At 58.4% G+C, this 45,521-nt stretch carries 38 protein-coding genes, 2 tRNA genes and 3 pseudogenes; 27 read left to right on the forward strand and 16 right to left on the reverse strand.

Features of this window, described 5'->3' with window-relative positions; genetic code table 11:
- Positions 1 to 90: 90 nt before the first annotated feature.
- From AC1RQB_RS23545 to hemA, 6 genes are all read right to left on the reverse strand, one after another.
- Positions 91 to 609, reverse strand: coding sequence for an acyloxyacyl hydrolase (locus AC1RQB_RS23545; RefSeq protein ID WP_008074211.1), 519 nt, complete (start codon positions 607 to 609; stop codon positions 91 to 93).
- A gap of 120 nt (positions 610 to 729) precedes the next feature.
- Complete coding sequence (gene murI, locus AC1RQB_RS23550) at positions 730 to 1,521, reverse strand: glutamate racemase (RefSeq protein ID WP_008074205.1); 792 nt, start codon at positions 1,519 to 1,521, stop codon at positions 730 to 732.
- Entirely contained in the window at positions 1,514 to 2,269 is a 756-nt protein-coding gene (locus AC1RQB_RS23555; RefSeq protein ID WP_063342542.1) for a molybdopterin-synthase adenylyltransferase MoeB, read from the reverse strand. Before AC1RQB_RS23555 ends, murI begins: the two co-directional genes overlap by 8 nt.
- A complete protein-coding gene (gene prmC / locus AC1RQB_RS23560; RefSeq protein ID WP_063342541.1) occupies positions 2,263 to 3,093 on the reverse strand; it encodes a peptide chain release factor N(5)-glutamine methyltransferase in 831 nt (276 codons plus the stop codon). Before prmC ends, AC1RQB_RS23555 begins: the two co-directional genes overlap by 7 nt.
- Positions 3,094 to 4,176, reverse strand: coding sequence for a peptide chain release factor 1 (gene prfA, locus AC1RQB_RS23565; RefSeq protein ID WP_008074198.1), 1,083 nt, complete (start codon positions 4,174 to 4,176; stop codon positions 3,094 to 3,096).
- Positions 4,173 to 5,462 (reverse strand): glutamyl-tRNA reductase, encoded by a 1,290-nt coding sequence (gene hemA / locus AC1RQB_RS23570; RefSeq protein WP_008074196.1) that lies wholly within the window; start codon positions 5,460 to 5,462, stop codon positions 4,173 to 4,175. Before hemA ends, prfA begins: the two co-directional genes overlap by 4 nt.
- Positions 5,463 to 5,697: 235 nt before the next feature.
- On the opposite strand from hemA, the gene AC1RQB_RS23575 reads away from it, so the two are divergent.
- The 9 genes from AC1RQB_RS23575 to AC1RQB_RS23615 all read left to right on the forward strand — a co-directional run bounded on the left by AC1RQB_RS23575 (position 5,698) and on the right by AC1RQB_RS23615 (position 13,926).
- On the forward strand, positions 5,698 to 7,422 hold the full coding sequence (locus AC1RQB_RS23575) for a tetratricopeptide repeat protein (protein WP_063342540.1): 1,725 nt from the start codon (positions 5,698 to 5,700) through the stop codon (positions 7,420 to 7,422).
- A 4-nt stretch (positions 7,423 to 7,426) separates the two neighbouring features.
- Positions 7,427 to 8,044, forward strand: coding sequence for a lipoprotein insertase outer membrane protein LolB (gene lolB / locus AC1RQB_RS23580; protein WP_008074188.1), 618 nt, complete (start codon positions 7,427 to 7,429; stop codon positions 8,042 to 8,044).
- A gap of 2 nt (positions 8,045 to 8,046) precedes the next feature.
- Positions 8,047 to 8,898, forward strand: coding sequence for a 4-(cytidine 5'-diphospho)-2-C-methyl-D-erythritol kinase (gene ispE / locus AC1RQB_RS23585; RefSeq protein WP_063342539.1), 852 nt, complete (start codon positions 8,047 to 8,049; stop codon positions 8,896 to 8,898).
- 36 nt (positions 8,899 to 8,934) lie between these two features.
- A tRNA-Gln gene (locus AC1RQB_RS23590) sits at positions 8,935 to 9,009 on the forward strand.
- A gap of 46 nt (positions 9,010 to 9,055) precedes the next feature.
- On the forward strand, positions 9,056 to 9,997 hold the full coding sequence (locus AC1RQB_RS23595; protein WP_003171603.1) for a ribose-phosphate pyrophosphokinase: 942 nt from the start codon (positions 9,056 to 9,058) through the stop codon (positions 9,995 to 9,997).
- 142 nt (positions 9,998 to 10,139) lie between these two features.
- Entirely contained in the window at positions 10,140 to 10,739 is a 600-nt protein-coding gene (locus AC1RQB_RS23600; protein ID WP_008074180.1) for a 50S ribosomal protein L25/general stress protein Ctc, read from the forward strand.
- Positions 10,740 to 10,907: 168 nt separating this feature from the next.
- Positions 10,908 to 11,492 (forward strand): aminoacyl-tRNA hydrolase, encoded by a 585-nt coding sequence (pth, locus tag AC1RQB_RS23605; protein WP_008074178.1) that lies wholly within the window; start codon positions 10,908 to 10,910, stop codon positions 11,490 to 11,492.
- Positions 11,493 to 11,515: 23 nt separating this feature from the next.
- Positions 11,516 to 12,616 (forward strand): redox-regulated ATPase YchF, encoded by a 1,101-nt coding sequence (gene ychF / locus AC1RQB_RS23610; RefSeq protein ID WP_007905794.1) that lies wholly within the window; start codon positions 11,516 to 11,518, stop codon positions 12,614 to 12,616.
- Between the two features lie 296 nt (positions 12,617 to 12,912).
- The gene (locus AC1RQB_RS23615; RefSeq protein ID WP_063342538.1) at positions 12,913 to 13,926 is read left to right on the forward strand and encodes a 1-aminocyclopropane-1-carboxylate deaminase; all 1,014 of its coding nucleotides are present in this window, start codon (positions 12,913 to 12,915) and stop codon (positions 13,924 to 13,926) included.
- Between the two features lie 15 nt (positions 13,927 to 13,941).
- On the opposite strand, the gene AC1RQB_RS23620 is transcribed toward AC1RQB_RS23615, so the two are convergent.
- Entirely contained in the window at positions 13,942 to 15,159 is a 1,218-nt protein-coding gene (locus AC1RQB_RS23620; protein ID WP_063342537.1) for an MFS transporter, read from the reverse strand.
- Between the two features lie 324 nt (positions 15,160 to 15,483).
- Between AC1RQB_RS23620 and AC1RQB_RS23625 the strand changes: the two genes are divergently transcribed.
- The 12 genes and pseudogenes from AC1RQB_RS23625 (at position 15,484) to ggt (ending at position 28,978) form a co-directional block, all read left to right on the forward strand.
- Positions 15,484 to 17,541, forward strand: coding sequence for a methyl-accepting chemotaxis protein (locus AC1RQB_RS23625; protein ID WP_063342536.1), 2,058 nt, complete (start codon positions 15,484 to 15,486; stop codon positions 17,539 to 17,541).
- Positions 17,542 to 17,657: 116 nt separating this feature from the next.
- A tRNA-Met gene (locus AC1RQB_RS23630) sits at positions 17,658 to 17,734 on the forward strand.
- A gap of 164 nt (positions 17,735 to 17,898) precedes the next feature.
- A pseudogene (locus tag AC1RQB_RS23635) lies at positions 17,899 to 19,125 on the forward strand (tyrosine-type recombinase/integrase).
- A gap of 160 nt (positions 19,126 to 19,285) precedes the next feature.
- A pseudogene (locus AC1RQB_RS23640) lies at positions 19,286 to 19,410 on the forward strand (integrase); the annotation flags it as partial.
- A 342-nt stretch (positions 19,411 to 19,752) separates the two neighbouring features.
- Positions 19,753 to 19,914, forward strand: coding sequence for a hypothetical protein (locus AC1RQB_RS23645; RefSeq protein ID WP_157893828.1), 162 nt, complete (start codon positions 19,753 to 19,755; stop codon positions 19,912 to 19,914).
- A gap of 760 nt (positions 19,915 to 20,674) precedes the next feature.
- A complete protein-coding gene (locus tag AC1RQB_RS23650) occupies positions 20,675 to 21,199 on the forward strand; it encodes a sigma-70 family RNA polymerase sigma factor (protein ID WP_063342534.1) in 525 nt (174 codons plus the stop codon).
- The gene (locus AC1RQB_RS23655) at positions 21,196 to 22,140 is read left to right on the forward strand and encodes a FecR domain-containing protein (protein WP_063342533.1); all 945 of its coding nucleotides are present in this window, start codon (positions 21,196 to 21,198) and stop codon (positions 22,138 to 22,140) included. Before AC1RQB_RS23650 ends, AC1RQB_RS23655 begins: the two co-directional genes overlap by 4 nt.
- Before the next feature lie 225 nt (positions 22,141 to 22,365).
- The gene (locus AC1RQB_RS23660; protein ID WP_241824474.1) at positions 22,366 to 24,663 is read left to right on the forward strand and encodes a TonB-dependent siderophore receptor; all 2,298 of its coding nucleotides are present in this window, start codon (positions 22,366 to 22,368) and stop codon (positions 24,661 to 24,663) included.
- 222 nt (positions 24,664 to 24,885) lie between these two features.
- Positions 24,886 to 25,056 carry a hypothetical protein gene (locus tag AC1RQB_RS23665; protein ID WP_493095214.1) on the forward strand — a complete coding sequence of 57 codons (171 nt, stop codon included), beginning with the start codon at positions 24,886 to 24,888 and terminating at the stop codon, positions 25,054 to 25,056.
- On the forward strand, positions 25,056 to 26,579 hold the full coding sequence (locus AC1RQB_RS23670; protein WP_063342530.1) for a PepSY-associated TM helix domain-containing protein: 1,524 nt from the start codon (positions 25,056 to 25,058) through the stop codon (positions 26,577 to 26,579). Before AC1RQB_RS23665 ends, AC1RQB_RS23670 begins: the two co-directional genes overlap by 1 nt.
- A 3-nt stretch (positions 26,580 to 26,582) precedes the next feature.
- Entirely contained in the window at positions 26,583 to 26,873 is a 291-nt protein-coding gene (locus AC1RQB_RS23675; RefSeq protein ID WP_081235358.1) for a DUF3325 family protein, read from the forward strand.
- 260 nt (positions 26,874 to 27,133) lie between these two features.
- Entirely contained in the window at positions 27,134 to 28,978 is a 1,845-nt protein-coding gene (gene ggt / locus AC1RQB_RS23680; RefSeq protein ID WP_207267401.1) for a gamma-glutamyltransferase, read from the forward strand.
- 129 nt (positions 28,979 to 29,107) lie between these two features.
- On the opposite strand, the gene AC1RQB_RS23685 is transcribed toward ggt, so the two are convergent.
- The 3 genes and pseudogenes from AC1RQB_RS23685 to AC1RQB_RS23695 form a co-directional block, all read right to left on the reverse strand.
- A complete protein-coding gene (locus tag AC1RQB_RS23685) occupies positions 29,108 to 29,539 on the reverse strand; it encodes a methyl-accepting chemotaxis protein (RefSeq protein ID WP_225602937.1) in 432 nt (143 codons plus the stop codon).
- Between the two features lie 108 nt (positions 29,540 to 29,647).
- Positions 29,648 to 30,472: pseudogene (locus AC1RQB_RS23690) on the reverse strand (PAS domain-containing protein); the annotation flags it as partial.
- Between the two features lie 70 nt (positions 30,473 to 30,542).
- A complete protein-coding gene (locus AC1RQB_RS23695) occupies positions 30,543 to 31,856 on the reverse strand; it encodes an MFS transporter (protein WP_063343921.1) in 1,314 nt (437 codons plus the stop codon).
- A gap of 281 nt (positions 31,857 to 32,137) precedes the next feature.
- Between AC1RQB_RS23695 and AC1RQB_RS23700 the strand changes: the two genes are divergently transcribed.
- Both AC1RQB_RS23700 and AC1RQB_RS23705 read left to right on the forward strand, forming a co-directional pair.
- Entirely contained in the window at positions 32,138 to 33,313 is a 1,176-nt protein-coding gene (locus AC1RQB_RS23700; RefSeq protein WP_063342528.1) for a hypothetical protein, read from the forward strand.
- 179 nt (positions 33,314 to 33,492) lie between these two features.
- Positions 33,493 to 34,017 carry an SET domain-containing protein-lysine N-methyltransferase gene (locus AC1RQB_RS23705; protein ID WP_008074155.1) on the forward strand — a complete coding sequence of 175 codons (525 nt, stop codon included), beginning with the start codon at positions 33,493 to 33,495 and terminating at the stop codon, positions 34,015 to 34,017.
- A gap of 7 nt (positions 34,018 to 34,024) precedes the next feature.
- Here the strand turns inward: AC1RQB_RS23705 and can are convergent, their stop codons facing one another.
- A complete protein-coding gene (gene can / locus AC1RQB_RS23710; RefSeq protein ID WP_008074153.1) occupies positions 34,025 to 34,669 on the reverse strand; it encodes a carbonate dehydratase in 645 nt (214 codons plus the stop codon).
- A 183-nt stretch (positions 34,670 to 34,852) separates the two neighbouring features.
- On the opposite strand from can, the gene AC1RQB_RS23715 reads away from it, so the two are divergent.
- The gene (locus AC1RQB_RS23715) at positions 34,853 to 35,257 is read left to right on the forward strand and encodes a hypothetical protein (RefSeq protein ID WP_008074152.1); all 405 of its coding nucleotides are present in this window, start codon (positions 34,853 to 34,855) and stop codon (positions 35,255 to 35,257) included.
- A 101-nt stretch (positions 35,258 to 35,358) separates the two neighbouring features.
- On the opposite strand, the gene rimI is transcribed toward AC1RQB_RS23715, so the two are convergent.
- A complete protein-coding gene (rimI, locus tag AC1RQB_RS23720; RefSeq protein WP_007896888.1) occupies positions 35,359 to 35,811 on the reverse strand; it encodes a ribosomal protein S18-alanine N-acetyltransferase in 453 nt (150 codons plus the stop codon).
- Positions 35,804 to 36,544, reverse strand: coding sequence for a hypothetical protein (locus AC1RQB_RS23725; RefSeq protein WP_063342527.1), 741 nt, complete (start codon positions 36,542 to 36,544; stop codon positions 35,804 to 35,806). Before AC1RQB_RS23725 ends, rimI begins: the two co-directional genes overlap by 8 nt.
- Positions 36,545 to 36,750: 206 nt before the next feature.
- Here AC1RQB_RS23725 and mksB point away from each other — a divergent pair, with 206 nt between their 5' ends.
- The 3 genes from mksB to mksF are packed head-to-tail and all read left to right on the forward strand — an operon-like array spanning position 36,751 to position 41,556.
- On the forward strand, positions 36,751 to 38,028 hold the full coding sequence (mksB, locus tag AC1RQB_RS23730; RefSeq protein WP_198537206.1) for an Mks condensin complex protein MksB: 1,278 nt from the start codon (positions 36,751 to 36,753) through the stop codon (positions 38,026 to 38,028).
- Positions 38,018 to 38,719, forward strand: a complete 702-nt coding sequence (mksE, locus tag AC1RQB_RS23735) for an Mks condensin complex protein MksE (protein WP_063342525.1) — start codon at positions 38,018 to 38,020, stop codon at positions 38,717 to 38,719. Before mksB ends, mksE begins: the two co-directional genes overlap by 11 nt.
- Positions 38,716 to 41,556 carry an Mks condensin complex protein MksF gene (gene mksF, locus AC1RQB_RS23740; protein WP_063342524.1) on the forward strand — a complete coding sequence of 947 codons (2,841 nt, stop codon included), beginning with the start codon at positions 38,716 to 38,718 and terminating at the stop codon, positions 41,554 to 41,556. The genes mksE and mksF overlap by 4 nt, the downstream gene beginning before the upstream one ends.
- 222 nt (positions 41,557 to 41,778) lie before the next feature.
- Here mksF and AC1RQB_RS23745 read toward each other — a convergent pair whose 3' ends face one another.
- From AC1RQB_RS23745 to AC1RQB_RS23755, 3 genes are read right to left on the reverse strand one after another with little or no spacing between them, the layout of a single operon-like run.
- Entirely contained in the window at positions 41,779 to 44,082 is a 2,304-nt protein-coding gene (locus AC1RQB_RS23745) for a PqiB family protein (RefSeq protein WP_008074141.1), read from the reverse strand.
- Positions 44,075 to 44,698 (reverse strand): paraquat-inducible protein A, encoded by a 624-nt coding sequence (locus tag AC1RQB_RS23750; protein WP_007896874.1) that lies wholly within the window; start codon positions 44,696 to 44,698, stop codon positions 44,075 to 44,077. Before AC1RQB_RS23750 ends, AC1RQB_RS23745 begins: the two co-directional genes overlap by 8 nt.
- Positions 44,685 to 45,344: a paraquat-inducible protein A gene (locus AC1RQB_RS23755; RefSeq protein ID WP_063342523.1), complete on the reverse strand. Its 660-nt coding sequence runs from the start codon at positions 45,342 to 45,344 to the stop codon at positions 44,685 to 44,687. The genes AC1RQB_RS23750 and AC1RQB_RS23755 overlap by 14 nt, the downstream gene beginning before the upstream one ends.
- Between the last annotated feature and the right edge of the window lie 177 nt (positions 45,345 to 45,521).

The following is a 45,521-nucleotide window of genomic DNA, read 5'->3' on the forward strand; positions in this document are numbered from 1 at the left end:
CCCCCCCCCCCCCCCCCCCCCCCCCCCCCCCCCCCCCCCCCCCCCCCCCCCCCCCCCCCCCCCGCTCCCACATTAAAAGTGCAGTAATGCTTACAACGGCATCGTGTAATGCAGCGAATAACTCTCTACACCATCGTTCGGGCTGCTGATCCCGGCATTGGAATAGTGCGTGGCGCGAATCCCGACTTCATGTCCGCCGGTAAAGCGCAGACCAAACCCGAAACGATCTTCGAACTGAAAGGCCCCGCCAAGTTTGTTGTCTTCGACTTCAGTGTTGGCAAACACCGCGATGCCGATACCCGCTTCAACGTAGGGTTTGATGGTCTGACCGGCAAACTCATACACCAGCACCGGCGAGAACGACACACTGTGATTGCTCGACGTTTCATCGCCCTCCCAGTAGGTGTAAGCGCCGCTCCAATAACCAGTCAAGCGACCGATATCACTCTGCAGCCAACTCTTGTCCCAGTCGAACTGCATGCCCAGTCGGTAAGTCATGGTCGAATCGCTGGTCTGGCCGACCCCGAATTCCACCCCTGCTGCCTGCGCGGTAAAACTGTGCCCCATCAATGCGGTCGCAATCGCGGCCAAGCAGAATAGTCGCTTCATTAGAAACATCCTTTTCCGAACAATTTCGTATGGTTTTTATGCTGCCCAACAGACAAAGCTATAGAAGTTGAAGCTTGATCAGAAGTTCAGCTCAATTATTCGTGTCATCTCTTTTTTTATCTACAAGTCGAAGCTTTGCACAACACCCGTCGAATGCCACAAAACCGGCAAGATATTTCTGAAATGTTCCGTATCCGCGCTCGACCAGAACCGGGTAGCGCGAGCAGGTCCCTCGGCCAGCAACTCACGCTCGGCCAACAATCGTTGAAGCTGCCGTGCCACAGCGGCACCGGTATCGATCAGGCTGATGCTCTGGGGGAGCATCTGCTTTAGCAGTGGCTTTAGAAAGGGATAATGCGTGCAGCCAAGAATGATCGTGTCTGCACCGGCAGCCAGCAGCGGATCGACATACCCTTGCAGCAACTGACGCAATGCCTCGCTGTGCAAATCGCCATTTTCAATCAGCTCCACCAGTCCGGGGCATGGCTGGGTGATGACTCGCACATCGACGGCGAAACGGTCGAGCAAGGCGGCGAACTTGGCACTCTGTAAAGTGCCGGTGGTGGCGAGTACGCCAACTACACCGCTGCGCGTCGCCGCAGCAGCCGGCTTGACCGCGGGCTCCATGCCGACAATGGGCCACTCGGGGAAATCGCGCCTCAAGTCCGCAACACCCGCGACGGTCGCGGTGTTGCAAGCGAGCACCAGCGCCTTGGCGCCCTGCTGCTGAAAAAACTGCGCCATGACACTGCAACGCTGACTGATGAATGCCGGTGATTTCTCACCGTAGGGAATATTCCCGCAATCGCCGAGGTACAAAAGAGACTCGTTGGGCAGCAACTGCTGGATCTCGGCCAGCACGGAAAGTCCACCGACGCCGGAATCGAATACAGCAATCGGCGCTTCACGCATGGCTTGACCCGCAGACGCTGCAGCCCGGATCACGCTTGACCCGCAATTCACGGAAGCGCGTGCCCAAGGCATCGATCAATAACAGGCGCCCCACCAGCGGTTCACCGAACCCCACCAGCAATTTCAGCGCTTCGAGGGCTTGCAAGCTACCGACCAGGCCCACCAGCGGACCGAGTACGCCGGCCTCGCTGCAGGTCAGTTCGGCTTCGCTGCCATGCCCGTATAAACAGTGGTAGCAAGGGCTTTCCGGACGACGGGAGTCGAAGACCGACAATTGCCCCTCCAGCCGAATCGCCGCACCGCTGACCAGCGGTTTGCGCGCAGCCACACACGCGGCGTTGACCGCTTCGCGGGTGGAAAAATTATCGGAACAGTCCAGCACCAGATCCACCGCCGCCACTGCCGCCGCCAAAGAGTCTTCATCCAGGGCGGTGCGATGGGCAATCAGCTGAATCTCGGGATTAATCGCGCTCAGACGCTGGATCGCCGAATCGACTTTGCTCAAGCCGACGCTGTCGGTGTCATGAACGATCTGACGTTGCAGGTTGGTCAGGTCGACCGTGTCGAAGTCCGCCAGATGCAACTCACCGACACCGGCCGCCGCCAGGTACAGCGCCACCGGTGAGCCGAGACCGCCGAGGCCGACAATCAGCACGCGGCTTTTCTTGAGCCGCAACTGGCCGTCGATGTCGACGTGTTGCAGCAGAATCTGCCGGCTATAGCGCAGTAATTCCTGATCATTCAGCACGGCAAGCGCCCCAGACTGATGCGTTCGTGACCGCCCAGATCGGTGCGGCTGTGGACCTCTGCAAAGCCGCGGGTCAGCAGCAAATCGCGCACGGCCTCGGCTTGATCGTAACCATGTTCGAGCATCAACCAGCCACCGGCTTCAAGATGATCCGGTGCCTGATCGACGATCAGACGCAAATCGTCGAGCCCATCGACGCCGGCCACCAGGGCACTGGCCGGCTCGAAGCGTACGTCGCCCTCCGCCAGATGCGGATCGGTCGAAGCAATGTAGGGCGGATTGCTGATGATCAATTGAAAGCGCTGGCCTTCCAAAGCGCTGAACCAATGGCTGCTCAGTACCGTGGCGTTGTTCAGGTGCAGCCGCTGGCGATTGCGCTCGGCCAGGGCGACGGCTTCCAGCACGCGATCCACGGCGGTGACTTTCCAGGCTGGACGCTCGCTGGCCAGCGCCAGGGCAATGGCGCCGCTGCCAGTACCCAGATCAAGAACCCTGGCCGGGGTTGCCGGCAACAGCTCCAACGCGGTCTCTACCAGCAGTTCGGTGTCGGGACGCGGAATCAGCGTGTGGGGCGCGACCTCCAGGTCGAGCTTCCAGAAGCCCTGCTGCCCCAGAATGTAAGCCACCGGCTCACCACTACGGCGGCGTTGCAGGTACTCGGCAAATTTCAGTGCCGCTTCGCTCGGGACTATCCGCTCAGGCCAGGTGTGCAGAAAACTGCGGGATTTACCCAAGGCAGCCGCCAGCAGCAATTCGGCATCCAGACGCGCGGTGGGCGAGTCGGGCAAATCAGCGGCGCGCAACAAACTGGCAATGATCGTCATTTACTCACCTATCGCTGCCAATTGGTCGGCCTGGTACTCGGCCAACAGCGGTTCGATCACCGCATCCACGCCACCGGCGAGAATTTCGTCGAGCGAATACAGCGTCAGGTTGACCCGGTGGTCGGTGACCCGGCCCTGGGCAAAGTTGTAGGTGCGAATGCGCTCGGAGCGGTCACCGGAACCCACCAGCAATTTACGCTCGCTAGCGATGGCGTTCGCGGCGGCGCTGGTCTGCTGATCGTTAAGCTTGGCCGACAGCCAGGACATCGCCCGGGCGCGGTTCTTGTGCTGGGAACGCTCTTCCTGGCACTCGACGACAATACCGGACGGCAAGTGCGTGATACGGATTGCCGAGTCGGTCTTGTTGACGTGCTGACCACCGGCACCGGAGGAGCGATAGGTGTCGATCCGCAGGTCTGCCGGGTTGATCTCGATCGCTTCCTGCTCGTCCGGCTCGGGCAACACGGCCACGGTGCAGGCCGAGGTGTGGATGCGGCCCTGGGATTCAGTGGCCGGAACCCGTTGTACGCGATGCGCGCCGGATTCGAATTTCAGCTTGCCGTAAACGTTCTCGCCTTCGACCCGGGCAATGACTTCTTTATAGCCGCCGTGTTCGCCTTCATTCTCCGAGAGAATCTCTACTCGCCAGCCACGCCGTTCGGCGTAACGCGAATACATGCGGAACAGGTCGCCGGAGAAAATCGCTGCCTCGTCACCGCCGGTGCCGGCACGGATTTCGAGGAATACGTTGCGCCCGTCGTTCGGGTCTTTGGGCAGCAGCATGCGTTGCAGTTGGGCTTCGATTTCGATCAGCTGCTCTTTGGCTTCGCGGACTTCTTCCACGGCCATTTCGCGCATGTCCGGATCGCTGTCCTTGAGCAGCGCCTGAGCCCCTTCGAGGTCACCCTGCACTTTAAGCAGCTGTTTATAGGTGCCAACGATCGGCTCGACTTCCGCGTATTCCTTGGAATAGGTACGGAACTTGTTTTGATCGGAAATGACCTCGCCGTCGCCAAGCAGGGCGGTCAGTTCCTCGAAGCGGTCCTGGAGGATGTCCAGCTTATTGAGCAGTGACGCTTTCATTGCGGTTTCTTATCCGAAAAGCTATCCGATGAGCCCTCACCGAGGGCAAAGAGTTCCTGGGCCATGGCCAGCGCATCGAGGCGGCCTTCGGCAGAGAGCTTTTTCAACTGCACGCTCGGTGCGTGCAAGAGTTTATTGGTCAGGCCGCGGGCCAGTTGCACCAGCACGTCTTCGGCGCTGCTGCCATTGGCGAGCATGCGCTGGGCTTTTTGCAATTCTTCGTCACGCAGACGCTCGCTTTGTTGACGATAGGCCTTGAGCACATCCACCGCCGCCAGTTCGCGCAGGCGAACCATGAAATCTTCGGCTCCGACCGATACCATCTCTTCGGCGGCTTGGGCTGCGCCCTGACGGCTCTTGAGGTTTTCGGCGACCACTTCGTGGAGATCGTCGACGCTATACAGGTAAACGTCGTCCAACTCGCCGACTTCCGGTTCAATATCCCGAGGGACGGCGATATCCACCATGAAAATCGGTTTGTGCTTGCGCAATTTCAAGGCACTTTCCACCGCCCCTTTACCGAGAATCGGCAACTGGCTGGCGGTGGAACTGATGACGATATCGCTGCGCACCAGTTCTGCCGGGATGTCCGAGAGCAGCACTGCGTGGGCGCCGAACTGTTCGGCCAGAATGCTCGCGCGCTCCAGGGTGCGGTTGGCGACCACGATTCGCTTGACCCCCAGCTCATGCAGATGGCGGGCGACCAGGGTGATGGTCTCGCCGGCGCCGATCAGCAATGCCTGGCTGCGTTGCAAATCACTGAAAATCTGTTTCGCCAGGCTGACCGCGGCAAACGCTACGGACACCGGGTTTTCGCCGATGGCGGTGTCGGTTCGCACCTGTTTGGCCGCATTGAAGGTGGCCTGGAACAGCCGCCCGAGCAGCGGACCGATGGTACCGGCCTCGCGAGCGACAGCGTAGGCCGATTTCATCTGACCGAGAATCTGCGGTTCACCCAACACCAGCGAGTCGAGCCCGGAGGCAACCCGCATCATGTGACGAACTGCCGCATCATCTTCATGCACATAAGCGCTCGCTCGCAGCTCATCGAGACTCAAATGATGATAATCGGCCAGCCAGCGCAACACGATGTCAGCCGAAAGGTGATCCTGTTCTATATACAGTTCACTGCGATTGCAGGTGGAGAGGATCGCAGCTTCGCGGCTGTCGGTGAGTCGGCAGAGCTGCTGCAAGGCCTCAACCAGCTGCTCAGGGGTAAAGGCCACGCGCTCGCGGACGTCTACTGAAGCAGTCTTGTGGTTAATACCGAGTGCAAGGAAGGCCATTCAAGGTCGCTGATGGTGACGTGAAGCCGACAATTGTCCTACTTCGACAGAGCCAGAACAACCACTCGATATCTATCGCGCCCGCAAGAGCTGCCGAAGGCTGCGATCCGTTCTCGTTTACAAGGGCGCCGGGCCTGCGGGGATTGCCCGCGCGGGTAAATTGGCCGGGCGGTTATGTTTGGCCCAAGGCTTGTGTCATGATGATCCGACCGCAGGTTAGTCGTCCTTTTCCTATATGAATAGATCTTCCGCGTTGCTCCTCGCTTTTGTCTTCCTCAGCGGCTGCCAGGCCTTGGCGCCCGTTTCATCGGACGGTACGCCGCCGGTCGAAGACAGCACTCCGGCCCCTGAAAAGCCCAAGGTTTACAGCTCGTTCAGCGAAGAAACCATCTTCAGCCTGTTGAGCGCCGAACTCGCAGGCCAGCGCAATCGTTACGACATTGCCCTGGACAACTACGTGACCCAGGCCATCAATACCCAGGATCCGGGCATCTCCGAGCGGGCATTTCGCATTGCCGAGTATCTGGGTGCCGATCAGGCTGCCCTCGACACCGCACTGGTCTGGGCCAAAAACGCCCCGGACGATCTCGAGGCGCAACGGGCGGCTGCCGTGCAACTCGCCCGCGCCGGGCGTTACGACGACTCCATGGTCTATATGGAGAAAGTCCTGCAAGGCAAAGGCGACACGCATTTCGATTTCCTCGCCCTGTCCGCAGCCGATACCGACCAGGAAACTCGCAACGGTCTGATGAAAGGTTTTGACCGCTTGCTGCAGCGCCATCCGCACAACAACCAGCTGATTTTTGGCAAGGCCTTGTTGCTGCAACAGGACGGCGATGCCAAGGGCGCCCTGACCCTGCTCGAAGACAATCCGCCGGACGAGGGCGAAATAGCGCCAATCCTGCTGCGCGCGCGCCTGCTGCAAGGGCTCAACCGTGGCGATGAAGCCTTGCCGCTGCTGCAAAAAAGCATCAAGAAGTACCCGGACGACAAACGCCTGCGCCTGACTTACGCGCGCATGCTGGTTGAACAGGACCGTATGGACGACGCTAAGGTCGAGTTCTCGAGCCTGGTGCAGCAATACCCCGAAGACGACGAATTGCGTTATTCCCTGGCACTGGTCTGCCTGGAAGCCAAAGCCTGGGACGAAGCCAAAGGCTACCTGGAGGATTTGATCGCCCGGGACAGTCACGTCGACTCTGCTCACTTGAACCTGGGGCGCATTGCGGAAGAGCGTAACGACCCGCAGGGCGCACTGATCGAATACGCCCAGGTCGGGCCGGGCAACGATTACCTGCCGGCGCAATTGCGTCAGGCCGATATTCTGATGAACAACGGCAAGACCGCCGAAGCCCAAAGCCGTCTGGCAGCGGAGCGCGGCGAGCAACCTGATTACGCGATCCAGTTGTATCTGATCGAAGCCGAAACCTTGTCCGCCAACAAACAGGGCGACAAGGCCTGGAAAATCTTGCAGCAAGCCCTGCAGCAATACCCGGACGACCTGAATCTGCTGTATACCCGGGCCATGCTGGCAGAAAAACGCAATGACCTGGCGCAGATGGAAAAAGATCTGCGACTGATCATCAAGCGCGATCCGAACAACGCGATGGCGTTGAACGCCCTCGGCTACACCCTGTCCGACCGCACCACACGCTACGCCGAAGCCAAGGCCTTGATCGAACAGGCGCACCAGATCAATCCTGAAGACCCAGCGGTGCTGGACAGCCTCGGATGGGTCAATTTCCGCCTGGGCAACCTCGATGAAGCCGAGCGCTATTTGCGCCAGGCGCTGGAGCGCTTCCCCGATCAGGAAGTTGCCGCGCACCTGGGCGAAGTCCTGTGGGCCAACGGCAAACAACGCGAAGCCAAGCAAATCTGGAGCAAGTTCCTCAAGGAACAACCCGACAGCCCTACCCTGCGCGGCACCATCAAACGCCTGACCGGATCAGAGACTCTTTAAAATTATGTTTTTGCGCCACCTCATTATTTTCAGCTTCATCGCCCTGCTCGCCGGTTGCGCGGGCTTCGTTGCCCGCGAATCGGTCCAGGGTCAAGGCAACAAGGCCCAATGGCGCGAGCACAAACAGCAATTGACCGGCCTCGATGGCTGGCAGATCAACGGCAAAATCGGCATCCGCGCGCCAAAAGATTCGGGCAGCGGCACGTTGTTCTGGCTGCAACGCCAGGATTACTACGACATCCGCCTTTCCGGTCCGCTGGGTAGGGGCGCGGCCCGTTTGACCGGTCGTCCGGGCAAAGTCTCGCTGGAAGTGGCCAATCAGGGCCGCTATGACGCGCCGACCCCGGAAGCCCTGGTTGAAGAACAACTGGGCTGGAAATTGCCGGTATCCCATCTGGCATGGTGGGTTCGCGGGCTCCCGGCCCCGGACAGCAAAAGTCGCCTGACCCTCGACGTCGACAGCCGTCTGGCCAATCTCGAACAGGATGGCTGGCAGGTCGAGTACCTCAGTTATGCAGAGCAAAACGGCTACTGGCTGCCCGAGCGGATCAAACTGCATGGCACCGACCTTGATGTCACGTTGGTGATCAAGGAATGGCAACCACGCAAACTGGGGCAGTGAACATGACTGCGCCACGCCTGACATTGCCCTCGCCCGCCAAGCTCAACTTGATGCTGCACATCCTCGGTCGTCGCGAAGACGGTTACCACGAGTTGCAGACGATTTTTCAGTTCCTCGATTACGGCGATGAAATCACCTTCGTCGTTCGCGACGATGGCGTGATTCGGTTGCACACCGAATTCGCCGACGTCCCTCACGACAGCAACCTGATCGTCAAAGCCGCAAAAAAACTTCAGGCGCAATCCGGTTGCTCGCTGGGTGTCGACATCTGGATCGAAAAAATCCTGCCCATGGGCGGTGGAATCGGTGGCGGCAGTTCGAATGCGGCAACCACGTTGCTGGGCCTCAATCATCTTTGGCAACTGGGTTGGGATGAGGATCGACTGGCCGCGCTGGGCCTTACGCTTGGCGCCGACGTCCCGGTTTTCGTGCGTGGCCACGCGGCTTTCGCCGAGGGCGTGGGGGAAAAACTCACCCCTGTAGAGCCCGAAGAACCGTGGTATCTCGTACTGGTGCCGCAAGTATCTGTAAGTACAGCAGAAATTTTTTCAGATCCACTGTTGACACGTAACACTCCTCCCATTAAAGTGCGCCCCGTTCCCAAGGGAAACAGTCGAAATGACTGCTTACCGGTGGTAGCAAGGCGTTATCCAGATGTACATAACGCATTGAATTTGTTAGGTAAATTTACCGAAGCAAAACTCACCGGAACTGGAAGTTGTGTGTTTGGGGGCTTCCCAAGCAAAGCTGAAGCTGATAAAGTCTCGGCCCTTCTGACAGAGACCCTTACAGGGTTTGTAGCAAAAGGAAGCAACATTTCGATGTTGCATCGCAAGCTGCAAAGTCTGCTCTAAAGGAATCGATTACTGGGTAATCGTTGCAACAGATACAGGGGCGTCGCCAAGCGGTAAGGCAGCAGGTTTTGATCCTGCCATGCGTTGGTTCGAATCCAGCCGCCCCTGCCATTTTTCTATACTCATCCAGGTTACCCTCAGCCTTCAGGTACTGCGCGTGTCCAAGATGATGGTCTTTACGGGGAACGCTAACCCCGATCTGGCTCGGCGTGTTGTACGTCAGCTGCATATCCCTCTCGGTGACATCTCTGTCGGTAAGTTCTCCGACGGCGAAATTACTGCCGAGATCAATGAAAACGTTCGCGGTAAAGACGTTTTCATTATTCAGCCGACTTGCGCTCCGACCAACGATAACCTGATGGAACTGGTAGTGATGGCTGATGCCTTCCGCCGCTCCTCGGCTACTCGTATCACTGCTGTTATTCCTTACTTTGGTTATGCCCGCCAGGATCGCCGTCCGCGTTCCGCACGTGTGGCTATCAGCGCGAAAGTCGTTGCTGACATGCTTACCGTAGTCGGCATCGACCGTGTTCTCACGGTTGATTTGCATGCTGACCAGATTCAGGGCTTCTTCGATATTCCGGTAGATAACATCTACGGCTCCCCGGTACTGGTGGATGACATTGAAGATCAGCGCTTCGAAAACCTGATGATCGTGTCCCCGGACATTGGTGGCGTCGTGCGTGCACGGGCTGTTGCCAAATCCCTGGGCGTGGATCTCGGGATCATCGACAAACGCCGTGAGAAAGCCAATCACTCTGAAGTGATGCATATCATCGGTGATGTCGAAGGGCGTACCTGTATTCTGGTCGATGACATGGTCGATACCGCCGGCACTCTGTGCCACGCGGCCAAGGCCTTGAAAGAGCATGGCGCTGCCAAGGTTTTCGCCTACTGCACGCACCCTGTGCTGTCGGGTCGGGCGATCGAAAACATTGAAAATTCCGTGCTGGACGAGCTGGTGGTAACAAATACCATCCCGCTGTCCGCTGCAGCACAAGCCTGTGCACGTATCCGTCAACTGGATATCGCGCCGGTAGTTGCCGAGGCGGTCCGCCGCATCAGCAATGAAGAATCGATCAGCGCGATGTTCCGTTAAGGGCCCTGCCCTTTTCATTACATCTCGTTGACGAAAAGCGCCCCGCCCCGGCATTCCTGTCGGGGCGGGGCTTTTTTGCCCATATCGCCTTTAGCGCTGGTCGCAAACGCTGGGGCGAATGTGGTTATTTTGGAGATACAACATGAACGATTTTACTCTGAATGCTGAAGTGCGTTCCGACCTGGGGAAAGGTGCGAGCCGCCGCCTGCGTCGTCTCGCAAGCCTGGTTCCAGCTGTAGTTTACGGTGGCGAAAAAGCCCCTGAATCCATCAGCATGCTGGCTAAAGAAGTTGCCAAACTGCTCGAAAACGAAGCGGCTTACAGCCACATCATCGAGCTGAACGTTGGCGGCACCAAGCAAAACGTAATCATCAAAGCCCTGCAGCGTCACCCGGCCAAAGGCCACGTGTTGCACGCCGACTTCGTACGCGTAGTTGCCGGCCAGAAACTGACCGCTATCGTTCCAGTGCACTTCATCAACGAAGCTGCTCCGATCAAGAAAGGCGGCGAAATCTCGCACGTTGTTTCTGAAATCGAAGTTTCGTGCCTGCCGAAAGACCTGCCTGAATTCATCGAAGTTGACCTGGCTGATGCCGAAGTCGGCGCGATCATTCACCTGTCTGACCTCAAAGCCCCTAAAGGCGTTGAGTTTGTTGCTCTGGCTCACGGTAACGACCTGGCTGTTGCCAACGTTCACGCTCCACGTGTTGCTCCAGAAGCGACTGAAGGCGCAGCAGAGTAATTTCACTCTGTTCGCCGGAGTGACCGGAACATCGCGGACTAGAGCGTAGCGAGAAAGCGGGCGAGAACGCGGAGTTTACATAATGGTAAATGAGCACTTGTCGTCCACTTTCGCCGCACACCCTGATCGCGACGATGTTATCCATCACTTCAAGGAAGGGCCCCTATCGTGACTGCCATCAAACTGATCGTTGGCCTGGGAAATCCAGGCGCTGAATACGAACAGACCCGGCATAACGCAGGGGCCCTTTTTGTTGAGCGCATCGCACAAGCACAGGGCGTCAACCTTGTGGCCGATCGCAAATATTTCGGCCTGACCGGGCGCTATTCGCATCAGGGTCAGGATGTTCGTCTGCTGATTCCCACCACCTACATGAACCGCAGCGGCCAGGCCGTCGCGGCACTTGCCGGCTTCTTCCGCATCAAGCCTGAAGAAATCCTGGTGGCGCATGACGAACTCGATCTGCCTCCGGGCGTTGCCAAGCTCAAACAGGGCGGCGGCCATGGCGGTCACAACGGGTTGCGCGACATCATCGCGCAACTGGGCAATCAGAATACCTTTCACCGCTTGCGGCTTGGCATTGGCCACCCGGGCGTTGCCAGTATGGTTTCAAATTTCGTCCTGGGTCGTGCGCCACGCGCCGAACAGGAAAAACTCGATGCCAGCATCGACTTTGCCCTCGGCGTGCTGCCGGATATCCTCGCCGGTGAATGGAACCGCGCGATGAAAAACCTGCACAGCCAGAAGGCCTGACTCTAACTCCTCGGGGAAACACCATGGGATTCAATTGCGGCATCGTCGGCCTGCCTAACGTCGGCAAGTCCACCCTGTTCAACGCCCTGACCAAATCCGGGATCGCGGCCGAGAACTTCCCCTTCTGCACTATCGAGCCGAACACCGGCATCGTGCCGATGCCGGATCCGCGTCTGGAAGCCCTGGCAGCCATCGTCAATCCAAAGCGCATCCTGCCGACCACCATGGAGTTCGTCGACATCGCTGGCCTGGTTGCCGGCGCCTCGAAAGGTGAAGGCCTGGGCAACAAGTTCCTCGCCAACATCCGCGAGACCGATGCCATCGCTCACGTGGTCCGCTGCTTCGAAGACGAGAACGTGATTCACGTCTCCAACAGCGTCGACCCGAAACGCGACATCGAGATCATCGACCTGGAACTGATCTTCGCCGACCTCGACAGTTGCGAGAAGCAACTGCAGAAAGTCGCCCGTAACGCCAAAGGTGGTGACAAGGACGCCGTAGTCCAAAAAGCCCTGCTGGAGCAGTTGATCGCTCACTTCACCCTCGGCAAGCCAGCGCGCACGCTGATGAAGAACATGGGCGCCGACGACAAAGCGGTGATTCGTGGCTTCCATCTGCTGACCACCAAGCCGGTCATGTATATCGCCAACGTTGCTGAAGACGGTTTCGAGAACAACCCGCTGCTGGACATCGTCAAAGCCATCGCCGAAGAAGAAGGCGCCATGGTGGTTCCGGTCTGCAACAAGATCGAAGCCGAAATCGCCGAACTGGAAGACGGTGAAGAGAAAGACATGTTCCTCGAAGCCCTGGGCCTCGAAGAGCCTGGCCTGAACCGCGTAATCCGCGCTGGCTACGAAATGCTGCACCTGCAGACCTACTTCACCGCCGGTGTCGAAGAAGTCCGCGCATGGACCGTCCGCGTCGGTGCCACCGCACCACAAGCCGCTGGCGTGATCCACACCGACTTCGAAAAAGGCTTCATCCGCGCCGAAGTCATCGCCTACGACGACTTCATTCAGTACAAGGGCGAAGCCGGCACCAAAGAAGCCGGTAAATGGCGTCTGGAAGGCAAGGACTACATTGTTAAAGACGGCGACGTGATGCACTTCCGTTTTAACGTATAACGGTGACCGTGGATTTACACGGACCTCGATAGACTGAAAATCCCCGTAATCACTCGCTGATACGGGGATTTTTGCGTCTTGGGCTCACGGGTTGTTGATCAGAACGACCATCTGCTCCCTATTGGTCTGGAAGCGGCGACATACTGAAAACTGCCCCGTTGAAACTCGACATCGGGTACAGACCCTTCCTCGCAAGTGAGTTTCACCGCAGATCGCCCCCCCCCGGCGACACGCGTTCTCACACAGGCGCTCTGCTAGACTAAAAAAACGGCTTATCCGTGATCAGGGGAACCATCATGCTGGAGACATTCGAGCGCTATCCACTCATGTTTGGCCCAACGCCGATCGAGAAACTGAATCGTCTATCGGCCTGTCTCGGTGGCAATATCGAACTCTATGCCAAACGTGAAGACTGCAACTCTGGACTTGCGTTTGGTGGCAACAAGATCCGAAAGCTGGAATACATCATTCCCGATGCAATCGCTTCGCAGGCAGACACGTTAGTGTCCATCGGTGGTGTCCAGTCGAACCACACGCGCCAAGTCGCAGCTGTCGCGGCCAAACTCGGCATGAAGTGCCGTCTCGTTCAAGAAAGCTGGGTTCCATTCCCGGATGCAGTCTACGACCGGGTTGGGAATATTCTGATGAGCCGCGTGCTGGGAGCGGAGATTGAATTCGTCGACGAAGGTTTCGATATCGGTATCCGCGAGAGCTGGGAGCGGGCGCTGGAGGACGTCAAGGCCAAAGGAGGCAAACCCTATGCTATTCCCGCCGGTGCGTCCATGCACAAATATGGAGGTCTCGGCTATGTCGGCTTCGCCGAAGAAGTACGCGAGCAAGAAGCCAGGATGGGAATCAAATTTGATTACATCATCGTCTGCACGGTGACTGGCTCCACCCATGCGGGCATGCTGGTTGGGTTCGCCAAGGATGGACGTGCTCGCAATGTGATTGGTATTGACGCCTCTGCCACGCCTGAGCAAACCAGGGCACAAGTATTGGCAATCGCTCAGCATACGGCGCAGCTTATTGGGCTTGGCCAGGAAATCACCGCTGACGATGTTGTCCTTAAAGAAGACTACGCCTATCCGGCCTACGGCATTCCATCAGAAGAAACCAACGCAGCCATCCGTTTGTGCGCTCGCATGGAAGGCATGATGACGGACCCGGTCTATGAGGGAAAATCCATGCAAGGCCTCATTGATCTCGTCCGCCAGGGGTTTTTCCCGACGGGGTCGAAGGTACTTTATGCACATCTTGGCGGGGTACCAGCGATTAACGCGTATAGCTATATCTATCGAAACGGCTGACTTTGCCGGTCGGCCTCAGACTTTTCGGGTTCTTGGCAAGAAGATCGCCAACACCCCAAGCAGCGGCAAGAACGAGCACAGGAAGTACACATATTCAATGCCGTGAATATCCGCCAGATGCCCAAGTAATGCCGCGCCAATCCCGCCGAAACCGAACATCAGACCGAAGAACACCCCGGCAATCATTCCGACGTTCCCTGGCACCAGCTCCTGGGCATACACCACAATGGCCGAGAACGCCGAGGCGAGGATGAAACCGATCACCACACTGAGGATGCTGGTCCAGAACAGGTCCACATGGGGCAGCAGCAGCGTGAACGGTGCGACGCCAAGGATCGAGAACCAGATCACCGCCTTGCGCCCGATCTTGTCGCCGATCGGCCCGCCGAAGAAGGTCCCCGCCGCTACCGCACCGAGAAACAGAAACAGGTGCAACTGTGAACTGGCCACCGACAGGTCGAATTTTTCAATCAGGTAGAACGTGAAGTAACTGGTCAGGCTGGCCATGTAGAAGTACTTGGAAAACACCAGAAGCCCGAGCACTACCAGTGCACTGATCACCCGTTGTTTCGACAGGCCGTGAGTCGCTGCCTGACCTTGTTTGAGCTTGAACAGATTCAGATGGTTGGCGTACCAGCGACTGATCCGATACAGCACGAACAGCGCAAACAGCGCGAACAATCCGAACCAGGCCACATGACCCTGACCGTAGGGAATGATGATCGCCGCCGCCAGCAACGGCCCGAAGGCCGAGCCCGCATTACCGCCGACCTGAAACGTCGACTGCGCCAAGCCGAAACGCCCACCCGAAGCCAATCGCGCCACCCGAGAAGCTTCCGGGTGAAAGGTCGATGAACCGACACCGATCAACCCCGCCGCCAGCAGAATCATCGGAAAACTTCCGACCACAGACATCATCAGAATGCCGATCAATGTGCAGACGGTACCGGCCGGCAACAGCCAGGGTTTGGGATGACGATCAGTGTGGTAACCGACCCATGGTTGCAACAGCGAGGCCGTCAGTTGAAAAGTCAGGGTGATCAGGCCGATCTGGGTGAAGGTCAGGCCATAGCTGGCCTTGAGCATCGGATAGATCGACGGCAATACCGCCTGAATCAGGTCGTTGATCAAATGCGCCAGCGCCACCGCGCCGATGATGCGCATGACCAGCGGACTGCTTTGTGAAGTCGCGGGCGCCGACGTAGCGGCGGACTGAACGTTGCTGATGGCCATGAGAGTTTCCGTACTGCGGATGGGTGCGCACTGGCAGGTCGGTCAATGTGCCATTTTTCGGTGCGGTTGCGCCATCCCCTTAGCCTGCTAACGACTTCAAAAAAAGAAGGTGATAGCGCAAAGCCATGGTCTGAATCTTGCCTTGTTTGTCTGCTTCAACGCGGCCCCTTACAAAGGGAACCGAGAATGGGAAGTTTCGCTACAGAGTCGGCCTACAGAGCGGACCAAGGTGAACTTTCGAGGCCTTTTAGAAGGGCACAAGTCGCGGTCGCAATGACCTCGATGCACGCCAATGGGGCGTGGTGTCCAGAGGAGTCATGGGGCATGCAGGCTTTTTTATCACCGGGGATCGGGCTGCTGGGGCGATTCGGCTTCGCGCGCAAATTTCAGCTGCTGTTTCTGCTGTTTATCCTGCCACTGGCGGGCAGCCTGTGGATGATCGGCCAGGACCATCGTGACAAGTTGAGCCTGATCTCTGGCGAACGCGCCGGGGTTCGGCAATTGCTCGCCCTCGATGCGCTCGACAACCTGCTTGCCGCCCAGCGTGACCGCGCAGCTCGTTGGCGCGCCACCGAAACCAATCGCCAACCGACACCCGCAACCATCGCGGCGATGGCAGCGTTCGACGCGGTTCAGCCGGCCGTCGCCCAAGCCATTACGGACTTGGGCAATACCCTGAAAACCGAAGGCGCCGAGGGTCAAACCCTCACCCGCTATCAGGCTCTGCAAACCGCCCTCACCGGCCTGGACTCGAAAAGCCTGAGCAACGTCGGTTGGTGGCCAGACGGTTACGATCGCTTCACCCATGCCTTGAGTGCTCTGCAAGCCTTGCGCGAACAAATCGCCATGGACACTCGCCTGACCCTCGCACCGTGGCTCGAAACCTGGCTGCTGACGCAGATTTCCACTCAACACGCACCGGACCTGATCGAACGGGTCGGGCGTCTCGCCGCGGTCGGTCAGGCCTCAGTGGTATCCGGGCAGTTCACCCTGCAAAGCCGCCTGCAACTGCGGGACTTGCGCAGTCGCATCGGCGATGCGCGGGAGCAGCTTGCTAAAACGGCTGGTCTGCTGGAAACACGCCTGCCCAACGCCCTGCAAACCTGGGCCGGGCAATACCACGACAGCCTCAAGCACCTGGACGCCGGTTTGAAAGTGCTGGATGAGGGCGTCTTCGGTGGCAGCATCAACCTCAAGCCGGAAGACTTTGAACGCAGTCTCGACGCCCTCCTTGGCGACCTCGCCAAGTTGCGCCAGCAATCGTTGGTTTCTCTGGATCAACGACTGGATTATTACCACGGCTCGGCCATCCGCCAGTTCATTCTGGTGGCGATAATTTTTGGCTGCCTGCTGCTGGCCGCGCTGTACCTGTTTATCTGTTTACAGGCCTCGATCCGTCGCAGCGCCAGTGGCATCACGCTCCTGGCCGAAGCACTGCGTGACGGCAACCTGAGCTTGCAAGTACCGGTGCAGGGCCGCGACGAACTGGCGGCGATCAGCACCGCCTTGAATGTCGCCGTGGTGCAACTGCGCAACAGTCTGTTGGGGGTCGATCACGAAACCCTGCAACTGAGCAACGCGGTGCGCGCGCTCAACGATCACTCCAGCGGCGCGCTAGGCGAAGTCGAGGCTCAGCAGTTGCAGATCAGTCAGATCGCCGCTGCGGCCACGCAATTGGCGGCGACCTCGCAAGGGGTCGCCCAGAGTTGCGAACAGGCCTCAGGCAGCGCTCAGCACACCCAGCGCATCGCCGCCGACAGCAGCCGAGACAGCCAACGCACGACAGCGAGTATTCAGCAACTCAATCAGCGTTTGAACGACACCGCGGCGGCATTGGGTCGGGTCAGCGAGCAAGGACAGCAAATTCAATTGGTGGTCGATACCATTCGCGGCGTCGCCGAGCAGACCAACCTGCTGGCCCTCAACGCCGCCATCGAGGCCGCACGGGCCGGCGAGCAAGGTCGTGGTTTTGCCGTAGTGGCCGATGAAGTGCGCAGCCTGTCGCAACGCACCCAGTCCTCCACTGCGCAAATCGCCGGCACCGTCGACAGTTTGCGCAGCACCGTCAATGAAGCGGTAAGCCTGATGGAAGCCGCCTGCGGCCAGGCACAATCGGACGCGCAAGCCGTCACGGGCCTCGGCGAGCGCCTGGGGGAAATCGCCAGCGCGGTGCAGAGCGTCACCGACACCCTGGCGCAGATCGCCACCGCTGTCGAAGAGCAAGCAAGCACCGCCGATGAAGTCAGCGGCAACATCCAGCAAGTCGATCAGGCGGCGGTACGCTTACTTGAAGGCGCACGGGCGGTGAACCTTGCGGCAGACACCTTGAGCCAGGGCAGTAAGGCCTTGAGTGCCAATACCGGCAGATTTCAGCTCGGTTGACGCCCTCCGCTAGCCCGATTTTTCGGGCCTGCGGGATAAGCGGTTGAAAGTGTGGAGAAATATTTTTAATTTGCGCTTGACGCATCTTCGTTCCAGGTGAATAATGCGCGCCACTTGGCTACATAGCTCAGTTGGTTAGAGCATAGCATTCATAATGCTGGGGTCCGGGGTTCAAGTCCCTGTGTAGCCACCAAGTACCGATTTATAGAGATCCAAGGATGTCTATAAATCACCTCAAGAAGCCCGCCTAGTGCGGGCTTTCTTGTATCTAGAGGTCCATCCTGATCTACCCGCATCCTTCACATCCTGTATGCCCCATGTATGCTTCAGTAGAAATTGAACTGGAGGCATACACGGATGAAGCGCAGCGATATCAAACGCCGTCCCCTCTCCGATACCGCACTAGTCAACCTGGCTCCTGAAGCAGGGGCATACCTTGAGCTAGACAGCTCTGGGCTGTATTTCAGAGTGAAACCTAACGGGCAGAAGTCGTGGGAGTTGCGCTATAAGAAGCCCGACGGCAAATGGTCGTGGCTCGGGCTTGGTGGTTATCCAGAAGTCAGCGGCGCCCTCGCCCGGCAAAAGGCTGCCGAATTACGAGCGGATGCAGCAGAAGGCAAGAATCCGATAACCGCCAAGAAAGCTAGAAAGGCTGCAGAGATAGAAGCCGCAAACGAAACCTTTGAAGCCTTGGCTCGTGAATGGCATTCCTCTCGCTTGGGCGGCTGGGATCTCGGCACAGCGAAGAGGATTCTCGGAGCCTTGGAACGTCACGTGTTCCCTTCTCTAGGAAAACGTCCGTACGTCTCCATCATATCTATGGAATGGATGGAACTTTTGAGAGGGCTCGAACGTCAGGGAATCCTTGAGCAAATGAGTCGCGTAAGGGCTTACTGCAAAGACATCTACGACCTGGCTCGCATAACCGGCAGAGCGATGAATAACCCCTTGGAGGGTGTTCACAAGTTTCTGTCATCGGCAAAGGTCGAGAACTACGCCCATGTCTCTCGGGAAGAGCTTCCCGCACTGCTCAGAGCGATACGATCATAGCCTCACGCCAAAGATGTTCAGCTTGGCCTCCAACTGCTTACTCTTTTGGCTGTCCGCCCCAGCGAGCTTCGAGAGGCATACTGGGCTGAGTTCGACTTTGACAAGCGGCTTTGGACCATCCCCGTTGGACGCAAAGGCCGTAAAAAAGGGCGTGAACACCTTGTACCACTCTGCAAGGAGGCGCTCAGTGCGCTTAATGAACTACGAAAAATCACGGGAGCGTACCCATTACTGTTTCGCGGTCGAAGCGATCGAACCAAACCTCGCAGCGATACCGTTTTTCTGATGGCTCTAAGGCGCCTTGGTTACGAAGGGCGACAGACTGGACATGGTTTCCGTCATATTGCCAGCACCGTACTCAACGAGCATGGTTTTCCAGCGGACCACATTGAGGCCCAGCTAAGTCGCAAGCAGCCAGGTGTCCCAGGGATCTATAACAAGGCTCAGTATCTGGAGCAACGTACGCCAATGATGCAGTGGTACGCCGATTATCTTGACGAGCTGGAAACAGGAAAAAATCAAGGCCGTATTTAAAACCGCGAAATCCTACTCACCACGTCAGCAATGCATTCTCGCAAAGGGCCCGGGAATATTTAGCTCGAAGCACAGCAATTGGGTTATCTGCAATGATGACCTGGGAAGGGTCGACCCGTATTACGCTGGTAGTCATCTGAGCGGCTTTCACATCGTCATCATCGAACGTCGGCGTCCGATGATGGCCTGGCGGAGTGAACATATCCAGAAGGCGCACACCCCGGCAGCCTGTCGACATCCGCCATCAATCAAACCAGGGACCGCAACGTGGTGCCGATATGCTGAGCATCACCGGCGACAATCCATGCCATCCGTGTCGTGGAGCATGGCGTCAGAAATGACGACTGTCGCTAAATCTCTCGCATGCCTGCGCTTCTTTGGCCAAGCCCCTGAATATGGGAAGGCTGATTACTGGCTGTCCTCACGTAGTCCCGCCACGCGGCTGTTGAGTGTTATCAGGGATCAAGGCCCCTGCGGCCTGTGAGGTGTTCACTGACGCGGAACGTACGGCTCCTTACGACCGGGAGCGAGGGCATGAACCCATGAATCTGACCTCCTTGGCGCATCCGAAGAGGCGGGCGGGTGGAGGTTGTGCCGACTGACGAGTTCGGCACCTGGAGATCCTGAGTGGGAGAAGGCAAAGACCTGGACACCTGGGGCATGCCTGACTGTCAGTCAGGTGCAGCCATTCCATGGGCTGCGGCACCGGTGCCGGTGTCGTTGCGGATGGCGACGAATCGGATTTGTCAGGCCGATTGTCACGAGGAGAGTTGCGGCAATGCCTTGTAAGACGTGGCTTGCAGCAGAGGTACGTGCGCCCGTCTCTTTCCAGAAGAAAGAGACGGGCGCGGTTTGGCGCAGCGGGGTGTGCCGAGAGGTGAGGTGGCTGCAACGCAGCGAGGTAGGCCCATCGTCGGCCGCAGTGGACAGATAAGTCGAGTAGGCATCCATCACTCTTGGGGAGTGACCGTGCGAGCCGCCGGACGCTAATCGCACTTTGGGATAACCACCACGTAAGTGGCGTAGCCTTGAAGGTTCTGGCTACCTGGGCAGGCGCTGTCAACGACAGCAGTCCGTGCGCCAATTGTTATACCCACTCGAAAAGACGGTCAAGCGTCACGACCAAAGCCTGCAAAAAGTGGCGACTGTCGCCACTTTTGTCGCCATGCCTCAGGCCCCATTCTGCCTGGGTTGTCGCCGGTGTCGCCACATCTCTAGCCATGGCCCCACGACGAGATCCGCTCTCACACTGGAGCTGTACTCGATAACCATCGTGAGTCATTTCTGACGGTTAAAAGATGGCGTGACGCTAATCAAATGTGAAATGGGAGAGGGGAACGAAGTGGCTTCGAGAAAAAGCGAGTGAACCCTCCGATCGGCGCGATCATAGATCGCTGGACCGGAGGGGATGGCAAGCTGCTGCTCGTTTCTGCGATGAAGGACGTCTAAACGCCTCATGTCGCAGTGGCGGAGCTCATCGAAAGCCTTAGGCCTTGAAAAAATCACAACACTGGCGATAATGATAAGAATTATCATTCAGTACACTCCAATGACCCACATTGCGCTCGCTTCTTCCAGTGCTCGGCGGACGGTTCTGCACAGTCTTTTTGGCGACCATCATGGTTGGTTGCTGAGTCGCCTGCGGGCGCGGCTTGGTTGTACTCATGATGCCGCTGACATGGCTGCCGAAGTGTTCGCTCAGGTTGTCGCTTTATCTGAGCCCCAGGCGATACGCGAACCTCGGGCGCTGCTTACGACCATTGCCAAGCGATTGATGTACGACAGTTGGCGGCGGCGCGATCTGGAGCGTGCTTATCTGGAAGTGTTAGCGTTGCAACCACAAGTGTTTGAGCCCTCCCCCGAAGTACGTGCTTTGGCGATTGAAGCGCTCCTTGAAATCGATGCCTTGCTCGCCGGTCTTTCTGCGCGAGCCCGTACTGCATTTCTGTGCAGTCAGGTGGACGGAATGAAGTACGCCGACATTGCCGAGTTGATAGGGGTCTCGACCATTCGAGTACGTCAATACGTGGCCAAGGGTTTGAAACTGTGCTGCCAGAATCTGATGCGCGAATGAAGCACACACGCTCCGCAGTCGATGAAGCTATCGAGTGGACGGCCTGTATGCGTTCAGGCGAAGTCATGGCCGACGAACAAAAGGCGTTTGACGCCTGGTTTGCCAACCCGACGAATGCGCAGGCATGGGAGAAAGTGCAGGTCCATTTGGGGGCAACCTTCCCACCCCTCTTGCATGGCTCGGACTCACAGGTGCGCCGGGTGCTGCAAACCCCTGATCTGCAGCGACGTCGCTTGCTTCGTGGGGCGCTGGTGTTCGGCGGTGTCGGCATCGGTGCAACACTGATTGGCCGGCAGAGTACGCTGTTCTCTACTATCGGAGCCGATTTGCGGACCGCAACGGCCCAACGGGGTGATTTCAATCTGTCGGATGGCAGCAAGTTGCGGTTGGATGCACGCAGCGCGGTGGATATCAATTTTACTGATAGCGAGCGCAACCTGCTGCTGCGTGCCGGAAAGCTGATCATTGAGGTCAGTGACGACCCTCGGCCTTTCGTAGTGCAAACGTCCCACGGATTTGCACGCGGCGCTGGCGCTCGGTTCATGGTTTCGCTGCAGGGCGATTCGACCCATGTATGGGGCATGCGGTCCAGCCTCTGCATCGGTCGCCTCAACGATGGTTGTTCAGCACTCCAAAGCGGCGAAGGTGCCCGACTCGACTCGAAAGGCATCACGCCACTGGCGGCTTATCGTAAAGGTGAGAGCAGTTGGGAGAGCGGCAAACTAAGTGTGGATGACTGGGCGCTTGGGGAGGTGATCGAGGCATTGCAGCCTTACCGACGCGGGGTGATCCGCATCAGTACGGCAGCGGCCCGGCTTCGTGTTTCCGGCCTGTTCTCCTTGGATAACAGTGAGCGTGCACTGAACTCGCTGGAACAGATTCTGCCCGTACGCATCGAGCAGTACCTGGGGTTCTGGACCCAGATCGAACTGCTCGGCTAAGTTTTTTTCATCTGCCCTGTATCGCTTTTTCAGTCTCGTTGGACATAGGCATTAACCGCTAATAAAAGCGCAGCCGCCAACACGGAGTTACCTATGTCCAATCGTTTTAACACTACGCGCAGGCTGACGTCTGTGTGCTTATCTGTATTGCTGGCTCAAGGATACGCTTCGACTAGCTTTGCGGAGTCGGCTTCGACGCAAAGCCAATCGCTACAAAACTTCGACTTGCCAGCCGACTCCCTGGTGGCAACCCTCGACCGCATAGCCCGCCAAAGCGGTCACGAAATCGTGTATGTGCCGAATCTCGTTGCCGGGCTACGTGCTCCGGCCATCAAGGGAACAATGAATGCCGAGCGAGCGGCACAAATCGCGATTGAAGGCAGCGGATTGTCAGTACGCACGACCTCGGATGGAACCTTGACGCTGGATGCCCTCGGCAGCATGACGCTACCGGCACAGGCGATCGTCGGAATGCAGACCGAAGCACCCACCGTGTCGGTGGGTACCAAAATCCCGTTGCGTCTTCGAGAGGTGCCGCAGACGATCAACGTGATTGGCCAAGAGCGTATTCAGAAGCAAAATCTCTATACCCTCGAAGATGCTCTGGGCAAGGTCGGTGGTGTAACCGTGCAGCGAATCGACGCCAGCCGTCTGAGTTTTTTCTCCCGGGGTTTCGAAATGACCTCGCTGCAATTGGACGGTACGCCGACCACCATGGACAACAGGGTGTTCCTGTCACCCGACCTGACCATGTATGACCGCGTCGAGGTACTCAAGGGCCCGTCTGGCAGCCTGACCGGTGCAGGCGGCCCCGGCGGTAGCATCAACCTGGTACGCAAGCGACCGTTGGCCGAGGCAGCTGCTTCGGCGGAAATCAGCGCCGGCTCCTGGGACGACTATCGGGGCATGGTTGACGTCACCGGCCCGTTGACCGAGAGCGGTAATGTGCGGGGACGCCTGGTGCTCAGCGAGCACGACGAAGGTTACTACTACGACAGTGGCGGCAAGCGAGAGTCGAATCAAGTCTATGGCATTGTCGATATAGACCTGACGCCAGACACAGTCTGGACAATCGGTGCGAGCAATCAGAACACCGACATCCGTGGCGCCCAACGCTCCCTACCGGCCTATCGTTACACTAATTCAGCCGGTGAAGCCGCGATGTCACTGCCGAATGCATCGCGCAAGAACTTTTACGGTGAAGACTGGAACCGCGACTACTTCTGGAGTACCGCAGTTTTCACCGAACTCGAGCATCAGTTGGGCGATGGCTGGAAGACCAGGTTGTCGCTGCGGCACGCCGATAACAATTACGATTTGACACAGGCTTACGCACGTAATGGCGGCGGCATCGACCCTGCGGACAACTTGGTGTCAATGAACTCGATCATGTTCGATTACCGCGAGAAACAGGACGAGGCTGACGTATATGTCGATGGTCCGTTCAACTTCCTCGGGCGTGAACATACAGTGCTGGTGGGCGCCAACTATTCGCGCTCCGAGTTCGCCTCCAACGGCGGCTACTTTTCAAATTTCCTGGGGGACGTTGATCTCGGTAACCCGCAGCCCGACTTTGCCTACCCGGCCTTTCCTGATTCGGACAAGTTGCCGACCAGTGTTGCCAACACCCGCGCAAAAGCGCTTTACAGCAACATGCGCTTGAGCCTTTCCGACCCTCTGACGCTGGTACTCGGCGGGCGCGTGACCTGGCTTGAGATGCACCGCAGTCAGCACCAACCCGAGGCCGGCTCACCGTCGGAAAAAAGCGGCGATAGCGTGTCGCAGAAGTTCACTCCGTTCTACGGGCTGATCTACGACCTCAATGATAACTACTCGGTGTATGCCAACTATTCCGGCGTATTCCAGCCACAGGCTGTCAGCAATCTGGACATCAACAACAACATCATAAAGCCGCTGGAAGGCAAGCAACATGAACTGGGTATCAAGGGCGAATTCCTCGATGGCGCATTGAACGCCTCGTTGGCAGCGTTCCAGATCGAAGAAGAGAATCGCGCAATTCCGGATATGAACGATCCGAATGCCCGGGCCGTGGTTGCCAGCGGCAAGGCTCGGACCCGTGGGTTCGAGGCTGAGCTGAGTGGACAGATGACTCCCGACTGGTTCCTCACCGCGAACTTTACCCATACCTACAAACGCTATGACAGCCCCAACGAGCAGTTGCAGACCTACCTGCCGAAAAACATGTTGCGGGTGTGGAGCCTGTACAAACTGCCCGGCGAGTTGGAGAAGTGGAGTGTCCAGGGTGGCGTCAGCGTTGTCAGCGAGACCTATAATAAGCTGGATGTCCCTGGCATCGGCATGAACGGCACCAAACTCCGCCAAGGTGGATACGCTCTGTACGATGCGGGCATTGGCTACCAGATCACGCAAAACTTCTCCGCTGATCTGCTCGGCACCAACCTGACCGACAAGAAGTACTTTCAGCGGATCAACACTTTCCAGGACGGGAATATCTTCGGTGACCCCCGTGCCGTGTCCATGACACTGCGCGCCAAGTTCTGATTACGATTGCCTGTCACTCACCCGGCATACTTCGGTATGCCGTTTTTTATCGGCTACACGCTCTGCGATCCGGGAGTTGGGGTGAGACAAACAGCGTCAAAACAACCAAGGAAAAACCTAGGCCCACAGCGTACCGCGTGGCTGGTGCTGGTGTTGCTGCTCAGTTACCTATCGTGCTGGGCGCTGAACGGCTTTTTGGCGTTGTGCCTAGTGCATTGGCGTGTGCAGCCCAGTGAAGCGGTGCTAACCAGTTCGATCACCAGTTTCGTGCTCTTTCCATGGCTGGTGTTGTGGTTGTTCAGTGCGCCACATGCAACGCGCAACGGCTTGCTGGTGGTGAGTGCACTGCTGGCGATGTGGGCAAACACCCGCTATCTGGCGGGAGGCGCCTGATGTTCACGAGTGTTCGGCAGGCGTTGCTGTGGATGCATCGATTTGTCGGCATCGGTTTTTCCGGGCTGCTGCTGATCGCATTTTTCATGGGTAGCCTGGCGGTTTATGACCGTGAGCTGGACAGTTGGATGCTGCCGCACATTCGCCTCGCACCAATTGACACGCCCTTGTCACTGGATCACCGGGTGGTCCCCCACATAGCCGGCTTGACGCAGGGCAAACCACTGATGCAGTGGTACGTGGAACTGCCCGATGAGCGCCGGCCGGTGGTGCGATTTCAAGCCTGGACCAAGGACCGTCAGGGCTTCAGTCGTTTTCTGGCGCCGGCCGAGGACCGCGCGCTGCCCGAAGCCGGAAGCCACGGCGGCGACTTTTTCTACCGAATGCATTACACCCTCAATATCAACTTCTGGAACATCGGTGCGCGCCTGCTGGGCCTTGCCGCCATGCTGGGCATAATCGCGTTGATTGCCGGCGTTTGCATCCATGCGCGCCTGTTTCAGGACCTGTTTACATTGCGAGCCGATAAGTCGCCCAGGCGGCTGTTGGACATGCACAACCTGACCGGTGTGTTTACCCTGCCTTTTCACGTGGTCATCCTATTATCGGGATTGCTGATCCTGTTCCCGCTGTATCTCCCTGCCGGCATCCTGGCGGTGTACCTGGACCAGCCCGGTGAGTTCGGTCAAGAGGCGGACGCAGCCTACAGTCGCCCGGCATCGGGCATACCGGGGTCATTGGCCTCGCTGGACCGGATGATGGCGCAAGCCCGATTGCACTGGGGCAATGGCGAGCCGGCGTTTGTCCGGGTCTGGCACCCCGGGGATGCCAATGCGTACGTCGAGATCAGTCGCTCCTTGGCTGACCGCATGAGCCAGGATGGGCAAACCCTGTACTTCGATGGCGCCAGCGCAAGGCTGCTACATGAGTCTCGATTGCCGGCCGCCGCCGCGAGCTTCAAGTTTCTGGCAGGATTGCATGTGGCGCATTTTCAGCAGAAGTGGTTGCGCGCCTTGTATTTTTTCGCCGGTTTGAGTGGTTGCGTGATGCTCGGCAGTGGCCTGTTGTACTGGCTGGAAAAGCGCCGCCTGCAGCACGCTGCCGGGCAATGGGGCGTGGTGTCGATGACACTGCTCAGCAGCGCGCTGATCACTGGAATGCCACTGGCCACCCTGGCCATGCTAGTGGTCAATCGATGGCTGCCGATCGACCTGGTTGACCGGGCCCAGTGGGAAACCACAGCATTTTACTGGGTCTGGGTGCTGGCGGCTGTGCATGCCCTGTTGGTTATCTTGCGCTCGGCGCAATCACGGGCGCCATGGGCCGCGCACCTTTTGCTGATCAGCGCGTTGGCGCTACTGGCTGTGCTCTCCAATGCTTGGAGTACGGGCGATCATCTCTGGCGGGCAATGAACCAGAGGCTATCGGCGGTGGCGGGGGTGGATCTGGCATTGATGATCATCGCGTTGCTCGCGGGAATCATGGGTAGGCGCTTGCTCCGTCACAAGCGCTCGGCAAGGTGACAAATGGCTTATTGGTTATCGAGCATCGCTGCATTCTGCTTAATGGTATTGGGGCTCTGCGCATTGGCGTTAAGTCAAATCACTCACTTGCGCAGGGTTACGCTTCAACGGCAGTTACTCGGAACACGCGTGTTACGTTGCGGCGCAACGCTGTTGCTCGCATCAAGTCTACTGTTGAACCTGTCAAGCCAAGGGTTTGTCATGGGAGCGGTAATCTGGACTCTGTCTATCACTCCCTCAGGTATTGGCGTGACGATCATTCTCTGTTGGTACAAGCATGAGAGAAAAAAGTAGTTAAAAGGCGGCAGCTTGTATGCCTGCGTGTATGCCTGAGTAAAATTAAAAGCACTAAACTATTTAGATACAGTGCATTAGGAATCTTGTTCAAATGACTGTGTACCACCAAGTACTAAAAACGGCTTACCGAAAGGTAGGCCGTTTTTTTATGCCTCGAGAAAAGTGGCATTGTTTCAGGACAGCGGACCTGATTTGCGTCGCGTCTCCCAGGCCGATAAAGTCCCCGGACATTTTATCCCATGGACGGAGTGCCCCGCGTGTTCTCAGCCTTCCACTTGAGTCGCTATCGCCTGTCAGCTTTTTCGCTGATCGCCACCGCTTTAACCCTCGCCGCGTGTAATACCCTGCCCTCTTCGCCGCCAGTCTCTACTCTGCCGGTCGCGCCAGAAATCGCCTCTGGTTATCGCACCGACCTGCAGACCCGGCATGCCTCGAAACACATGGCCGCAGCCGCCAACCCGCTGGCAGCCGAAGCCGGGCGGGAGATGCTGCGTCAGGGCGGCTCGGCGATTGATGCGGCCATTGCCATGCAAGCGGTGTTGACGCTGGTCGAACCGCAATCATCGGGTATCGGCGGTGGCGCGTTGATTGTGCTGTGGGATGGCAAGGCTGTACGCACCTATGACGGGCGCGAAACCGCTCCGGCCGGCGCCACCGAGAAACTGTTCCTGCAGGCCGACGGTAAACCAATGCCGTTCACCCAGGCACAGATCGGCGGGCGCTCGGTGGGGACGCCGGGTGTATTGCGGGCGCTAGAGCTGGCCCATCAGAAACACGGTCGCCTACCGTGGACGAAGTTGTTCCAGCCCGCCATAGAACTGGCGGAACAAGGCTTCGCCATTTCGCCACGACTGCATCAGTTGATCGCGGCAGACGCGTTCATACAGCGTTCACCGGACATGGCCGCCTACTTTTTGAATGCCGATGGCAGCCCGAAAGCGATCGGTACACAGCTGAAAAACCCGGCACTGGCCGCAGTGTTCAAGCGCATCGCCAAGGAAGGTCCCGATGCCCTGTACAAAGGGCCAATCGCAAAAGAGATCATCGCCAAGGTTCAGGGCCACGCCAACCCCGGCAGCCTGTCGCTAAACGATCTTCAAGGCTACAAGGCCAAGGAACGCGCACCGTTATGCACCGACTACAAACGCTGGCAGGTTTGCGGCATGCCGCCACCGTCGTCGGGCGGGATCGCCGTGGCGCAAATTCTTGGCACCTTGCAGGCATTGGAATCCCGCGACCCGCGTTTTGCCCTGGCACCACTCAAACCGCTCAAGACCAGCAAACCGGCAGGCATCGAACCCGCCCCAGAAGCGGTGCACCTGATCGCCGACGCCGAGCGCCTGGCTTACGCCGACCGAGCGCAGTATGTCGCCGACACCGACTTCGTACCTGTGCCGGTAAAAGGTCTGATCGACCCGACTTATCTGACCAGCCGCGCCTCCTTGATCGGCGATCGCAGCATGGGTATGGCCAAACCCGGTACCCCGCCGGGCATTCAGGTTGCCTATGCGCCGGACCGCTCGCCACTGCGCATCTCCACCTCGCAAGTGGTGGCGGTCGATGACGAAGGCGGCGCCGTGTCCATGACCACCACCGTGGAGGCAGCATTTGGCTCACACCTGATGGTCCAGGGTTTCCTGCTCAACAACCAGATGACCGACTTCTCGTTCCTCCCCGAAGAAAACGGGCAAAAAGTCGCCAACCGGGTCGAACCGGGTAAACGCCCGCGCTCGTCCATGGCGCCCACGCTGATCTTCGACCGTCAGAACGGCGAGTTCCTGGCTACCGTCGGCTCCCCCGGCGGCTCGCAGATCATCGAATACGTGGCCAAATCCACCATCGGCCTGCTCGACTGGAACCTCGACCCGCAAGCGGCCATCAGCCTGCCCAATTTCGGCAGCCGTAACGGCCCGACCGAACTGGAACGGGGGCAGTTCAGCGAAGAGCTGATTCAGGCACTGAAGGACAAAGGGCACAACGTGAACGAGATCGACATGACCAGCGGGACTCAGGCGATTGTTCGGGTCAAGGATGCGCAGGGCAAAGCCGCGTTGGCCGGCGGGGCCGATCCGCGACGTGAGGGGGAAGCGTTGGGGGATTGAGTGGTACGCAAAACTGAGAAAAGGCTTACCGGGAGGTAGGCCTTTTTTTGTTAGCGAAGAATCCTGGTCTGATCAAGCCGCAAAAGCAGGCGTGACCTTTTTAGGGCTATTCACGCCGCACAGATAGCATCAAGTCGATAACTGATTGGCAAACTGCCCAACCGCGTTCACCACTTTCTGCGCCCCGTCCTGGATTTCGACGATCACTGTGCCCGCCTCCGCTGCCAGCGCCAGCCCCTGTTCGGCCTGGAGTTTGCCATCGGTCATCAGGGCCACGGCGTTACGCGCCATGTCCTGGTTCTGGCGCACAACGCCGACAATTTCGTCGGTCGCCTGGCTGGTTCGCGAAGCCAGTTGCCGGACTTCATCAGCCACCACGGCAAAACCTCGCCCCTGCTCACCGGCGCGAGCGGCTTCGATGGCCGCGTTGAGCGCCAGCAAATTGGTTTGTTCGGCGATGCCACTGATGGTTTTGACGATGGTGCCGATTACCAATGATTGCTCGTTCAGCGCCTCGATGCCTTCACCGGCGGTTTGCATGTGTTTGGCCAAGTCACGCATGACGTCCACCGCTTGAGTCACCACGGTGGTACCGCGCTGGGCGCTGCTGTCGGTTTGCAACGAGGTGCTATAGGCTATGTTGGCCGCTTCGGCGACGGCCTGTTCCTGATTGACTTGATCGGTAATCACCGTGGCGAACTTCACCACTTTGTAGAGTTTGTTGTTGGCGTCGACGACCGGGTTGTAGGAAGCCTCCAGCCAGACCACGCGACCGTGGCTATCGATACGCTTGAAACGATCGGCCACAAATTCGCCGGCGTTCAGGCGGCGCCAGAAGTTCTGATACTCGGGGCTGTTGTATTCCTCTGGCTCACAGAAGGTGCGGTGATGTTTGCCCTGGACCTGCGCCAGACTGTAACCCATGCCGTTGAGAAACCGCTCGTTGGCCATCAGCACGTTGCCATTGAGGTCGAACTCGATGACCGCCGTAGAGCGCACTAGCGCGCCGATCAGGTTCTCATGTTCACGAGACGCCTCGATGGTGCGGGTCAGGTCGCTGGAGTAAATCGAGAAGTGTTTGATCCGGCCATCCGCGGAGCGCACCGGCTGCATGATCGACCGCAACCAGGCTTCGGCACCAGTGCCCCGCAATAAACGAACCGTGCCGGCAAAATGTTCGCCACGACTCAACGCAGTCTTGAAGCGACGGTGGAATTCGTCCGACTTCACATGAACCGGGACGATGTCTTCGATGTGTCGGCCGATCAGTTCGTTGCCCTTGTAGAGCATTTCACCCATGAAGTTATGGTTGACCGATTGAATCCTGCCATCGGAATCAAGGGTCAAGACCAGCATTTCGCTGTCCAGGCTCTCCTTGACTTGCTGAAGGCTGGAGAGTTCTTCGCGAAGAGCCGACAGCTCCTGCTTCAAGCGTTTGTTGAACATGGGAAGCACCGATGGACAGGGATAAAAAGCTGGATACAGCCTAGCCATCGGCCTTGGGTATATTTTCTGAAGAGTGTTTCAGGGTTGTCCTACAAAAATAGTGGCAAAACGAACACCTTTATACCGCGCCGGCTACCGAACAGCGCCCAATTCGCGGTACTCGCGCGCCGAAATACGCCGCGCTGCTGATGCCCACCGCCCCCATCACTGCGCAGAAAATCACACAAATCCACGGACTCCACGGCATCAGACCGATCAACAACAGCGGTGTGACGCTGGCCCAGGCGGCGTAGGCAATGTTGTAGGTAAAGGAAATCCCCGAGACGCGAATCCGCGCCGGAAACAGGCTGACCATCACCGACGGCACTGCGCCGACTACCCCGCAAGAGAGGCCTGCCACTGCATAGGCCAGACCGAGCCACCGGCCTTCAATGATGAGGCAGGTGTAGAGCACGCCAATACCCAGAGGCAGCAGCAGGCTATACAGCATCACCGTGCGCCAGGCGCCGATGCGATCGACAAGCAGCCCCGCGAGCACACAGCCGATGTTCAGAAACACGATGCCCAAGGCACTCAGGGCGAAGGTATGACTGGCGGTCATGCCGAAGGTTTTTTGCATCATGGTCGGGGTAATGACTACGAATACCACCACGGCCGAGGTCAGCACGCAGGTGAGGATCATCGCCGGCAGCATCGCCAGGCGGTGCTCGCGCAGGACCGTGCGCAGCGGCAGTTCGACAGTAGCCTCGCGCTGGGCCTGCATCGCCATGAATACCGGGGTTTCACTGAGCCAGCGACGTAGCCAGACACCAATGACGCCAAACACACCGCCAAGGAGAAACGGGTAGCGCCAGGCGTAATCAAGGATTTCCGCCGGGGTGAACGTCTGTGCCAGAAAGGTCGCCGTCAGGGCGCCGATCAGGTAACCGAAAGTCAGCCCTGCCTGCAGGAAACCGAGGGCATAGCCGCGATGCCCGACCGGTGCATGTTCGGCGACGAATACCCAGGCGCTCGGCACTTCACCGCCCACCGCCGCGCCTTGCAGGACCCTCAGGGCCAACAGCAACAGCGGTGCGAAATAGCCGATCTGGGCGTAGGTCGGCATGATCCCGATCAGCAGGCACGGCAACGCCATCATCAGGATGCTCAGGCTGAAAACCTTCTTACGCCCCAGTCGATCGGCGAAATGCGCCATCAGGATTCCACCCAACGGACGCGCCAGGTAGCCGGTGACGAAAATCCCGAAGCTTTGCAGCAGGCGCAGCCATTCGGGCATTTCGGGCGGGAAGAACAGTTGGCTGAGGGTCAGCGCGAAAAATACGAAAATGATGAAGTCGTAGATTTCCAGCGCGCCACCAAGGGCTGCAAGCCCCAGGGTCTTGTAGTCCGAGCGGGTGAAGGGCGTCGGGCGCGCGTCGGTGTTGGCAGTCATGGCAAAGAACTCTGGCAGGCAAAAAACCAAGGCGCCCATGGTCTACGCAAATGCGCTTGTGGACAACCCATCAGACCCTGGTCCCAAACACCCAAAAAAACGTCAGCACTGGCCCACTCTTCCATCCCTCACTGCCAGCGCCCCGACGAAAGATGCTTTCGCGGATGAAGGATGCTCTCAGACTGGCGATCTTTTCATGTGGGTACTGGACCGTTCGACACAAGTAGTTTCAGTATGTACTCGCCCCGCCTCCGAGGGCTCACGCTGAAAAGGATCTGAGCATGTTAAAACTCGCAGGACTCACCCTGGCCGCACTCACCCTGAGTACCGCCGTCCACGCCGATGTCGATCTGAATCTGGGCAGTACCGAACGGGTCACCCGGCTGTTCTCCTACCCCAACAACTGCAACGTCATCTGCTATCGCGACTGGACGCTGGAGCAGACCGTCGAGCATTACCTGACCCAAAGCGTACAGCGCGATGGCTACAAAACCGCAAAAGTGCTGGTAAAGACCGACAACAATCAGCTCTACGCCACTATCAGCGGTGTACCCAAAGGCTATGACAAGCCGCTGACCGCATTGCTCCAGGCTGGGGATTTGGCTTACAACGGCGCCAGCAAACTGAGTGCCGATGGCAAATGGACCTATAACTGGTACTTGTTCCTGCCGCTGGGCATGGCGCTGGAAAATCGCAAAAGCGTCGAACTGCTGCACTTCCCGCCGGATTACTCGCTGACCCAAGCCCAGGACTACCTGGAGTCCAAGACGACCGACCGTTGGGCCACGCTGCTGACTGCCAATGGCATCCCCGACGACCAGACACCGGGCTATCAGACCATCATCGACATCGCGCCGATTGCCGCGCCGTCCAGCGCCGGTAAGGACCTTGAAGGCGTCTATGACTACTTCAAGGATTACCAGACCACCATGGTCAAGGAAGTCAGCCAGAACGCCAGCGGCGCAGCATTGCCAATGGTCGCCTTCGGCGCACCGGTACGTAACTGGATCAAGCAACAATATGGGCCGACCGTAGACGTGCTGGGCCTGGCAACCATCAGCCCGAGCGAGGGTGTGAAAGTACCCGTACTGGGTTCCAACCACCCGAGCTACATCTGGTACGCCGCCGATCCCGAGGCCTATAGCGGCAGCGATGCCCAGGCCAAGGCCGATGCTGCGGGGCTGAAAGTCATGGGGCAGGATTTGAGCGCCGCGTGCTGGCAGGCCGGGATGGGCAGCAAACCGGGCACTGACCCTACCGTTCAGCTGAAAAGCTGTACTCAGACCTGGCAAGTGACCCAGAAAGAAAAAACCTGCGAACTGTTCTACACCTCGATCCGCAACCTGACGCCTGAACAGGCCGTGGCCAAGTGCTCGACAGCGCAGGTCAAATCTCAGTTGAAACAGTTGAAGAGTCCAGCCCTGGTGACCTCCTCCGCCCCTGCTCCACACTTGTAAAACGATAAAGCTCTTTCTCGCGTGAGCCATGGCTGACGCGGAAAAGAGCCTTTTTCGCCTGTCATATTTGACAGTAGACTGATTGTTTCATTTGCGAGATCTTGAGGCATACCATGTGCTGCAGGGCTGACAGGATGTCAGTAGACGGCGGTCGTAGCACTCGCCTGACAAGGATTGTTATGAGAGCTCATGCAGAACAGGCAATACCCCCACCGCCATCGAATGGCATCTATCCGTTTGTAGAATTGCCCCTTCGTCTTGGGTTCCCCTCCAAAGACGACTTTGAAATCATCTACAACGCTCAGGGATTGGCAGTGGCTGTCGTGGCACTGCGCGAGTTCCCGCGCATCAGCCGAATCTGCCGGGTTTCCGGACATTTGCTGCCCTATCGCTGCCGACACACTCGGCAACTGGCTCCAGGAATCCACCTCTACGATCCGCGCTTCTGCGGCCTGCTGAGCCACTCCTGCGATCCCAACGTCTTTCTCGACATGAGCGAGCTGTGGTTATGGGCACTCAAGGACATCAAAAAAGGTGATCGACTGACGATGGATTTCGCCGCGACAGAAGACAAACTGCAGCGGCAGTTCGCTTGCCGCTGCGGTTGTCCCTGCTGCCGTGGCTGGATCATCGGCTATGACGAGTCGCCGAACGCCAATGGAGAACAGTTTTTTCAACACTGGCGTCGACGAAGTTCCAGCTGAAAGGCTCTTACAACGTTTCGACCGGACGCAAACGGTACTGCGGCGGCAACTGTTCGAAACCGCTGATGGTGGCGTTCAGGCTTTTCCAGCGTCCATCCTTGATGCCATAGATGCAACCATGGATCGACAGGCTCTGACCACGGTGCCAGGCGTTTTGCACAATGCTGGTATGACCGACGTTGGCCACCTGCTGGATCACGTTGAGCTCGCAAAGGCGGTCGACCCGCTCTTCTTCGGTGGACAACTTGGCCAGTTCGTCGCGCTTTTCATAATAGAGATCGCGAATCGAGCGCAACCAACCGTCGATCAGGCCCAACTGACGGTCCTGCATCGAGGCGCGTACACCGCCGCAGCCATAGTGGCCGGTCACCAGAATGTGTTTGACCTTGAGCACATCGACCGCGTACTGAATCACTGACAGGCAGTTGAGGTCAGTGTGCAGCACCACGTTGGCCACGTTACGGTGGACGAACAGATCGCCCGGCAACATGCCGACGATCTCGTTGGCTGGCACGCGCGCATCGGAACAGCCGATCCACAGGTATTCCGGGGTTTGCTGACGGGCTAGCTTGGCGAAGAAATCAGGATCTTCCTGCTTGATCGCATCGGCCCAGCGCTCGTTGTTATCAATCAGATCTTGTAAGTCGTTCATGCAATGAAGCCTCGAGAATGATGCGCTGGTTTGACAGACAACCGCCTGTCGGGGTCACGCGCGCGATGCAGATACCCCCTGATGCCCTGATGCCTATAACGGCGAGCCGACGTTCCCTGCCGGTGGAATTCTCGCAAGCCCAGTGGGTCAACTGTAGTAAGGCCTACAGTATGAGGGAATGCCATGACTGATTCACGACGTCCGTTCGATAAGGCGCAACCCGAGCCCATCGATGACAACGAAGACCGCATGGGCTCAGTGCATGAGCTGGATTTCGACGAGGAAGAACCAGGCACCAGAATCGGCGACCTGATCCCCGAACGCGAGCGTGCGCAGAAAATCCCCGACGAACGCGTCCGTGAAGCTGGCATGACCGGGGGCTCGACCGATGACCATGAGTCCACCGACGATGACATGAGCCCGGAAACCTTGATCCGTGAAGACGGCGCACGGGACGCCCACGAAGAGGGTGAAGGCGGCCAGGCGGATTGGGATTTGAGCATTGTCGATGAGGACGACATCGGCGGGGGCAATGGGTTGGACGAAGCAGAGATGGCGCAGCGCGATCCAATGGATGGCAAGCGTTGATCGTTGTCGTCAGTGAGGACGCCTTCGCGGGCAAGCCTCGCTCCTACGGGTTCTGTGCCTCGGCCCGTAGGAGCGAGGCTTGCCCGCGAAGCTTTCAAGGCTCAATCCACTAATGTACAGGCCATGACCACGGCATCTTCGCGCCCGCCAACAGCGGGGTAGTAATCCCGTCGACGTCCGATTTCATTGAAACCATACCGCTCATACAACCGAAACGCCGCCCGGTTGCTGTCGCGCACCTCCAGAAAACATTCCCGCGCCTCTGCCTTGTAGGCAATCGACATCAAATGCTCCAGCAGCGTCAAACCCAGGCCTCGGCCCTGATTTTCCGGTTTGACGGTGATGTTCAGCAAATGCGCCTCGTCGAGAATGATCTGCACCACGCCATGACCGACCTGCTGCTGCCCTTCGAACATCAGCCAGATCTGGTACTTGCCCAGGCCATCGAGAAAAATCCCGCGGGTCCAGGGGTGGCTGTAAGCCGCGTATTCAATTTTCAGTACAGTGTCCAGGTCCGCCTCGGTCATCGGGCGGAACGATACAGCGTCACTCATTCGATTCTTTCCAGCGCGCCATCAGCCGACGCATGGCTTGCCAGACATCAGCCTTACGCTGTGGCTCTTCCATTAATAATTCCAGACCCGGCAGGGCCCAGACCGAACCCAGGCCTTCGACCTGAAGTTCACGGTTGAAGAATTCGGCGTTCGCCTCACCAGCAAAACGCACCGCCGGCAAGCCGATCAACCACAAGCAGACGCATGGCGCGTCTTCCAAACGGGCCGACAGAAAGCCTTGTACGAAATCCCGAGCCGCTTCCGGCCCTTGATCCATGGTGCCGCGAGCCAGCAGTGGCCAGCGCACCGGCTCGCCGACGATCTGCGGGCTGTCTGGCAGACCAGCGGCGCGCAGCATGTCCTTGAGCAAAAGATAGGCCGGATCGCGGGTCTGGAAGCTTTCGCCTGTGGGTAACTCCACCAGCAACAGGCAACGACCTGCGCGCAGCAATTGAAGGGCGAAACGCGGTGGCGGAACGACCGGCGCCTTGACCGCGACTGGGGCCTCCTCTTCTTCGACCTTGGCGTTCGTGCGGGTGCTGGCCAACGATGGCCGTGGCACCTCGATCTTCACCCGCTCGGCCGGTTTGACCACGGGCTCCATCGGTGCCTCGGCCACAGGAGCCGGTGCAACCGGGGCGACGACCAACGGCTCGGGCATCTCCAGCAGTTCGGGCCGCGAGGGCGCAGCAAAGGGCAATTCGGTGCGCGGCAGCCAGTTGACCACCTGCATGGCGGTCAAATAAGCGCGGCGACGGGACTCGATAAGCAAAGGTCGGCCACTTGTGGATAACTAAAGTGCGGTGATTCTACCGCCCTTCGCTCAAGATCGCCCACGCTTGATCGATAGAAAGCCAACTGTCCGTCCCGAGAGTGAATCGCAACGGGCGTGATGCAGTACAATCGCGACTTTTAATCGCCAACCAGCCGGCCATTCCGATGATCGAACCCAAGCGCGTCTTGCGCGCCCTCGCTGAACACTGGGCACTTCTGGAGCCACTGTGCGAGCACTTCGACCAAGGCACCCTGAGCCTCAACGAATTGCGTTCACAGTTGGCCGCCCAGCAACTCGACAGTACGCCGCAGGACATCACCAGCCTGCTGGACGTGTGGATCCGCCTCGACATTCTGGTTCCCGTGGCGAAAAGCCCGAACCGTTTCGAGCTCAACGCGCAGATCCACGATTTCCTCGCTTACCTGCGCCGTGAGCACCGTCTGGGCCTGTGCCTGGAAATCGAAGCCTATTTGCGCCATCTCGAGCGCCTGGCCGGTTACATTCAGGACGCCTTCGACATTCGCGACGGCAATGATCTGGCGCGCCAGTTGCGTCTGCTCGACATGCGCGTGCGCGATGTGCTGAAAAAACTCGACAACGACGAACAGGCGTTGGTGGCCGTCGCCGAACGGGCGAAAACCAGCGATCGGCAGATCCCGCTGCGTCAGCGCTACGCTGAAGTGCTGGCGACCTGGGACGAATACGTCGAGCCGATGATTGAACTGGTGAATGCCGACGGCGCCTTCGAACAAGGCGTGCGCAAGGTCGAAACGGTCTTGCTGAAGATGCTCTCCGAACAGCAGCGCCTCGGCCATCTGGTCGACGACGACATGCTGCTGCGCACCCACGCGCGCATCCTCGAAATGCAGACCAGCGCCCAACTGACGCTGCGTCATGCCCGTGAACTGCTGCTGCCGCTGCGTGAAGAAGCCCGCCGGCACAACGCCGTGACCCGTGGCGCGGCGCTGGCCTTGTCGGCCATTCGTCGTAAAGGCATCGATGCGGTACCGCAAGCCGCGATGCCGATGTTCACCCGGCCGCAAAGCACCTTCCTCGGGAGCGCCAGTCAAGTCGAAGCCTACGTGTACGCCTTGGCCCGTTTCGAACCAAAACCGGCGCGTTTCCCCAAGGCGCACAAGACCCAGAAAGGTGAAGCCCCGCGCGCGCCACGCACGGTTCGGGAAATGCTCGAACGCTGCGAAGACGCCCTGCCGATGCCGGACCTGATGACCTGGCTGCTGGAGCAGGAGCCGGACGGCGCCACCGACGAATTGCTCTACTGGTTCTCGCGCCTGTCACGGGAAAAACGCTTCAAACGCGAGCGTCTGGAACGCCGCGATTACCACACTCACGAGCACCAGGTCAGCCTGCGCTCCTTCGCCCTGCTCTCGGCCGGCGACACCGCCGCCGAGGATTCTGCGAGCACCCCATATGCATCTTGATCTAAACGAACTGTCCCAGCTGGCGCCGATCTTTCGCGAGCTGTTCAAGGGCTACCACGTCAGCCGCCGCGATCCGGAGCTGTACGCGCAACTGTCGAACTTCCAGGACCAGTACCGTACGTTGTTCAAGGCGCTGGGCTTTGAACTGGTCTGCGACACCCGTGGTTTCTATTACTTCGTTCCGGACCTGGCTGCGGCGGCAGTAAACAAGACCGCGCAACGTCTGGCGCTGTTCACCTTCATCCTCGTCGAGCATCTGGCCGACCAGGGCCGCGACCCGATCTCCGTGCTCGACGGCGGCAGTCTCGGTCGTGATGAACTGCCATCGCTTCTGGAAAAGTACCGCGACCTGTTCATCCAGGCCGAGGTCCAGACTCAGGACGAACTGGAAGAAAAGATCATGCGCCGCATGACCCAGCTCGGTTTCGCCAGCGAAGAGCCCGGTATCTATCGTTTCCTGCCACCGATGCACCGTTTCCTCGACGTCTGCCTGTCGGTTCAGCAGGACCGCGATCTGGCGGCCAGCCTGCACAGCGTGTTGCCATTGCCGGTGCCCGTGCTGATCGATGACGACAGCGATGAAAAACTGCTGCAAACAGACGACCCGCTGGATCTGAGTGACTTCGAAGAAGAAAGCGAAGAAGACGCCATGGCCCGCGCCATTGCCGAAGAACAGGAGACCGACGCATGAGCAAGGAACGCTACGGCATTCGCCGCTTTGCCCTTTTGAACACCGCCGGTTACAGCCTCGGCCTGTTCCCGCTGGAAGAGCCGCTGTCGGTTTACGGGGCGAACAACCTCGGTAAATCCGCATCGATCAACGCCTTGCAGTTCCCGATTCTGGCGCGCATGTCGGACATGAGTTTCGGCAAGTACAGCCTGGAACAATCCCGGCGTTTCTACTTCGCCTCGGACACCAGCTACATCCTGGTGGAAGTCTCCCTGCCCCACGGCCCGCACGTAATCGGCGTGGTCGGACGCGGCCCGGGCGGTGGTTTCGGTCACCAGTTCTTCGCCTATGCCGGCAAACTCGATCTGGCCCATTACCAGAAAGACGACACCTGCCTGCGGCAGAAAGAGCTGTTCACCAACCTTGAGCGCGAAGGCCTGAAAGCCTATGAACTCAAGCCGGATGAACTGCGTCGTTTGTTGGTGGGCGGTCACACCTCGATTCCGCTGGACCTGACGCTGATCCCGCTGCGCTCCACCAGCGAGCAGAGCCTGAAGACCTTCCGCGCCCTGTTCATCAACTTGCTGCACATGCGCGAAATCACCGCGGCCAAACTCAAGCAGTTGTTCCTCGATGCCTTCGAACACAGCCTGCGTTCCGGTAGCGTCGACTACATCGCCGCGTGCGAAGAAGCCTTCCGCGATGTTCGTCGCATGGAGCAGGACTACAACTCGCTGGTTACCGCCGGCCCGCTGGTTGAAGCGCTGGCCGCAGGCGTGGCCCAGCGCAATATCCTGCGCGGCAAACTGCATCGCCTGTCGCCGCTGCTCGACTCCCTGCTCGGCACCTGGTCGGACTACGCCAGTGCGCGCAAGGAAGAGCTGACGATTCAGGCCGAGCACTACCGCAACGAGCAGGACGCGCTACAAAACGATCAACGCGGCGGCACTCAAGAGCTGATGCGTCTGGAGCGGGAAATCACCGGCATCCAGCGCTGGCTCGGCGAGTTGTCGGTGCTCAAGCATCGCTTCGCGCTGGTCGATGACGTCAAAGTCCTCGAGCAGCAACTGCTCGCCGCCAAAGACGCGCACGACGAACTGGCCGGTGCACTGGCCCAGTCGCGCCAGTTCAGCGCCGAAGACCTGGAAGAGCGTCTGCGGGATCTGGAAAAACGCCTCAAATCGGTGAAGCAGCAACTCGACCACGCCGACAACAACAGCTACGCCCGTCTGCGCGAAGAGTTCTCACAACAGGACGTCGAGCGCCTGATGCGCCTGTTCAACAGCGCACTGTTCAGCCTCCCGCTGGGCGAACACGGCATTACGCTGGACGAGGACGGTCAGTGGGTCAAATCCATGGAACTGATTCTTGATGGCTTCAAAGGCGAGCGCTTCGAAGTGCCGGGTCTGTCCATCGACATCTCGCACATCGAGCTACCAGCGCTGCAAGCCCTGGCTGACCGCGCGGCGCTGCGCGATCAGAAAGACCGCCTGGAAAAAGAACTCAAGCAGCTGAAAACTCAAGCTGCCGTGGCAGCCGACCGCGCGGCCAGCAAGACCCAGACTGAAGCGCTGTACCAGCAAGTGCTGGATGCGCAGAAAGCCCTGGAAGATTTCCGCCGCGCGCAAACCCTGAGCGCCGAGGAAGGCGACAAGCTTGAGCAGTTGGCGCAGATGGAAGCTGCTCAGGACGAATTGAAGCGTTCCAGCGATGCCTTCACCGAACGCGTCCAACAACTGTCGGCCAAGCTGCAACTGGTCGGCCGGCAGATCGGCGATATGGAAGCCAAACAACGCACCCTCGACGACGCCCTGCGCCGTCGTCAGCTGTTGCCGGCGGACCTGCCATTCGGCACGCCGTTCATGGACCCGGTCGACGACTCCATGGACAACCTGCTGCCGTTGCTCAACGACTATCAGGACAGCTGGCAAGGCCTGCTGCGCAGCGACGGGCAGATCGACGCGCTCTATGCTCAGGTTCGCCTGAAAGGCGTGGCCAAGTTCGACAGCGAAGACGATATGGAGCGTCGCCTGCAACTGCTGATCAACGCGTACGCACACCGCACCGACGAAGCCCTGACTCTCGGCAAGGCCCGTCGTGCAGCCGTCACCGACATCGCCCGGACCCTGCGTAACATTCGCAGCGACTATGACAGCCTCGAACATCAACTGGCGTTGTTCAACCGCGAGATCAACAAGCGTCAGGTCTCCAACCTGCAAAGCTTCCGCATCGTGCTCGCGCCGAACAAGGAAGCGCTCAAGCACATTGACCAGATCATCCACAGCGCCGGTCAGTACGAAGAAGGCGAAACCCTTTCCGTCTTCGACCTGAGCCAAAGCGCCGATCAAGACAACAAGAACGAAGAGGCCAAGGAATACCTGGCGCGGCTGGTGGCGGCGAACCACAACCAGCTCGGCCTCAAGGATCTGTTCGAGCTGGCGTTCGAGATCACCAAGGTCAACGGTCAGCCGGTGATCCACACCGACATCGACGGCGCGGCGTCCAACGGCACCACCATGACCATCAAGGCACTGACCAACATGTACTTGTTGCTGCACTTGATGGACCGCGATCAGGCCGGTCGCGTACGCCTGCCGTACTACCTCGACGAAGCGGCGGACATCGACGAGAAGAACCAGGCAGCACTGCTGGAAACCAGCCTGCAATTGGGCTTCGTGCCGATTCTGGCGAGTGTGAAGCCGCAAGTTTGCGCCAGTGTCGCCATCGACCTGGAAGGCGGCAGCGGCCCGAACGGCATCTATATCGACGAGGCGGACTGGAAGTACATTCGTCGACACGATGAAGTGAAGGCAACCGTTGTTGTACAAGCTGATGAACCAGAGCTGGATGCGGTCTGACGCTTAAACCGAAGCATAAAAAAGGCCGCGATCCAAATGGATCGCGGCCTTTTTGTTTGTGGGTACACCCCTGAAGCTTTGAGTGAACTTGAGGGCCTCTTCGCGGGCAAGCCCGCTCCCACAGGGTTTTGTATTGAACCCGGATTTTGGGTACGCCACCCGATCACTGTGGGAGCGGGCTTGCCCGCGAAGGCGTCTTCTCAGACGCCCAATCAACCTGAATTACTTACCGAGAGAAATCTTCGGCGCCCAGGTCAGCCACTCATCTTCGAACTGGTCGAACAGCGGGAATGTTTGCTCGGGCCGCGCCGGAACGCCCATGCGGTCGCCATCCGGTGTAGCAAACGCAATGCCGCCCTGGACCAGCGTCTCCAGCGATTCGGTGCGTATTGTCGCGCCTTTGAACAAGCCGTAGTCAAAACCAAAACCACTGGTGTTCCAGAACCGCGTGCCACTGCGCACCAGCGGCGCATACTTCGGTTCGATCAGGATGTGCACCAACACACGATCAGCCGTCTGGCCCAGTTCATAGCCGGTCACCTTGCCTACCGTGATTTCGCGATAGGTAACGGGGACGCCTGCCTTCAGCGAACCCCGGCGAGCAGCGCTCAACACCAGGCTTAAACCAGCCTCTTCCTTGGCGATTTCCGGAGGATTGGTCAAGGCCACGAAAGTCTTCTGTGGGCCGAGGTTCTTCGGCGCCGGTTGTACTTCGATGTATTGCCCGGTGACCAAAGTGTCGAGGTTCGAGGTTTTAATCAGACCGAGCTCAGGTTTAACCACCCAGAACTGACTGCCGACCCGAGCGATACGCTCCGGCACTTCGGTGATCCGCGCGGTCAGCAGTACTGATTGAAGGTCATCACTGAGGTCGACGTCCTCAATCTTGCCAACGTCCAGGCCTTTGAATCGAACCGGCGTGCCATTGCGCAGGCCATCGGCGCGATCGACCTTGATCGTCACCACCGTGCCTCTCTGCGTTGCCTCATCATGGTTGGCATGCAGGCGGAAACGCGGAATACGCTTTTGCAACGGCGCTTTGGCTTCCGGGGTTTCGAAGGCGATGCCTCCGGCCATCAGGCTCTGCAACGACTCACTTTTGACCTGGATGCCGCCGGTTAATCCACCGGTGAGCGTAATGCCGCTGGCATTCCAGAAACGCGTCGAGGCGTTGACCAGCCCTTCGTATTCCTTCTCGATATGCACCCCGATCACCAGCTGCTTTTTGGTGCGGGAGAATTGATAGCTTTGAACCGAACCGACCTTGACCTGTTTGTAGAGAATCGGACTGCCGACTTCCAGAGACCCCAGGTTTTCGGTGAACAACACCAAATGCAGGCCTGGCGAACGCAGGTCCAGCGGCGGCGCCTTGGGCCGTGCTTCGAACTCGCGCTGCGGCGCACCGCCCTTATCGCCTGGGCGCACAGCGATGTAGTTACCTTTGACCAGCGCTTCCAGGCCTGTAATACCGGCGAGCGAAATCGATGGTTTTACCACCCAGAACTGAGTGCCGGTGACCAGATAGTCCTCGGCCAGCGGGTCGAGAGTCAACTCGGCGGTCGCACTGGACAGGTCCGGATCGACCTTGAGCGTTTTTAAATTGCCGACCTGGATGCCTTTGTACATCACCGGCGTACGACCGGACTGCAGGCCTTCGAAATCGCTGAGTTTGACCTTGACCCGAATACCGGCTGCAGCCGCATCGAAATCCTCATAGAGACGGAACGGCAGGCTTGGATCGGTAGGCGGGCTGTCCTTGCGATTTTCCGGAGTGGCAAATGCAATACCACCAGCGACGATGCTGGCGAGGGACTCGCTACGTACTTTCACACCAGAAAGGTTGGCGTCGATACTGATGCCGCTGGCATTCCAGAAACGCGTGTGTTTACGCACCAGGCTGGCGTAGGTCGGCTCAATGAAGACTTTGAGTTCGACAGTGCTTTGGTCTGCGGACAGCACATAGCTTTTGATCTGACCGACCTGAATCTGCTTGTAGAACACCGGGCTGCCGCGATTCAGCGAGCCGAGGCGATCAGCCTTGATGGTCAAGTGCAGGCCGGGTTGCGCGTCCGATAGCGGAGGCTCCTGGGCCAGGGCTTTGAACTTGCGGGTCGGCTCGCCTTCGCCTGGGCTAACGGCCACATAGTTACCCGAGACCAGCGTCTCCAGGCCCGTGATACCGGCCAGACTCACACTCGGTTTGACCAGCCAGAACCGCGTGCTGGTCTTGAGGTATTGCTCCACGTCCTTGTTCATCTCGATGGTGGCGATCACTCCTTTGGAGCTGCCTTCGTCATCGAGTTTGAGGGCTTTCACCTTGCCGACCGACATGCCTTTGTAGACAACTTCGGTCTTGTTGGCCTGAATGCCTTCGCCGCTTTCGAAGCGCACCTGAATCTCGATGCCCGTCTCGCTGTAGGCACGCCAGCCGAGCCAGCCGCCGATGATCAAGGCGATCAGGGGCAACACCCAAATAGCTGACCAGTTCGAGGCCGGTCGGGTTTTCGCTTTAGGCAAATCAGTCATGGTCGTCGTCCGACTCCGTGTTATCCCAAATCAGTCGGGGATCGAAAGTTACTGCGGCAAGCATCGTCAGAATCACCACACTGGCGAAGGCGATGGCGCCAAGATTGGCTTCGATGCTGGCAAGCCGTCCAAAATTCACAACCGCCACCAGAATGGCGATTACAAAGATATCCAGCATCGACCAGCGGCCGATGAACTCGATAAAGCGGTACATCAGAATTCGCTGGCGTGCCGAGAGCGGCTGACGGCGCTGCACCGAAAACAGCAGCAATGCGATGCCCACCAGCTTGAACGTGGGAACCAGAATGCTGGCGATAAAAACCACGGCGGCGATTGGAATCATGCCGTGCTGAACCAGCTGGATCACACCGGACATAATGGTGCTCGGATCGCCCTGCCCCAGGGAATTGACGGTCATGATCGGTAGCACATTGGCCGGGATGTAGAGAATCGCCCCCGTGATTAATAACGCCCAAGTACGCATCAGACTGTTCGGGCGGCGGGCGTGAACCAGCGCACCGCAGCGAGTGCAAACCTGCTCGTCGGTATCGGCTTCCTGTTTATTCAATTCGTGGCATTCGGCACAAATCAAAATGCCTGCATCAATCGCCCGCATGGGCATCCTCTCCTGATAGAGCCTGCCAGATCTGGTGCGGTGACATCACTACTTCCAGCCAGACCTGAACCAACAACAAACTGATGAAGCACACAAGACCAAGACCTACGGTAATCGCCGCCATATCGGCCAATTTGACGATCGCAACCAGTACGCCCATGAGGTAAACCTCGAGCATCCCCCAGTCCCGTAGATGGTGATAAATGCGGTAGAGCAGCAGGCCATAACTGCGTCCGATATCGAAGCGAATACTCAGCAACACGAACAGCTGGCAAATCAGCTTGAGCAGCGGAATCCCCATGCTGCAAAGGAACACCACTGCCGCTACGCCTCGCATACCGGTATCGAACAGACCGACAACGCCACTCCAGACAGTATCGTGCGACGACTGTCCGAGTAGATGGAGCTGCATGATGGGTAAAAAGTTCGCCGGGATGAACAACAACAGCGCGGCAATGACCAAGGCGAGACTGCGCTGCACGACATTGTGTCGATGGGCATACAGCTCATAACCGCAGCGTACACAGATGGCTTTCTCACCATGAGCAAGCGCAGGCTTGCGCATCAGCAAGTCGCACTCATGACACGCTACCAAGTCGTCCAGCGGTAAATCTGACAGCCCTGGGGCGTCAACCGGATCTGGCATAAAGGCTCTGGCTCCAAATAAGTTGGACCTATTCTAGTGTCCTGACTCGAAAATAACTGTGCAATTTTGTATTGTCGCCAGAGTGCTCTTTTCCTGCGGGCAAAACAAAACCCCTACCTGCATACGCAGATAGGGGTTTCGGAATTTAATCTTGACGATGACCTACTCTCACATGGG

The sequence above is a fragment of the Pseudomonas sp. GW822-FHT02E03 genome (assembly GCF_058802325.1).

What these genes read in the sequence shown, in the direction of transcription:
- AC1RQB_RS23620 (WP_063342537.1), bottom strand. Translation starts at nt 15,159, where the DNA reads ATGGCCATCAGCAACGTTCAGTCCGCCGCTACGTCGGCGCCCGCGACT.
- AC1RQB_RS23745 (WP_008074141.1), bottom strand. Translation starts at nt 44,082, where the DNA reads ATGACTGATTTGCCTAAAGCGAAAACCCGACCGGCCTCGAACTGGTCA.
- AC1RQB_RS23725 (WP_063342527.1), bottom strand. Translation starts at nt 36,544, where the DNA reads ATGCAGGTGGTCAACTGGCTGCCGCGCACCGAATTGCCCTTTGCTGCG.
- lolB (WP_008074188.1), top strand. Translation starts at nt 7,427, where the DNA reads ATGTTTTTGCGCCACCTCATTATTTTCAGCTTCATCGCCCTGCTCGCC.
- mksE (WP_063342525.1), top strand. Translation starts at nt 38,018, where the DNA reads ATGCATCTTGATCTAAACGAACTGTCCCAGCTGGCGCCGATCTTTCGC.
- AC1RQB_RS23705 (WP_008074155.1), top strand. Translation starts at nt 33,493, where the DNA reads ATGAGAGCTCATGCAGAACAGGCAATACCCCCACCGCCATCGAATGGC.
- AC1RQB_RS23750 (WP_007896874.1), bottom strand. Translation starts at nt 44,698, where the DNA reads ATGCGGGCGATTGATGCAGGCATTTTGATTTGTGCCGAATGCCACGAA.
- AC1RQB_RS23615 (WP_063342538.1), top strand. Translation starts at nt 12,913, where the DNA reads ATGCTGGAGACATTCGAGCGCTATCCACTCATGTTTGGCCCAACGCCG.
- murI (WP_008074205.1), bottom strand. Translation starts at nt 1,521, where the DNA reads ATGCGTGAAGCGCCGATTGCTGTATTCGATTCCGGCGTCGGTGGACTT.
- AC1RQB_RS23685 (WP_225602937.1), bottom strand. Translation starts at nt 29,539, where the DNA reads ATGCGTGACTTGGCCAAACACATGCAAACCGCCGGTGAAGGCATCGAG.
- AC1RQB_RS23545 (WP_008074211.1), bottom strand. Translation starts at nt 609, where the DNA reads ATGAAGCGACTATTCTGCTTGGCCGCGATTGCGACCGCATTGATGGGG.
- mksF (WP_063342524.1), top strand. Translation starts at nt 38,716, where the DNA reads ATGAGCAAGGAACGCTACGGCATTCGCCGCTTTGCCCTTTTGAACACC.
- AC1RQB_RS23575 (WP_063342540.1), top strand. Translation starts at nt 5,698, where the DNA reads ATGAATAGATCTTCCGCGTTGCTCCTCGCTTTTGTCTTCCTCAGCGGC.
- AC1RQB_RS23655 (WP_063342533.1), top strand. Translation starts at nt 21,196, where the DNA reads ATGAAGCACACACGCTCCGCAGTCGATGAAGCTATCGAGTGGACGGCC.
- AC1RQB_RS23700 (WP_063342528.1), top strand. Translation starts at nt 32,138, where the DNA reads ATGTTAAAACTCGCAGGACTCACCCTGGCCGCACTCACCCTGAGTACC.
- AC1RQB_RS23715 (WP_008074152.1), top strand. Translation starts at nt 34,853, where the DNA reads ATGACTGATTCACGACGTCCGTTCGATAAGGCGCAACCCGAGCCCATC.
- mksB (WP_198537206.1), top strand. Translation starts at nt 36,751, where the DNA reads ATGATCGAACCCAAGCGCGTCTTGCGCGCCCTCGCTGAACACTGGGCA.
- AC1RQB_RS23625 (WP_063342536.1), top strand. Translation starts at nt 15,484, where the DNA reads ATGCAGGCTTTTTTATCACCGGGGATCGGGCTGCTGGGGCGATTCGGC.
- rimI (WP_007896888.1), bottom strand. Translation starts at nt 35,811, where the DNA reads ATGAGTGACGCTGTATCGTTCCGCCCGATGACCGAGGCGGACCTGGAC.
- ychF (WP_007905794.1), top strand. Translation starts at nt 11,516, where the DNA reads ATGGGATTCAATTGCGGCATCGTCGGCCTGCCTAACGTCGGCAAGTCC.
- hemA (WP_008074196.1), bottom strand. Translation starts at nt 5,462, where the DNA reads ATGGCCTTCCTTGCACTCGGTATTAACCACAAGACTGCTTCAGTAGAC.
- can (WP_008074153.1), bottom strand. Translation starts at nt 34,669, where the DNA reads ATGAACGACTTACAAGATCTGATTGATAACAACGAGCGCTGGGCCGAT.
- AC1RQB_RS23650 (WP_063342534.1), top strand. Translation starts at nt 20,675, where the DNA reads ATGACCCACATTGCGCTCGCTTCTTCCAGTGCTCGGCGGACGGTTCTG.
- prfA (WP_008074198.1), bottom strand. Translation starts at nt 4,176, where the DNA reads ATGAAAGCGTCACTGCTCAATAAGCTGGACATCCTCCAGGACCGCTTC.
- prmC (WP_063342541.1), bottom strand. Translation starts at nt 3,093, where the DNA reads ATGACGATCATTGCCAGTTTGTTGCGCGCCGCTGATTTGCCCGACTCG.
- AC1RQB_RS23670 (WP_063342530.1), top strand. Translation starts at nt 25,056, where the DNA reads ATGTTCACGAGTGTTCGGCAGGCGTTGCTGTGGATGCATCGATTTGTC.
- AC1RQB_RS23695 (WP_063343921.1), bottom strand. Translation starts at nt 31,856, where the DNA reads ATGACTGCCAACACCGACGCGCGCCCGACGCCCTTCACCCGCTCGGAC.
- AC1RQB_RS23600 (WP_008074180.1), top strand. Translation starts at nt 10,140, where the DNA reads ATGAACGATTTTACTCTGAATGCTGAAGTGCGTTCCGACCTGGGGAAA.
- ispE (WP_063342539.1), top strand. Translation starts at nt 8,047, where the DNA reads ATGACTGCGCCACGCCTGACATTGCCCTCGCCCGCCAAGCTCAACTTG.
- AC1RQB_RS23675 (WP_081235358.1), top strand. Translation starts at nt 26,583, where the DNA reads ATGGCTTATTGGTTATCGAGCATCGCTGCATTCTGCTTAATGGTATTG.
- AC1RQB_RS23755 (WP_063342523.1), bottom strand. Translation starts at nt 45,344, where the DNA reads ATGCCAGATCCGGTTGACGCCCCAGGGCTGTCAGATTTACCGCTGGAC.